General features: G+C 74.8%; 56 protein-coding genes and 1 tRNA gene (1 of these 57 cut by a window edge). 37 read left to right on the forward strand and 20 right to left on the reverse strand.

What is annotated here, in order from left to right; all coding sequences use genetic code 11:
• The 3 genes from CCE02nite_RS14950 to rsmD all read left to right on the forward strand — a co-directional run.
• Positions 1–1,481: fatty acid kinase subunit FakA-related protein (locus tag CCE02nite_RS14950; protein WP_141390408.1), on the forward strand; the 1,481-nt coding region annotated here is incomplete at its 5' end.
• Entirely contained in the window at positions 1,478–3,736 is a 2,259-nt protein-coding gene (locus CCE02nite_RS14955; protein WP_141390409.1) for an ATP-dependent DNA helicase RecG, read from the forward strand. The genes CCE02nite_RS14950 and CCE02nite_RS14955, both read left to right, overlap by 4 nt.
• A 127-nt stretch (positions 3,737–3,863) precedes the next feature.
• Entirely contained in the window at positions 3,864–4,502 is a 639-nt protein-coding gene (rsmD, locus tag CCE02nite_RS14960) for a 16S rRNA (guanine(966)-N(2))-methyltransferase RsmD (protein WP_141390410.1), read from the forward strand.
• 53 nt (positions 4,503–4,555) lie between these two features.
• On the opposite strand, the gene CCE02nite_RS14965 is transcribed toward rsmD, so the two are convergent.
• On the reverse strand, positions 4,556–5,299 hold the full coding sequence (locus tag CCE02nite_RS14965; protein ID WP_141390411.1) for a GNAT family N-acetyltransferase: 744 nt from the start codon (positions 5,297–5,299) through the stop codon (positions 4,556–4,558).
• An 87-nt stretch (positions 5,300–5,386) separates the two neighbouring features.
• On the opposite strand from CCE02nite_RS14965, the gene coaD reads away from it, so the two are divergent.
• From coaD to CCE02nite_RS15005, 8 genes are all read left to right on the forward strand, one after another.
• Positions 5,387–5,887, forward strand: a complete 501-nt coding sequence (coaD, locus tag CCE02nite_RS14970; RefSeq protein WP_141390412.1) for a pantetheine-phosphate adenylyltransferase — start codon at positions 5,387–5,389, stop codon at positions 5,885–5,887.
• Positions 5,888–5,910: 23 nt separating this feature from the next.
• On the forward strand, positions 5,911–6,483 hold the full coding sequence (locus CCE02nite_RS14975; RefSeq protein WP_255318887.1) for a hypothetical protein: 573 nt from the start codon (positions 5,911–5,913) through the stop codon (positions 6,481–6,483).
• Positions 6,484–6,751: 268 nt separating this feature from the next.
• A complete protein-coding gene (locus CCE02nite_RS14980) occupies positions 6,752–7,309 on the forward strand; it encodes a YceD family protein (protein WP_255318888.1) in 558 nt (185 codons plus the stop codon).
• Between the two features lie 2 nt (positions 7,310–7,311).
• The gene (gene rpmF / locus CCE02nite_RS14985; protein ID WP_021482203.1) at positions 7,312–7,506 is read left to right on the forward strand and encodes a 50S ribosomal protein L32; all 195 of its coding nucleotides are present in this window, start codon (positions 7,312–7,314) and stop codon (positions 7,504–7,506) included.
• Positions 7,507–7,511: 5 nt separating this feature from the next.
• Positions 7,512–8,264 carry a ribonuclease III gene (rnc, locus tag CCE02nite_RS14990; protein ID WP_255318889.1) on the forward strand — a complete coding sequence of 251 codons (753 nt, stop codon included), beginning with the start codon at positions 7,512–7,514 and terminating at the stop codon, positions 8,262–8,264.
• Positions 8,257–9,207 carry a bifunctional DNA-formamidopyrimidine glycosylase/DNA-(apurinic or apyrimidinic site) lyase gene (gene mutM / locus CCE02nite_RS14995; RefSeq protein ID WP_141390414.1) on the forward strand — a complete coding sequence of 317 codons (951 nt, stop codon included), beginning with the start codon at positions 8,257–8,259 and terminating at the stop codon, positions 9,205–9,207. Before rnc ends, mutM begins: the two co-directional genes overlap by 8 nt.
• 153 nt (positions 9,208–9,360) lie before the next feature.
• The gene (locus tag CCE02nite_RS15000) at positions 9,361–10,122 is read left to right on the forward strand and encodes an alpha/beta fold hydrolase (RefSeq protein WP_141390415.1); all 762 of its coding nucleotides are present in this window, start codon (positions 9,361–9,363) and stop codon (positions 10,120–10,122) included.
• A 3-nt stretch (positions 10,123–10,125) separates the two neighbouring features.
• Positions 10,126–10,557 (forward strand): winged helix-turn-helix transcriptional regulator, encoded by a 432-nt coding sequence (locus CCE02nite_RS15005; RefSeq protein WP_141390416.1) that lies wholly within the window; start codon positions 10,126–10,128, stop codon positions 10,555–10,557.
• A gap of 55 nt (positions 10,558–10,612) precedes the next feature.
• Here CCE02nite_RS15005 and CCE02nite_RS15010 read toward each other — a convergent pair whose 3' ends face one another.
• The 5 genes from CCE02nite_RS15010 to CCE02nite_RS15030 form a co-directional block, all read right to left on the reverse strand.
• Positions 10,613–11,554, reverse strand: a complete 942-nt coding sequence (locus CCE02nite_RS15010; RefSeq protein WP_141390417.1) for an NAD(P)-dependent oxidoreductase — start codon at positions 11,552–11,554, stop codon at positions 10,613–10,615.
• Positions 11,555–11,787: 233 nt separating this feature from the next.
• Positions 11,788–13,620 (reverse strand): thiol reductant ABC exporter subunit CydC, encoded by a 1,833-nt coding sequence (gene cydC, locus CCE02nite_RS15015; protein WP_141390418.1) that lies wholly within the window; start codon positions 13,618–13,620, stop codon positions 11,788–11,790.
• On the reverse strand, positions 13,617–15,383 hold the full coding sequence (gene cydD / locus CCE02nite_RS15020; protein WP_141390420.1) for a thiol reductant ABC exporter subunit CydD: 1,767 nt from the start codon (positions 15,381–15,383) through the stop codon (positions 13,617–13,619). Before cydD ends, cydC begins: the two co-directional genes overlap by 4 nt.
• Complete coding sequence (cydB, locus tag CCE02nite_RS15025; protein ID WP_141390422.1) at positions 15,380–16,492, reverse strand: cytochrome d ubiquinol oxidase subunit II; 1,113 nt, start codon at positions 16,490–16,492, stop codon at positions 15,380–15,382. The genes cydD and cydB overlap by 4 nt, the downstream gene beginning before the upstream one ends.
• A 39-nt stretch (positions 16,493–16,531) precedes the next feature.
• Positions 16,532–18,046: a cytochrome ubiquinol oxidase subunit I gene (locus CCE02nite_RS15030; protein ID WP_141390423.1), complete on the reverse strand. Its 1,515-nt coding sequence runs from the start codon at positions 18,044–18,046 to the stop codon at positions 16,532–16,534.
• A 531-nt stretch (positions 18,047–18,577) separates the two neighbouring features.
• Between CCE02nite_RS15030 and CCE02nite_RS15035 the strand changes: the two genes are divergently transcribed.
• From CCE02nite_RS15035 to CCE02nite_RS15045, 3 genes are all read left to right on the forward strand, one after another.
• Positions 18,578–22,093, forward strand: coding sequence for a ribonuclease E/G (locus tag CCE02nite_RS15035; protein WP_174774921.1), 3,516 nt, complete (start codon positions 18,578–18,580; stop codon positions 22,091–22,093).
• Positions 22,094–22,192: 99 nt separating this feature from the next.
• Positions 22,193–23,686, forward strand: a complete 1,494-nt coding sequence (locus tag CCE02nite_RS15040) for a 5'-nucleotidase (protein ID WP_141390424.1) — start codon at positions 22,193–22,195, stop codon at positions 23,684–23,686.
• Between the two features lie 55 nt (positions 23,687–23,741).
• Positions 23,742–24,431, forward strand: coding sequence for a thymidine kinase (locus CCE02nite_RS15045; RefSeq protein ID WP_141390426.1), 690 nt, complete (start codon positions 23,742–23,744; stop codon positions 24,429–24,431).
• Here CCE02nite_RS15045 and CCE02nite_RS15050 read toward each other — a convergent pair.
• A complete protein-coding gene (locus CCE02nite_RS15050) occupies positions 24,371–25,018 on the reverse strand; it encodes a protein-L-isoaspartate O-methyltransferase family protein (protein ID WP_141390427.1) in 648 nt (215 codons plus the stop codon). The genes CCE02nite_RS15045 and CCE02nite_RS15050 overlap by 61 nt on opposite strands.
• A 182-nt stretch (positions 25,019–25,200) precedes the next feature.
• On the opposite strand from CCE02nite_RS15050, the gene CCE02nite_RS15055 reads away from it, so the two are divergent.
• From CCE02nite_RS15055 to CCE02nite_RS15110, 13 genes are all read left to right on the forward strand, one after another.
• Complete coding sequence (locus CCE02nite_RS15055) at positions 25,201–25,407, forward strand: dodecin family protein (protein ID WP_047234741.1); 207 nt, start codon at positions 25,201–25,203, stop codon at positions 25,405–25,407.
• Positions 25,408–25,647: 240 nt separating this feature from the next.
• Complete coding sequence (gene rplU / locus CCE02nite_RS15060; protein WP_502909453.1) at positions 25,648–25,956, forward strand: 50S ribosomal protein L21; 309 nt, start codon at positions 25,648–25,650, stop codon at positions 25,954–25,956.
• An 86-nt stretch (positions 25,957–26,042) separates the two neighbouring features.
• A complete protein-coding gene (rpmA, locus tag CCE02nite_RS15065) occupies positions 26,043–26,300 on the forward strand; it encodes a 50S ribosomal protein L27 (RefSeq protein ID WP_047234735.1) in 258 nt (85 codons plus the stop codon).
• A gap of 93 nt (positions 26,301–26,393) precedes the next feature.
• Positions 26,394–27,914 (forward strand): GTPase ObgE, encoded by a 1,521-nt coding sequence (obgE, locus tag CCE02nite_RS15070; RefSeq protein ID WP_141390429.1) that lies wholly within the window; start codon positions 26,394–26,396, stop codon positions 27,912–27,914.
• A 146-nt stretch (positions 27,915–28,060) separates the two neighbouring features.
• Positions 28,061–29,188 (forward strand): glutamate 5-kinase, encoded by a 1,128-nt coding sequence (gene proB / locus CCE02nite_RS15075; RefSeq protein ID WP_141390503.1) that lies wholly within the window; start codon positions 28,061–28,063, stop codon positions 29,186–29,188.
• A gap of 53 nt (positions 29,189–29,241) precedes the next feature.
• A complete protein-coding gene (locus CCE02nite_RS15080) occupies positions 29,242–30,588 on the forward strand; it encodes a glutamate-5-semialdehyde dehydrogenase (RefSeq protein WP_141390430.1) in 1,347 nt (448 codons plus the stop codon).
• 191 nt (positions 30,589–30,779) lie between these two features.
• On the forward strand, positions 30,780–30,935 hold the full coding sequence (locus CCE02nite_RS20535; RefSeq protein WP_021483496.1) for a hypothetical protein: 156 nt from the start codon (positions 30,780–30,782) through the stop codon (positions 30,933–30,935).
• Positions 30,936–30,978: 43 nt separating this feature from the next.
• Complete coding sequence (nadD, locus tag CCE02nite_RS15085) at positions 30,979–31,584, forward strand: nicotinate-nucleotide adenylyltransferase (protein WP_141390432.1); 606 nt, start codon at positions 30,979–30,981, stop codon at positions 31,582–31,584.
• Positions 31,577–32,668 (forward strand): hypothetical protein, encoded by a 1,092-nt coding sequence (locus tag CCE02nite_RS15090; protein ID WP_141390433.1) that lies wholly within the window; start codon positions 31,577–31,579, stop codon positions 32,666–32,668. Before nadD ends, CCE02nite_RS15090 begins: the two co-directional genes overlap by 8 nt.
• A 25-nt stretch (positions 32,669–32,693) precedes the next feature.
• Complete coding sequence (gene rsfS, locus CCE02nite_RS15095; protein ID WP_141390435.1) at positions 32,694–33,140, forward strand: ribosome silencing factor; 447 nt, start codon at positions 32,694–32,696, stop codon at positions 33,138–33,140.
• Complete coding sequence (locus tag CCE02nite_RS15100) at positions 33,137–33,817, forward strand: histidine phosphatase family protein (RefSeq protein ID WP_141390436.1); 681 nt, start codon at positions 33,137–33,139, stop codon at positions 33,815–33,817. The genes rsfS and CCE02nite_RS15100 overlap by 4 nt, the downstream gene beginning before the upstream one ends.
• A 79-nt stretch (positions 33,818–33,896) precedes the next feature.
• Positions 33,897–33,969: transfer RNA gene (locus tag CCE02nite_RS15105), tRNA-Ala, on the forward strand.
• A gap of 184 nt (positions 33,970–34,153) precedes the next feature.
• Positions 34,154–35,500, forward strand: a complete 1,347-nt coding sequence (locus tag CCE02nite_RS15110) for a hypothetical protein (RefSeq protein ID WP_141390438.1) — start codon at positions 34,154–34,156, stop codon at positions 35,498–35,500.
• 15 nt (positions 35,501–35,515) lie between these two features.
• Here the strand turns inward: CCE02nite_RS15110 and CCE02nite_RS15115 are convergent, their stop codons facing one another.
• Positions 35,516–36,496, reverse strand: a complete 981-nt coding sequence (locus tag CCE02nite_RS15115; RefSeq protein ID WP_170227333.1) for a VldE C-terminal domain-containing protein — start codon at positions 36,494–36,496, stop codon at positions 35,516–35,518.
• A gap of 171 nt (positions 36,497–36,667) precedes the next feature.
• Here CCE02nite_RS15115 and CCE02nite_RS15120 point away from each other — a divergent pair, with 171 nt between their 5' ends.
• Positions 36,668–37,513 (forward strand): aldo/keto reductase, encoded by an 846-nt coding sequence (locus tag CCE02nite_RS15120; protein ID WP_141390442.1) that lies wholly within the window; start codon positions 36,668–36,670, stop codon positions 37,511–37,513.
• A gap of 94 nt (positions 37,514–37,607) precedes the next feature.
• Here the strand turns inward: CCE02nite_RS15120 and CCE02nite_RS15125 are convergent, their stop codons facing one another.
• From CCE02nite_RS15125 to CCE02nite_RS15135, 3 genes are all read right to left on the reverse strand, one after another.
• Positions 37,608–38,057, reverse strand: coding sequence for a ScoMcrA-related endonuclease (locus CCE02nite_RS15125; protein ID WP_141390443.1), 450 nt, complete (start codon positions 38,055–38,057; stop codon positions 37,608–37,610).
• 79 nt (positions 38,058–38,136) lie between these two features.
• Positions 38,137–39,069 carry an aldo/keto reductase gene (locus CCE02nite_RS15130; protein WP_141390445.1) on the reverse strand — a complete coding sequence of 311 codons (933 nt, stop codon included), beginning with the start codon at positions 39,067–39,069 and terminating at the stop codon, positions 38,137–38,139.
• A gap of 40 nt (positions 39,070–39,109) precedes the next feature.
• The gene (locus tag CCE02nite_RS15135; protein ID WP_141390446.1) at positions 39,110–39,970 is read right to left on the reverse strand and encodes an aldo/keto reductase; all 861 of its coding nucleotides are present in this window, start codon (positions 39,968–39,970) and stop codon (positions 39,110–39,112) included.
• A gap of 143 nt (positions 39,971–40,113) precedes the next feature.
• On the opposite strand from CCE02nite_RS15135, the gene CCE02nite_RS15140 reads away from it, so the two are divergent.
• The 5 genes from CCE02nite_RS15140 (at position 40,114) to CCE02nite_RS15160 (ending at position 44,229) form a co-directional block, all read left to right on the forward strand.
• Positions 40,114–41,067 (forward strand): LysR family transcriptional regulator, encoded by a 954-nt coding sequence (locus tag CCE02nite_RS15140; RefSeq protein ID WP_141390448.1) that lies wholly within the window; start codon positions 40,114–40,116, stop codon positions 41,065–41,067.
• On the forward strand, positions 41,064–42,350 hold the full coding sequence (locus tag CCE02nite_RS15145) for an MFS transporter (RefSeq protein ID WP_255318890.1): 1,287 nt from the start codon (positions 41,064–41,066) through the stop codon (positions 42,348–42,350). Before CCE02nite_RS15140 ends, CCE02nite_RS15145 begins: the two co-directional genes overlap by 4 nt.
• A gap of 9 nt (positions 42,351–42,359) precedes the next feature.
• Positions 42,360–42,611 (forward strand): hypothetical protein, encoded by a 252-nt coding sequence (locus tag CCE02nite_RS15150; protein ID WP_141390450.1) that lies wholly within the window; start codon positions 42,360–42,362, stop codon positions 42,609–42,611.
• A 107-nt stretch (positions 42,612–42,718) separates the two neighbouring features.
• On the forward strand, positions 42,719–43,312 hold the full coding sequence (locus CCE02nite_RS15155) for a carboxymuconolactone decarboxylase family protein (RefSeq protein ID WP_141390452.1): 594 nt from the start codon (positions 42,719–42,721) through the stop codon (positions 43,310–43,312).
• Entirely contained in the window at positions 43,309–44,229 is a 921-nt protein-coding gene (locus tag CCE02nite_RS15160) for an RNA polymerase sigma-70 factor (RefSeq protein ID WP_170227334.1), read from the forward strand. Before CCE02nite_RS15155 ends, CCE02nite_RS15160 begins: the two co-directional genes overlap by 4 nt.
• Here the strand turns inward: CCE02nite_RS15160 and CCE02nite_RS15165 are convergent.
• Positions 44,216–44,434 (reverse strand): SCO4848 family membrane protein, encoded by a 219-nt coding sequence (locus CCE02nite_RS15165; RefSeq protein WP_141390453.1) that lies wholly within the window; start codon positions 44,432–44,434, stop codon positions 44,216–44,218. The two genes, CCE02nite_RS15160 and CCE02nite_RS15165, sit on opposite strands and share 14 nt — an antisense overlap.
• A 170-nt stretch (positions 44,435–44,604) precedes the next feature.
• On the opposite strand from CCE02nite_RS15165, the gene CCE02nite_RS15170 reads away from it, so the two are divergent.
• Positions 44,605–45,435, forward strand: a complete 831-nt coding sequence (locus CCE02nite_RS15170) for a siderophore-interacting protein (RefSeq protein WP_141390455.1) — start codon at positions 44,605–44,607, stop codon at positions 45,433–45,435.
• Between the two features lie 69 nt (positions 45,436–45,504).
• On the opposite strand, the gene CCE02nite_RS15175 is transcribed toward CCE02nite_RS15170, so the two are convergent.
• Together CCE02nite_RS15175 and CCE02nite_RS15180 are read right to left on the reverse strand one after the other, a co-directional pair.
• Complete coding sequence (locus CCE02nite_RS15175; RefSeq protein WP_141390456.1) at positions 45,505–46,614, reverse strand: fatty acid desaturase family protein; 1,110 nt, start codon at positions 46,612–46,614, stop codon at positions 45,505–45,507.
• 153 nt (positions 46,615–46,767) lie between these two features.
• Positions 46,768–47,721: a helix-turn-helix domain-containing protein gene (locus tag CCE02nite_RS15180; RefSeq protein ID WP_141390457.1), complete on the reverse strand. Its 954-nt coding sequence runs from the start codon at positions 47,719–47,721 to the stop codon at positions 46,768–46,770.
• 90 nt (positions 47,722–47,811) lie between these two features.
• Between CCE02nite_RS15180 and CCE02nite_RS15185 the strand changes: the two genes are divergently transcribed.
• Positions 47,812–48,210 carry a hypothetical protein gene (locus CCE02nite_RS15185; protein WP_141390459.1) on the forward strand — a complete coding sequence of 133 codons (399 nt, stop codon included), beginning with the start codon at positions 47,812–47,814 and terminating at the stop codon, positions 48,208–48,210.
• Between the two features lie 78 nt (positions 48,211–48,288).
• Here the strand turns inward: CCE02nite_RS15185 and mqo are convergent, their stop codons facing one another.
• The 4 genes from mqo to CCE02nite_RS15205 form a co-directional block, all read right to left on the reverse strand.
• The gene (gene mqo / locus CCE02nite_RS15190; protein WP_141390460.1) at positions 48,289–49,809 is read right to left on the reverse strand and encodes a malate dehydrogenase (quinone); all 1,521 of its coding nucleotides are present in this window, start codon (positions 49,807–49,809) and stop codon (positions 48,289–48,291) included.
• A 599-nt stretch (positions 49,810–50,408) separates the two neighbouring features.
• Positions 50,409–51,227, reverse strand: a complete 819-nt coding sequence (locus CCE02nite_RS15195; RefSeq protein WP_170227335.1) for a maleylpyruvate isomerase family mycothiol-dependent enzyme — start codon at positions 51,225–51,227, stop codon at positions 50,409–50,411.
• Positions 51,224–51,913 (reverse strand): pyridoxine/pyridoxamine 5'-phosphate oxidase, encoded by a 690-nt coding sequence (locus CCE02nite_RS15200; protein ID WP_141390464.1) that lies wholly within the window; start codon positions 51,911–51,913, stop codon positions 51,224–51,226. The genes CCE02nite_RS15195 and CCE02nite_RS15200 overlap by 4 nt, the downstream gene beginning before the upstream one ends.
• A complete protein-coding gene (locus CCE02nite_RS15205) occupies positions 51,910–52,485 on the reverse strand; it encodes a TetR/AcrR family transcriptional regulator (protein ID WP_170227336.1) in 576 nt (191 codons plus the stop codon). The genes CCE02nite_RS15200 and CCE02nite_RS15205 overlap by 4 nt, the downstream gene beginning before the upstream one ends.
• A 94-nt stretch (positions 52,486–52,579) precedes the next feature.
• Between CCE02nite_RS15205 and CCE02nite_RS15210 the strand changes: the two genes are divergently transcribed.
• Complete coding sequence (locus CCE02nite_RS15210; protein ID WP_141390467.1) at positions 52,580–54,007, forward strand: MFS transporter; 1,428 nt, start codon at positions 52,580–52,582, stop codon at positions 54,005–54,007.
• 14 nt (positions 54,008–54,021) lie between these two features.
• Here the strand turns inward: CCE02nite_RS15210 and CCE02nite_RS15215 are convergent, their stop codons facing one another.
• Entirely contained in the window at positions 54,022–55,200 is a 1,179-nt protein-coding gene (locus CCE02nite_RS15215) for an aminopeptidase P family protein (protein ID WP_141390468.1), read from the reverse strand.
• Between the two features lie 124 nt (positions 55,201–55,324).
• On the opposite strand from CCE02nite_RS15215, the gene CCE02nite_RS15220 reads away from it, so the two are divergent.
• Positions 55,325–55,705 (forward strand): cupin domain-containing protein, encoded by a 381-nt coding sequence (locus tag CCE02nite_RS15220; RefSeq protein WP_141390469.1) that lies wholly within the window; start codon positions 55,325–55,327, stop codon positions 55,703–55,705.
• A gap of 79 nt (positions 55,706–55,784) precedes the next feature.
• Here the strand turns inward: CCE02nite_RS15220 and CCE02nite_RS15225 are convergent, their stop codons facing one another.
• A protein-coding gene (locus CCE02nite_RS15225; protein WP_141390471.1) for an NADP-dependent oxidoreductase crosses the window boundary here: on the reverse strand, positions 55,785–56,317 show its 3' portion. Its footprint extends 403 nt past the window's final position; the window shows 533 of its 936 coding nt (coding positions 404–936); its start codon lies off the right edge, out of view; its stop codon occupies positions 55,785–55,787.

Consider the following 56,317-nt stretch of genomic DNA (forward strand, 5'->3'; position numbering starts at 1 on the left):
CCCGCCCCGCACCCGGCACGATCCTCACGGCGGCCGACGCCGCGGCGCGTGCCGCGGCGACCGCGTCGGAGGGGCCCGGTGCCTCCGCGCCCGCGGTGGTCGCGGCCGCGGCCCGGGACGCGGCGCGTGCCGCGGCGCTGCGCAGCACCGGCGAGCTCGACGTGCTCGCCCGGGCACAGGTCCTGGACGCCGGAGCCCTCGGCCTCGTGCTGGTCCTCGGCGCGCTCGTCGCGGCGCTCGACGCCCGCGTGGCGGGGGACGACGACCCCTCGGCCGCCGCGCCCGCCCCGGGTCCCGCGCCCGGCGCGCACGGCGACGCCGGGCCCGCGGGAGCGGGCGTGTCGGAGGTGCTCGGCATGATGGCCGGCATGGTGCCGGTGCCGGGCTCGCCCGGGGAGGCGGGCACCGGGCCGGGGGCCGGGCACGAGGGGGGCGAGTTCGAGGTGATGTACGTGGTCGACGTCCCGGTGGGCGGTGCGGAGCACCCTGCCGGCATGGCCGTCGAGGACCCTGCCGAGCTGCTCCGCGCGGAGCTCGCGCGGATCGGCGACTCCGTCGTCGTGGTGGGCGGGCGGGGCGACGACGGCTCGGGCCTCTGGCAGGCGCACGTCCACACCGACGACCCGATGGCCGCGGTCGCCGTCGGGCGAGCCTCGCTCGCGACCCTGCGGTCCGCGCGGGACGGCCACGAGGTCGGCTCGCCGTCCTCGGCGGGGGCCGACGTCGCACTGCGCCAGGTGCGTGTCCGCCACCTCCCGGGGCCCCACGATCCGGGCCACGCCCCGGACGCCGCTGCCGACGAGGCGCACGACGCCCGGACCGGTGCGTCCGCCGTCGCCGACGCCCCCGGGACGGTCGCGGTGACCACGGCGCCCGCGCTCGTCGCGGACCTCGCCCGGGCGGGCGCCGTCGTGCTGCTGCGAGAGGCTCCCGGCCCCCTCGACCTGACCGCCCTGCACCGCGTCGCGGTCGACGCACGCGCGTCGCACGTCGCGCTCCTGCCCGGCGCGGACCTGCGGGAGGACGACGTCGAGTCCCTGCGCGCGACCCTGCGCGACGACGGGGTCGAGACGCTCGAGGTGCTGCCCGCCGGGACCGACCTGCACGTCGCGGTGGCGCTCGCCGCCGCGCAGCTCGTGGAACCCGGTGCCGCGCAGCGGCTGGAGGCGGCCCGGTCGGCGCTCGACGCGGCACGGTGGGCTCGCCTCGACACCGCGGGCGTGCCGGCCCCGGCGCTGGCGCAGCGGTTGACGGACCTGCTCGGACCGCTCCGGGATCCCCTCGGGGCGCTCGTCACGGTGCTCGCCGACGACGACGTGCCGGGCGTGGCCCTCGACGCGCTCGCGGCGCACGCGACCGGGGACGGCGCCGAGGTCGTGCTCCTGCGCTCGGGGCGCGACGGCGGCGTCGTCACGCTCGCCGTCGAGGGGCCGGACGCCGCGGCCGACGACATCGAGGTCACCGTGGGGACCGAGCGATGAGCGACCGCCTGGCCGAGCCGCTGACCCGCGCGGTCGGCACGCGCAGCGCGGGCCCGCTCGCGAAGCTGGGCCTCGAGACCGTGGGAGACCTCCTGCGGCACTACCCGCGACGCTACGGGGACCCGGGGCGCCTCACCGACCTCGGCGGCCTCGCCCTCGGCGAGCACGTGACGATCGTCGCGCAGGTCCGCAGCGCGACGGTCCGGCGCATGCGCAACCGTGCGGGCGCGATCCTCGAGGCGATCGTGACCGACGGCCCGCAGCAGCTCTCGCTCACGTTCTTCGCCAAGAGCCCCAACGTCCTGCGCTACCACGAGCAGCGGCTCGCCCCGGGGCGGCACGGGCTCTTCACGGGAGTGGTCGGGCTGTACCGCGGCACGCGCCAGCTCACGCACCCGGACTACAAGATCATCGGGGTGGACGACGACGCCGAGGACGCGGAGAGCGCCGTGCTCGAGGCGAGCCGGCCCATCCCGATCTACCCCGCGAGCGCGAGCATCCCGAGCTGGAAGATCCAGCCCGCGGTGCGCACCGTGCTCGACCCCCTGCGCGAGGAGGACGTCCCGGACCCGCTCCCGGGCGCCGTCCGCGAGCGGCACGGGCTCGGGACGCGGTTCGAGGCGCTGCGCGACGTGCACGAGCCCTACGACGAGAAGCAGTGGCGGCGCGGGCGCGACCGGCTGCGGTACGAGGAGGCGTTCGTCCTCCAGGCGGCGCTCGCCCAGCGCCGGGCCCGGGCCGCGGCCGAGCCGGCGACGGCCCGCCCTCCCCGCGGACCGGGGGAGCCGAGCGTCCTTGCCGACTTCGACGCCGCCCTCCCGTTCACGCTGACGACGGGTCAGCGTGAGGTCGGGGAGGAGATCGCGACGGACCTCGCGCTCGCGCGGCCCATGCAGCGGCTCCTGCAGGGCGAGGTGGGCTCCGGCAAGACGGTCGTCGCGCTGCGCGCCATGCTCCAGGTGATCGACGCCGGCGGGCAGGCGGCGCTCCTCGCCCCGACCGAGGTGCTCGCCGCGCAGCACGCGCGCACCCTGCGCGCGCTGCTCGGGCCGCTCGCGGAGGGCGGCTTCCTCGGCGGCGCGGAGCACGGGACGCGCGTCGCGCTCCTCACCGGGTCGCTCGGCGCCGCGGCGCGCAAGGAGGCGCTGCTCGACGCCGCGAGCGGCGCGGCGGGGATCGTCGTCGGCACGCACGCGCTGCTGTCCCAGAACGTGCAGTTCGCCGACCTCGGCCTCGTCGTCGTGGACGAGCAGCACCGGTTCGGCGTCGAGCAGCGCGACGCGCTGCGGGCCAAGGCGCGGACGGCCCCGCACCTCCTCGTCATGACCGCCACCCCGATCCCGCGCACCGTCGCGATGACGGTGTTCGGCGACCTCGAGACCTCGTCGCTCACGGAGATCCCGGCCGGGCGCGCCGGCATCACGACCCACGTCGTGCCCGCCGGCAACGAGGCGTGGATGGAGCGCACCTGGGCGCGCGTGCGCGAGGAGGTCGACGCCGGGCATCGTGCGTACGTGGTGTGCGCGCGCATCCACCCGGACGAGCCGGACGCGGACGGGCCGTCGAAGGGGACCGACGACTTCGACGAGGTGCCCGACTTCCTCCTCGACCCCGACGTCCCGGACGCGTCGGACCGCGCACCCTTGCGGGCCGTGCTCGAGGTCGCCGAGGAGCTGCGCGCGCACCCGCGCCTCGCGGGGCTCGTGGTCGGGGTGCTGCACGGACAGATGGCCCCGGCGGACAAGGACGCGGTGATGGCCGACTTCGCGTCAGGCGCCGTCCAGGTGCTCGTCTCGACGACGGTCGTCGAGGTCGGCGTCGACGTCCCCGAGGCCACGGTCATGGTGGTTCTCGACGCGGACCGGTTCGGCATCTCCCAGCTCCACCAGCTCCGCGGGCGCGTCGGGCGCGGGTCCGCGGCCGGGCTGTGCCTGCTCGTCTCGACGGCGCAGCCGGGCACACCCGCCGCGACACGCGTCGAGACGCTGGCCCGCACGACCGACGGGTTCGAGCTCGCGACCGTCGACCTCGAGCTGCGCAGCGAGGGCGACGTCCTCGGCGCCGCGCAGTCGGGGCGGGCGAGCTCGCTGCGGCTCCTGCGCGTGGTCAAGGACGCGGACGTCATCGAGACCGCGCGCAACGACGCGGCCGCCGTCGTCGCGGACGACCCCGACCTGACCGACCACCCCGCGCTCGCCGACGCGATCCGCGACCAGCTCGATCCCGAGCGCGAGGAGTTCCTCGAGCGCGCATGAGCGTGCGGCATCGTCCGCACCGGCCGCTGCGCCGGGTGTCGTGACCTCGCACCATGGCGTGGTCCGTCGCGACCCCGTACCACGGCGTCGTGCGTCGAACCCGGTGCGGCGTGTCTAGGCTGGGCGCGTGACGAGGATCGTGGCGGGAACGGTAGGGGGACGCACGCTGCAGGTCCCGCCGCGCGGGACGCGGCCGACGAGCGAGCGTGTCCGCGAGGCGATCTTCTCCCGTCTCGAGCACCTGGGCGTGGTCGACGACGCGCACGTCCTCGACCTCTACGCGGGCTCGGGCGCGCTCGGCCTGGAGGCCGCGAGCCGCGGCGCCGCCGACGTGACGCTCGTCGACTCCGCCCGGGTCGCCGCCGACGTCGCCCGTCGCAACGTCGCGGCCCTCGGCCTGTCGAACGTGCGCGTCGTCGCGCAACCCGCCGAGGCGTTCGTCGCGGGCGTGGCCGCCGCCATGGCGACGGAGCGGACGGCCGTCGGGGCGGCGTCCGGGGCAGCGACCTCCGGGCGTGCGGGACACGGCCCTTACCACCTCGTGCTCGTCGACCCGCCGTACGACGTCACCGCCGAGGCGCTGGAGCGCGTGCTGGCCCACCTCGCGGCGCCCGGCGTCCTCGACCCGGCCGCCGTCGTCGTCGTCGAGCGCTCGACGCGCACGCCCGAGCCGACCTGGCCGACGGGCTGGGAGGTCGTCGCGCGCAAGGACTACGGCGAGACGACGGTGTACTTCGTCGGCCCCGAGCTCCCCGACGAGACGTAGCCCGCCACCGGCCGGAGGGCCTCGCGCCGCCGGGGTGGAGCCGGACGCTGCCGTCAGGCCAGGGGTGCGTGCGCCTCGTCCGGGGGGAGGAGACCGACGGGGACGGTCGCGAGGGCGGCGGGATCTGCCGGGTCGACGAGCGTGACGCGGTCACCGCTCGCGGCGCCGAGCAGGCGGCGGGTCGCGGCGTCGTCGGCCAGCGTGCCCTCGCTCGCGCGGAGGTTCTCCGCGAGGAACGCGCGCAGCGGCGCGGCCGGGACGTCGTCGGCCGCGTCCGGCCCGAGGGGGAACGACACGAGCAGGAGCGCGGGCACGCGCTCGCCGCCGGGGCCGTCGCCGGGCTGGAAGTAGGGGAGCGCGAGGACGCGGGCGCCGAGGCGCCCGTAGAACCGCAGCCGCGCGACGGGGTCGCCGTGCGCCTCGCTGCCGACGTGGTGCGCGGGGTGCTCGACCTCCCCGACGACGAGGAGCGGGTCCAGGGTGCGCCAGTCGGCGAGGGCCGCGGCCAGGAGCCGCCCGCCGACCCCGCCGCCGCGCCGGCCGGGCGCGATGGCGAGGTAGAGGACGAGGAGGACGCGTGCGTCGGAGAACCACTCGCCGACGACCCCGGCGACGGCACGGCCGTCCTCCACGACCCCGAGGCAGCGCAGGCGTCCGCTCTCGTGGTGGTCGAGGAGCTCGTCGACGTCCACGAGCTCGGCGGGCGGGAACGACGGCGCGAGCACGTCGCGGTGGAGCGAGCGCACGAGCTCGGGCGTCGTGAGCGGGACGACGGCGGGTTCCTCGGGAGCGGTCACGCGGACCATCGTCGCGCGCGACGCCGATCCGCGCCCGCCCGGTCGCGCCGCCGGGGTCCGCGCGGCCGCGTGTACTACCGTGACGAGGTGACCACAGCCGTCTGTCCCGGGTCGTTCGACCCGATCACCCTGGGCCACCTCGACATCGTCCGACGTGCCCGCGCGCTCTTCGACGAGGTCGTCGTCGGCGTCGCGCGGAACGCGTCGAAGTCGGCGCTGCTGAGCGTCGACGAGCGGGTCGCGCTGGCCCGTGCGGCGGTCGCCGACGCCGGTCTCGAGGGTGTCCGCGTGGAGGTCGTGCCGGGGCTCCTGGTGGACTTCTGCCGGGAGATCGGCGCGGGCGCCGTGGTCAAGGGCCTGCGCGGTGGCGCGGACTTCGACGCAGAGCTGCCGATGGCGCTCATGAACCGGCACCTGGCCGGCGTCGAGACCGTGTTCGTCGCGGGCGACTCCGCGCTCCTGCACGTCGCGTCGTCGCTCGTGAAGGACATCGCGCGCTACGGGGGCCCGGTCGACGACCTGGTCCCCCCGGGGGTCGGGGACGCCGTCCGTGCGGCGCTGGCACGGGTGCAGGGGAGCAGCAGGTGAGCACGACGGGAAGGACAGGGTACGTGAGCGAGCAGCAGGACCGACGGGTGACGCACGACGACCGCGCGACGGAGGAGGCGCAGGTCGGGCTCAACGCGATCCTCGACGACCTCGCGCACCTCGTGGAGTCGGCGCGCGCGATGCCCATGTCCGCGTCGGTGCTGGTGCACAAGGGCGACGCGCTCGCGCTCGTGGACGAGCTGCGCGGCGCGCTGCCCGAGCAGCTCGCGCACGCCGACGAGGTGCTGGCCCAGGCGGACGCCGTGCTCGAGGACGCGCACCGCCAGGCGGAGGAGATCCTCACGACGGCGCGGGCGCGCGCGATCGAGCTCGTGCAGGCGGAGCAGGTCGTGGTCCAGGCGGAGTCGCGGGCCCGGGAGATCGTCGACGAGGCCGACGAGGCGGCGGCCGCGCTCCGGCGCGACGCCGACGACTACTGCGACCGCAGGCTCGCCGACTTCGAGGTGGATCTCGGCAAGCTGCTCGCGCAGGTCCAGGGCGGGCGCGCGAAGCTCGCGGACCGCCTCGGTGACCGGGTCGGCGAGCCGGAGGAGTCGCCGTTCCCGGCGACGATGCGCGAGCGCGCCGGGCGCTGAGGTTCGCGGGCCGCGCCCGAGCCGCGGGACGCCGTCAGCCCGACGCCGGGTCCCGGCTCGTCGGCACGGGAGGCAGGTGGCGGCCGGGCCGTCGCGTGACGTAAGATCGATGTTTGGCTCGGCGCGTCACGCGTCGGCCTGTGCCTGGCAGTCGCCGTCGAGCGGCCGTCGGCCCCCGACCATCGTTGACCATCCGTCCGCGGGCGCCCACGCCCGCGGCCTGGCGATCCTGGAGTCCGCCATCACCGCCGAGAAGACGTCGCCGCTCGTGCTCGACACGCACGAGCTCGGTCGGCGACCCGGGAGCATGCTGACGGTCCGCCGGGCCGTGCCTGCGCCGGCCGACCTCGGGACCGCCGTGATCGGCATCCCCGAGGGCAGCGAGCTCGAGCTCGACCTGCGTCTCGAGGCGGTCATGGAGGGCGTGCTCGTCTCGGGCACGGTGTCGGGCCACGCGGTCGGGGAGTGCGTGCGCTGCCTCGACACGGTCCGCGAGGACGTCACGGTCGAGCTCGGGGAGCTCTTCGCCTACCCCGAGCGCGCGAAGGCCGCCCAGGAGTCGGGCGACGACCTGGAGGACGCCGAGGACGTCTACGACCTCGACGGCGACCTCGCGGACATCGAGCCCGCGCTACGGGATTCGGTCGTCACTGCACTACCATTCAGTCCGGTGTGCCGAGCGGACTGCCCGGGGCTGTGCTCCGAGTGCGGGGCGCGTCTGGCGGACGACCCGGGGCACACGCACGAACTTGTCGACCCTCGGTGGTCGGCGCTGGAGAGCATGTTCGACACCTCGAACGTGTCCGACGAGACGAAAGAGAGCTAGCCGTGGCTGTTCCGAAGCGCAAGATGTCGCGCAGCAACACCCGTGCGCGTCGTTCGCAGTGGAAGACGACCGCCGCGAACCTCACCACCTGCCCGCAGTGCAAGGGCGACAAGCTGTCGCACGCGGCGTGCCCGACGTGCGGTACCTACAAGGGCCGCCAGTACGCCGAGGCGCTGCGCACCGAGCACGCAGGCTGAGGCGCGTGGCACCGGCTGCACCGGCATCCGGTCTTCTCGAGAAGCTCGGGGTCCATCTGGACCCCGAGCTTCTCGTGCTTGCGCTCACGCACCGGTCGTTCGCGCACGAGAACGGCGGCATCCCCACGAACGAGCGTCTCGAGTTCCTCGGTGACACGGTCCTGGGCCTCGTCGTCACGGAGACCCTCTACCGCCGCCACCCCGACCTGTCCGAGGGCGAGCTCGCCAAGATGCGGGCCGCGACCGTCTCGCAGAAGTCGCTCGCCGCGATCGCGCGCCGGCTCGGCCTGGGGCAGTACGTGCTGCTCGGCAAGGGCGAGATCCGCACGCGCGGCAACGACAAGGACTCGATCCTGTCCGACACGGTCGAGGCGATCATCGGCGCGGTCTACCTGAGCCACGGGCTCGAGCCTGCACGCGGCCTCGTGCTCCGGCTCGTCGAGCCGACGCTGTCCGCCGCCGCGGGGCTCGGCGCGGGGCTCGACTGGAAGACGTCGCTCCAGGAGGCGGCCGCAGCCTCGGGGCTGAGCGCGCCCTCCTACTCGAGCGACGCCGTCGGGCCGGACCACGCGCGCGTCTTCACCTCGTACGTCCACCTCGACGGCCGGCTCTACGGGACCGGCAGCGGGACCGCGAAGAAGTACGCCGAGCAGGAGGCCGCCGAGCGCGCCTACCGAGCCCTGGCGACCGAGCGGGCGCAGTCGCAGCCGTCCGACGAGCACGCGACGGCGAGGACGGCCGAGGACGCGGGTGCCTGAGCTGCCCGAGGTCGAGACCGTCCGCGACGGTCTCGCCCGCCACGTGCTGGGCGCCCGGGTCGTCGACGTCGAGGTGCTGCGCGACTACAGCGTGCGGCGCCACGACGGCGGCCCCGCGGACTTCCGGGACCAGCTCCTCGGCCAGCGCCTCGACGCGGCGGTGCGCCGCGGCAAGTTCCTCTGGCTCCCGCTGGTCCCGGCCGGGTCGACGCACGAACCCGACGGCGGCCCCGCGGCCGCGCTGCTCGCGCACCTCGGGATGTCGGGCCAGCTCCTCGTGCGCTCGGGGCCGGGCCTCGGCGAGCGGTCGCCCCACCTGCGCGTGCGGCTCGTGCTCGAGCCCGACGGCGCCGGCCCGGCGGGCGCGCTCGCGCTCGACTTCGTCGACCAGCGCACGTTCGGGCACCTGTCCGTCCAGGACCTCGTCCCGACGCCCGACGGTGCACCCGGCGGACTCGGCTCGGACCTCGCGGCCGTGCCCGGTCCCGTCGCGCACATCGGCCGCGACCTGCTCGACCCGGCGCTCCGGCGCGACGACGTCGTCGACGCGATCCGCCGTCGGCGGACGGGGGTCAAGCGCGCGCTGCTCGACCAGACGGTCGTGTCCGGGGTCGGCAACATCTACGCCGACGAGGCGCTGTGGCGCGCCCGCCTGCACTACGCGCGCGCCACCGACACGCTGCGGCGCCCTGAGGTGCACCGCCTGCTCGACGCGGCCACCGAGGTGATGACCGAGGCGCTCGCGCAGGGCGGCACGAGCTTCGACACCCTCTACGTCAACGTGAACGGGCGGTCCGGGTACTTCTCGCGCTCGCTCGCGGTCTACGGGCAGGAGGGCGAGCCGTGCCCGCGCTGCGGGACGCCGGTGCGCCGTGAGGAGTTCATGAACCGGTCGTCGCACTTCTGCCCGCGGTGCCAACGCGCGCCCCGGCGAGCACGCTGACCCGGGCGTGCGCGGCACGTCGTCCTCGGCGCCCCGTGCCCCGTGCCCCGTGAGCGCACGCCTCGGGCTGCACCCACCCCCACTGCTTGCGTTTCGCGATCAGTTCCGCCTACGGTGAGACTGCTCGTCAAACACGATCGGTTGGAGGGGTCCATGTCCACGTCGACAGCGAAGGCCGTCCTGGTGCCGGGAGCATGGATGGGAGGGTGGGTCTGGGAGCCGACCGCAGCGCGCCTGCGCGGCCGGGGCATCGACGCCGAGGCGATCACCCTGCGGGGCCTGCAGCCCGGCGACGCCGACACAGACATCGCCGCCGTCGGCCTCGACGACCACGTCCGTCAGATCGTCGAGCACGTCGCGGAGGCGGGCTCGCGGCCTGTCGTCCTCGTCTCGCACTCCTACTCCGGCATGGTCACCGCGTGTGCCGCCGACCGGCTCGGCGGTCAGGTGCTCGGCCTCGTCCACGTCGGCGCGTTCGTGCCGACCTCCGGGCGGTCGCTGCTCGACGACTGGGGCGACTCGGACGACGAGCGCGCGCGGGAGCGCGCCGAGATCGACGCTGCGGGCGGCCTCTGGGCCGCCCCGACCCGGGGGATGCTCGACCACGAGACCGAGCTCGCGCCGCGTGACAGAGACGTCCTCGCCGCCGCGTTCACCCCCCACCCCGGCCGGACCGTCCTCGACCCGGCGACGCTGTCGAGCCCGGTGGGCGAGCAGCCCTCGACCTACGTCGCCCTGGGCCGGACCGGCGATCCCGACGAGGCGTGGAGCGAGGCACCGTCTGCGGTGAGGTCGGCCCGCGGATGGCGGCGGAGGCATCTTCCCGGCGGCCACTGGCCGATGGTCTCCGCCCTCGACGCCACGGTCGACCTGCTCGACGAGGAGATCCGCCACTACGACCGGGAACAGGGCTGAGCCGTGGCGACGACCGGACGGTCCGGCTGCCCGATCAACCTCGCCATCGAGCTCTTCGGTGATCGGTGGACGCTGCTCATCCTGCGCGACATCGTCTTCTCCGGCCGTCGCCACTTCCGAGAGCTCCTCCGCGGGTCCGAGGAGCGGATCACGAGCAGCATCCTCGCCGACCGGCTCGACCGCCTCGTCGACGCCGGGGTCCTCACCCGCTCGGACGACCCGACGCACAAGCAGAAGGCCGTCTACAGCCTCACCGAGAGCGGCGTGGACCTCGTCCCCGTGCTGGCGACGATCGGGAACTGGGGTGCGACCCACCGTCCCGCGGACCCGGAGAGGGTCGGGGTCGCCCGCGAGCTGGCGTACGAGCTGCCCGCGACATGGTCGACGCGGATGGAGTCGCTCCGCGTGGACCATCGTCCTGCCGGCTCGTCCTGAAACGACGACGGCGTGCTGCCGCCGGCCTGCCGCTCGCGGTCGGCGGACCACGCGATCAGCGCCCGACGACGTTGCGCAGCGCGCGCCCGGCGCGGAGCGCGTCGAGGTTGGCGTTCACGAGGTCCGACGCGCGCTGGGGGCGGTTGCCCGCGACGTGCGGTGTGAGGATCAGTCGCGGGGCGCCCCACAGGGGTGACTCCGGGGGCAGCGGCTCGGTCTCGGTGACGTCCAGTGCGGCCCCGCCCAGACGGCCGTCGCGCAGCGCCGTGACGAGGGCCCCCTCGTCGACCGTGGCGCCGCGCCCGACGTTGACGAAGACCGCGTGGTCGGGGAGCTGGTCGATCCGGGCGGCGTCGAACGCGTGCCGGGTCGCGTCGAGGGCGGGGAGCAGGGAGACGAGCACGTCGGTCGTCGCGAGGACGTCCCGGAGGTCGTCGTCCCTCACGACGCGGAAGCCGTGGCGCTCGCCACGGCGGCTCGCGACGCCCGTCACCTCGGCGCCCAGGGCGGCGAGCAGCGGTGCGAGGCGCTCCGCGATCGAGCCGAACCCCCAGACCGTCACGCGTGCGCCGTCGAGCGTGTAGCGCGCGGCGGTCGCGGGGTCGGCCTGCGCCCGGTTCACGGCGGTGTCCCACCGGTGCTCGCGCTGCGCCTCCCCGAGCACGTCGAGCCGCCGCACCGCCGCGAGGACGAGCGCGAGCGCGTGCTCGGCGACCGGGCCGTCGTGCAGGGACCGGCCCGACGTGATCGTCACCTCGGGCCCGAACCCGGCGGCCAGCACCGCGTCCGGGCCCGCTGCGAGCGTCTGGACCCAGCGCAGGCGGGTGAGCCGCGCGGCGGCGTCCGCGAGGTTCGCGGGGGTGTTCGCCCACGCCACGAGGACCTCGGCGTCGGCGTCCTCGGGACGCAGCGGCGCCGCGGCGTCGTAGCCGACGACGTCGTCGCCCGGGCCGCCGCGCACGTCGAGGGCGATGGTGCTGGGCACGAGGATCTTCAACGCTGCTCCCGGGGTCGTCCGTCGCGGTCGCGGTCGCGGCCCGCCCGGCGCGGGGCGGGCCGCCTCGCGAACGTATCACCGAGCCGTGGTGCCCTCCGGGTGCCGCCTGGCCCTCCCACCTGAGCTTCTACATGATCACGTCGTCGGTCGCGAGCCTGCGCGCCGCGCCGACGATGGCGGTCTCCGTGCGCGTCACGAGCCTGCGCACGCCTCGGCGAGGGCTGACCCCGCGATCAGCGGTGGGCCGGCGCCTCCTGGTCGAGCGCCCACCGGTAGGCGGGGAGCCCGAGCAGCTCGGCGTGCGTCCCGCGCGCGACGACCCGCGCCGGAGCGTCGTCCGGCGCACCGTCGGGGACACCGAGGAGCAGCACCTCGTCGACGGCCTCGAGCGCGCTGAGCCGGTGCGTCGCGAGGACAACGCCGCGCCGGCCGTCACCGGCTGACGCGCGGGTCGTCGCGACGAGGTGCCGCACGAGCGCGTCGGCGCCGGCCGCGTCGAGGTGCTCGGCCGGCTCGTCGAGCAGCAGCAGCGGCGCCGGTGACAGCAACGCCCGCGCGACGAGCAGACGACGGCGCTCGCCCCCGGACACCGTCGTGGCGTCCGGGCCGAGCAGCGTCTCGACGCCGTCCGGCAGCGCGGCGAGCCAGGCGTCCAGGCCGACGTCGTGCAGCGTCGCCGCGGCCTCCTCGGCCGTGACGTCGCCTCGCGCGACGCGCAGGTTCTCCAGCACCGTCGTGTCGAACACGTGCGCGTCCTCGGCGACGAGCACGACGCCGCGTGCAGCGGCCTCGCGGGGGAGGGCGCTCATGTCGGTCCCGTCGAGCGTCACCCGGCCCGCGAGCGCGGGGACGAGCCCGGCGGCGGTCGCGAGCAGCGTCGTCTTGCCGACCCCGGACGGTCCGACGACCGCGATCGCGCGCCCGGGGCGCAGGTCGAGGTCCACGCCCGCCACGACGACCCGCGCCGTGCCCGGCCAGCCCGCCGCGACGTCGTCGAGCGCGAGCGACGCCTGCTCGGTGGGCGACGGCTCCGCCGGACCGGGGACGGAAGCGTCCGCGGTGCGTGCCGTCGTGGTGGCGCGCGTCGCGGAGCCGTCGAGGAGCCCGACGACGCGCGCCGCGGCCTGGCGCGAGCGGTGGAGCTGGACGGCGGCGGCGGGCAGGGCGTTCGCGGCCTCGAACACCGCGAGCGGCGTGAGCACGATGACCGACAGCTCCACGGGCGCGAGCGTCCCGGCCGTCACCGCAGGGATGCCGAGCACGAGCGACGCGAGCACCGCGAGGCCGACCGCGAGCGCGGCGATCCCCGCCGCGACCCCGGCGGGGCGGGCACCGTCGTCGGTCACGCGTGCGAGGGCGCGGTCCGTCGCGCGCAGGTCGTCGAGGCGCGAGTCGAGACGACCGGAGACGGCGAGCGGGCCGGACTGCTCGAGGATCTCGAGCGTCGTCGCGGTCATCGCCGCGCGCGTCGTCGCGCCGCGCGCCTCGACCTCGCGCGCCGACCGCGCGGAGAGCCACGGCGCGAGGACGGCCGCGAGGAGCAGGCACAGCGCGAGGGCGACGCCCGCGGCGGGCAGGAACGCCCCGACGAGCGCCACGGATCCCACGGAGATCGCCAGCGCGACGCCGGCGGGGACGAGCGCACGCACGACGACGTCGCCCACCGCGTCGACGTCCGCGCCGACCCGGGCGAGCAGGTCGCCACGTCGCAGCCCGACGAGCGCACCCGGCGACCCCTCCGCCAGCGCGGTGTAGAGGTTGGCGCGCAGGGCGGCCATGCCGCGCAGCGCGACGTCGTGCGAGGCGAGGCGTTCGAGGTAGCGGAAGACGCCGCGCGAGATGCCGAAGGCGCGGACGCCGACGACCGCGACGGAGAGCGTGAGGACGGGCGGCATCTGCGAGGCGCGCGCGATGAGCCACGCGGCGACGGCCGCGAGGCCGACGGCGCTCCCGAGCGACAGCGTGCCGAGCACGACGGCCCACACGACGCGGCGCCAGCGCACGTCGAGCAGCCCGACGGCGCGCCACAGCGGGTCGTTCGCGAGGCGGTCACGGGTGCCGGTCACGGGTGCCTCCCTTCGACGGGCGCGGCGACGGGGGCGAGCCCGACCGTGCCCTCGGGCCCGCCGTCCGCGGGGGCCGGCCGGTCGTCGAGCGTCGTCGAGCGGACGCCGACGACGTCGTCGGCGGCGCGGACGAGCGAGGCGCGGTGGGCGACGACGACGACCGTCCGGCCCTGGTCGCGGAACGTGCGCACGGCGTCGAGCACCACCTGCTCGCCGCGCGCGTCGAGGTGGGCGGTCGGCTCGTCGAGCACGACGAGCGGGACGTCGGCAGGGTCGCCGAGCAGGGCTGCGGCGAGCGCGACGCGCTGGCGCTGGCCCACGCTCAGGCCGACGCCGCCGCGCCCCACCGCGGTGTCCCACCCGCCGGGCAGCGTCGCGAGCACGGTGTCGAGGCCGGCGGTGCGCGCGGCGCGGTCGAGGTCGGCGTCGCTCACGGGCAGGCCGCCGGCGACGACGTCGCGCAGCCGGCCCGGGGCGAGCACCGGGCGCTGGGGGAGCCAGGCCACCTGGGGCCAGTACGTCGCGGGGTCGACGTCGGCGAGGTCGAGCGGCTCGGCACCCGGAACGGTCAGGGTGACCGTGCCCCGGTCGGGGCGGACGAGGCCGAGGAGGACGAGCGCCGTCGTGGTCTTGCCCGCCCCGCTGGGACCGGTGAGGGCCACGACGCGGCCCGACGTCCCGAGCCGGAGCTCGAGGTCGAGGTCGGCGGGCGCGAGCGCGTCGCGGTCGCCCGCTCGGACGCTCATGCCGTGCAGGGCCAGCGTGGTGCCGGAGAGCGCGGGCGCGGGGGTCCTCCCGGGCTCGGGAGCCTCCTCGTCGAGGACCGCGAACGCCTGCTCCGCGGCCGCGATGCCGTCGGTGGACGCGTGGAAGTGCAGCCCGACCTGGCGCAGCGGCAGGTAGACCTCGGGCGCGAGCACGAGCACCGCGAGGGCGGGCTCGAGCTCCATGCCGCCGTGCACGAGGCGCAGCCCGACGCCCACCGCGACGACCGCCACCGACAGCGTCGTGAGGAGCTCGAGGACCATGCCGGAGAGGAACGCGACGCGCAGCGTACCCATGGTCGCGCGCCGGTTCGCGTCGCCGAGCGCGCGCACGCGCTGCTCCGGGCCGCGCGCGCGGCCGAACGCGAGGAGGGTCGGCAGCCCGGCGAGCAGGTCGAGCACCTGCGCGCCGAGCCGCTGCATGACGACGAGGCGCCGCTCCGACGTCCCGGCGGTGAGCCGCCCGACCAGCACCATGAAGAGCGGCACGAGCGGGATCGTCACGGCGATGACGACGGCCGAGACCCAGTCGAGCCCGAGGACGACGGCGAGCGTCGCGGGCGTGACCGTCGCCGCCAGCAGGAGCTGGGGCAGGTACCGCACCATGTACGGCTCGAGGGCGTCGAGCCCGCGCGTCGCGAGCGTGGCGACCTCGGGGCCGCGCCCGGACGCGAGCCACCGCGGACCGAGGGCCACGGCGTGCGTGACGACCTGCTCGCGCAGCTCGGCCACGGTCCGGGTCGCGGCGCGCAGCGCGAACCGCTCCTGCGCCCAGGACGTCGCCGCCCGGGCCGCGACGACCCCGGCGAGCAGCCCGACCCGCGGCCCGAGGTCGGCCAGGTCGGCCGTCCCCTGGATCGCCGGCGCGAGGACCGACGCGAGGACGACCGCCTGGGCGACGACCAGGGCCGCCGTGGCGAACCCCAGCACCGCCGTCAGGACGACGTACCCCCGCGCGGCCCGCGCGTGGCGCAGGAGCCGCGGGTCGAGCGGCTTCACGCGTCGCCCGACCCGCCGGTCCCGAGGCTGCGTCCGGCCGAGCCGCCCGAGGACGCCCCGCCGAACGCCGCCTCGCGGACCTTCTTGAGCGAGAGCCCGGCGGGCGCGGGGATGTCCTTGGTGGAGAGGCGGCGGCGGAACACCCAGTAGGTCCACGACTGGTAGGCGATGACGAGCGGCGTGAGGATCACCGCGACCCACGTCATCACGGTCAGCGTGTAGTCGGTGGACGACGCGTTGTGGATCGTCAGCGAGTTCGCCGGGTCGACGGCGGGCATGACGTCGGGGTACATCGAGCCGAAGATGAGCACGACGGCCGCGACGATCGTCACCGCGGAGGCGGTGAACGCCCAGCCCTCGGCGCCGCGGCGGTTGGCGACGAGCGCGGCCACGAGTCCGCCGGCGGCGAGCACGACGGCTGCCCACGTCCAGGGCACGGAGTACGCGACCTGGGCCCACACGGCCCACCCGCCCGCGAGCACGAGCGCCACGACGCCGAGCACGGAGGCGTGCTGGCGCGCGCGGGCGCGGATCTCGCCGTCGGTCTTCAGGGCGACGAAGACCGAGCCGTGCAGCAGGAACAGGCTCAGCGTGACGAGGCCGCCGAGGAGCGCGAACGGCGACAGGAGCGAGAAGAACCCGCCGACGAACTGGTGGTCGGCGTCGAGCTGCACGCCCCGCGCGAGGTTCGCGAACGCGACGCCCCACAGCACGGCGGGCACCCACGACCCGACCTGGATCGCGACGTCGCAGCGGCGCGCCCAGCCCTCGTCGCGGATCTTGCCGCGGTACTCGAACGCGACACCGCGCACGATGAGTGCGACGAGGATGAGCAGGAGCGGCAGGTAGAAGCCGGAGAAGAGGGTCGCGTACCACTCGGGGAACGCGGCGAACGTCGCGCCGCCCGCGGTGAGCAGCCAGACCTCGTTCCCGTCCCAGACCGGGCCGATGGTGTTGATGAGGACGCGGCGTTCCTTCTCGCGGTGCTCCTTGTCGCCGCGGGGGAGGATCGACAGCAGCATGCCGACCCCGAAGTCGAAGCCCTCGAGCACGAGGTAGCCGGTCCACAGGACCGCGATGAGCACGAACCAGACGACGGCGAGATCCACGGTGGCGTTCTCCTGAGATTCTGGACGGGTCCGGGCGCGTCAGTACGCGAAGGACAGCGGTCGGTCTGCGGCCTCGGTGCCGTCGTCGGGCGGCTCCTGCGCCTCGGGCGACTCGTCGTGCACCACCAGCGGCACCCCCTCGATCGCGTAGCGGCGCATGAGCGTGAACCAGACGGCGGCGAGCGCGCCGTACAGGAGCGTGAAGACGATCATCGACGTCAGGACGACGCCGGGGCTCACCACGGTGGACACGCCCCGCTCGGTGAGCAGGCGGATCTGGTCGATGCCCGTGGGGTTCGGGGCGACGACCCAGGGTTGGCGGCCCATCTCGGTGAAGATCCAGCCGAACGAGTTCGCGAGGAACGGCATGGGGATGGCGATGAGGCCGACGCGCGCGAACCACACGTTGTCGGTGACGCGGCCCTTGCGGGTGAGCCACAGCGCCATCAGCGCGAGGAGCACGGAGCCGGCGGCCATGCCGATCATGAGCCGGAAGGACCAGTACGTCATCGCGAGGTTCGGCGTGTACGTGACGGGGTCGCCGGCCGCGGTGACGTCGCCGTAGCGCTCGGTCATCTGCTCCTGGACGTCCTCGACGCCCGGCAGGTAGCTCTCGGGCCCGGAGAAGTGGCCCGTGCCGAGGTACGACGCGAGGCCGGGGATCTCGATGAGGTGCGTGACGTTCTCGCACGAGTTCGACAGGTCGCCGATCGTGAGGATGGAGAACGCGGCGCCCTCCTGCCCCTGGCACAGCGCCTCGGCCGAGGACATCTTGCCGGGCTGCTGCTCGTACATGATCTTGCCCTGGATGTCGCCGGAGACGGCGACGCCGATCCCGCCGACGAGCATGGCGATGACGCCGAGCGTGACGGCCGGGCGGTAGACGTCGCGCGCGAGCTCGACGTTCTCCGCCTTGCGGGTGCGCACGAGGCGGACCATCCACCACGCGGCGACGCCCGTGACGAACGTGCCCGCGGTGAGGAAGGTCGCCGTGATCTGGTGCGGGAACGCGGCCCAGAGGGTGTTGTTCGTGAGGACGGCGCCGATGTCGTTCATCTCGGCGCGGCCGGTCTCGGGGTTGAAGATCGCGCCGACGGGGTGCTGCATCCACGAGTTCGCGGCGAGGATGAAGAACGCGGACAGGTTCGTCGCGATCGCCACGGCCCAGATGCACGCGAGGTGCACCTTCTTGTTGAGACGGTCCCAGCCGAAGATCCACAGCCCGAGGAACGTCGACTCGATGAAGAACGCGGCGAGCGCCTCCATGGCGAGCGGGGCGCCGAACACGTCGCCGACGAAGCGCGAGTACTCGCTCCAGTTCATGCCGAACTGGAACTCCTGCACGATGCCCGTCACGACGCCGAGGGCGAAGTTGATGAGCAGGAGCTTGCCGAAGAACTTGGTCAGGCGCAGCCACCGTTCGTTGCCGGTGCGCACCCAGGCCGTCTGCATGATCGCGACGAGGGGCGCCAGGCCGATCGTCAGCGGGACGAAGATGAAGTGGTAGACGGTCGTGATGGCGAACTGCCACCGGGCGAGATCCAGGGCTTCCACGTGCGCTCCTCGGGGGGCCGACGGGTCGGCGGGCTTCAGGGGGAGGTGCTGAGCTACGACGCCGGTCAGGACGGCCCGGGGGAGGGCCACCCTTCTCTGACGCTAGGCCCAATCTGCCCCATCGGCAGGGCGGGAGATGACGCGAAGTGCTGAAAACACGCCGCTTGTGACTATGTTCACAAGCGCTCGGGACCTTGGTCCCGAGCGGACGGGACCGCCGCCCCGGCGGCCGGTGCGTGTCGCCCGAGTTCGTACGCGCCCCTGTGCGATACTGGGCGGAGCCGGGTGGGCTCCGCATCGCCCTCCCGACGAGCACGAGATCGCGGCACCAGCGGACCGCGGCAGTCGGAGCGCCGACCGGGGCGAAGGGCCCGGTGGCAGGCGCCCGCGCCGCGCACGCGGACCGCGGCCGTGGCCGACGACTTCCGTCGCCGGACGACGCGCTCCGGTGCGCTCGTCCTGAGCGACGACCGACCGCCCCGAGGGGCCGCACGGTGCGGGGCGGTCCCTGTGGCAGCAGGAGCACGACGCGTGACGCTCGACAGCACCTCCGACAGCACCCCCTCTGAGTCGACGGCGGACGCCGCCGCGACCCACGACCGGGCCGAGGGCCCGACCACAGGGCGCAAGCCCGCCCGCCGCCGCGCCACCCGCAGCGCGGCGCCGCCCCAGGCGCCGGCCGCACCGGCAGACGGCGCGCCCGTCCCCGCCGACGCGCCCACGGCACCCGCCGACCCGGCGCCGGTCGCCGAGACGACGACTGCCGACACGGCCGAGAAGAAGCCTGCGCGCCGATCGCGCCGCGCGACCCGTGCGACGTCCGCGTCCGTCGAGCCTGCCGCCGACGCCCTCGCGACGCCCGCCGCCGGTTCCACCGCGGCCCCCGCCGCCGACGCGGCGTCCTCCGCGACCCCGGTGTCCTCCGACGTCCCGACGTCCGCCGAGGCCGAGCGTGCGCCGGAGACCACCGCTCCGAAGGGCCGTGGCCGCACCACGCGCCGCACCCAGGGTGGCGCGAAGAAGCCCGAGACCGCCGCGACCGACGCCCCGCTCGACGTGCTCTCGGAGTTCGGGCTGAGCGCGGCCCCCGCCGTGGAGCAGGCGGCGCCCGCGGCCACCGGCCCGGACGCCGACGCACTGCTCGGCGCGTCCGACGCGCCGCGCAAGGCCAAGCGCACCCGGACGTCGCGCAAGGCGGCCCCGGTCGAGGACGTCGCCGCGCCTGCGGCGCCCGAGGTGGAGTCAGCCGGGCCGACCGAGCCTGCGCAGGCCGTGACCGAGGCTCCCGCGGAGAAGAAGCCCGCGCGCCGCTCGCGCCGCGCGACCTCCGCAGCCGGCGCCCCGACCACGAAGGCCCCGACCGCGAAGGTCGCTGACGCGCAGGCTCCGGTCACGACGGCCGACGACGCCGTGCCCGCCGTGGCCGAGGCCACCGCGCCGCTCGTCGAGCCGGACGCGCCGGCCTCCGAGGAGACGCCGAAGAAGCCCGCGCGCCGCTCGCGCCGCGCCACCTCGAAGACCGTCTCCGCCGAGGAGCCGGCCGAGCCGCAGCAGGCGGCCGAGGCGACGTCGGGCGACGCTCCTGCGCCCGCGGCCGCACCGGAGGCGCCCGTGTCGCCCGCAGCCACCGGCGCGGGCACGAGCACGCCGCGGCTCGCGACGACCGCCCTGCTCTTCCAGGCGCCCGACCCCGCGGCCGCGCCGCGTCGTCCCCGCCGGGCCCAGAGCCCGGCCGGTCCGCCGCGCCACGTCGAGCCGGCCCCCGTGGCCCAGGCGACCCCTGTCGCCGAGCAGCGCGAGCGGGCTCCGAAGGAGTCCGCGGCTGTCCCGGTGGCGTCCGAGCGCACCCAGGACGTGACGGTCGAGGTCGCCCTCACGGGCGAGGACGCCGCCGCGGTCGAGGAGATCGAGGCCATCGAGTCGGAGCTCGTCGCCGAGGGGATCGAGCTCCCCGACGACGCGTTCGGGCCGGAGGACTTCGCCGAGCTGGAGGAGGCCGAGCCCGACGCCACCGAGGACCAGGCCGCGTCCGACGACGCGGAGTCCGGTCCCCGCCGCCGCCGTCGCCGTGGTGGCCGTGGTCGCCGTGGTCGCCCGGACACGGGTCGTGAGCAGGACGAGAACGACGAGACCCCCGCCGAGGGTGACGAGCCGGCCGACGCCGGCGCGACCGCCGAGGCCGACGAGCCCGAGCACGAGGCTGCCGACGCCGAGCCCGGCGAGGACGAGGCGGGCAGCCGCCGTCGGCGTCGCCGCCGCCGCGGTGGGCGGGGTGAGAGCGGCGACAGCTCCTCGACCCGTTCGCGGCCGCGCGAGCGCAGCCTGGCCGACGAGGTCACGGCGCTCAAGGGCTCGACGCGTCTCGAGGCGAAGCGCCAGCGTCGCCGCGAAGGGCGGGACGCCGGTCGTCGCCGCCAGATCATCACCGAGGCGGAGTTCCTCGCGCGCCGTGAGGCGGTCGAGCGGTCGATGGTCGTGCGCGAGCGCGCGGGCCGCACGCAGATCGCCGTGCTCGAGGACGGCGTGCTCGTCGAGCACTACGTCTCCCAGCAGTCGCAGGCGTCCATGGCGGGCAACGTCTACCTGGGCCGGGTCCAGAACGTGCTGCCGAGCATGGAGGCCGCGTTCATCGACGTCGGCAAGGGCCGCAACGCCGTGCTGTACGCGGGCGAGGTGAACTGGGACGCGGCGGGGCTCGAGGGCCAGCCGCGCCGGATCGAGCAGGCGCTCAAGTCGGGCGACTCCGTGCTCGTGCAGGTGACCAAGGACCCGATCGGGCACAAGGGCGCGCGCCTCACGTCGCAGATCACGCTCGCGGGCCGCTACCTCGTGTTCGTGCCCGGCGGGGGCATGACGGGCATCAGCCGCAAGCTCCCCGACACCGAGCGCAACCGCCTCAAGAAGATCCTCAAGGAGGTCGTGCCCGACGGCGCGGGCGTCATCGTGCGCACCGCCGCCGAGGGCGCGAGCGAGGAGGAGCTGCGCGCGGACGTCGAGCGGCTGCGCGGGCAGTGGGAGGCCATCGAGAAGAAGTCGAAGAGCGCCTCGGCGCCGGCGCTGCTCCAGGGTGAGCCCGACCTCGCGATCCGCGTGGTCCGCGACATCTTCAACGACGACTTCAGCTCGCTCGTCGTCGAGGGCGACGGGGCGTGGAGCGAGATCTCCTCGTACGTCGAGGAGCTCGCCCCGGACCTGCGCGAGCGCGTCTCCAAGTGGACGGGCACGCAGGACGTCTTCACCGTGCACCGCGTCGACGAGCAGCTCGCCAAGGGCATGGACCGCAAGGTCTGGCTGCCCTCGGGCGGCTCGCTCGTCATCGACCGCACCGAGGCGATGACCGTCGTCGACGTCAACACGGGCAAGTTCACCGGCTCGGGCGGCACGCTCGAGGAGACGGTGACGCGCAACAACCTGGAGGCGGCCGAGGAGATCGTCCGCCAGCTCAGGCTGCGCGACATCGGCGGCATCATCGTCATCGACTTCATCGACATGGTGCTCGAGTCCAACCGCGACCTCGTGCTGCGTCGCCTCGTCGAGTGCCTGGGGCGTGACCGGACCAAGCACCAGGTCGCCGAGGTCACGTCGCTCGGGCTCGTGCAGATGACGCGCAAGCGCGTCGGTCAGGGCCTGGTCGAGGCGTTCAGCGAGACGTGCGAGCACTGCCACGGGCGCGGCTTCATCGTGCACACCGACCCGATCGAGAAGTCGGGCGGCAACGGTCGCGGGGGCCACGACCACGGCGGCAACGGCGGGAGCGGCGCCCCGGCGGCCGCGGAGGAGCCGGCCGAGGCCGGGCGCTCGCGGTCGCGCCGCAAGCGCGGCACCGCCACTGCCGGCGCCGGCAAGGACACGGCGATCACGCTCCCGCAGGCGGCCGTCCCGGTCCTGCCGGAGGTCTCGTCCGAGGCGCGCGAGGCCGTGAAGGCCACGCTCGCGACGATCGCCGCGGCCGCGGCGCACGCCCACGAGCACGAGCACGAGCACGACGGTGCGGATCCCGCGCCGGTCGTCGGCGACGACGCCCACGCGGAGCCCGGCGAGGAGTGACGGTCACCGCGCCCGGTGGCGTGCCTGTGCACGCCGCCGGGCCCTGACCGGTGCGCGACCGTCTTCGTCCTCGTCGCCTCCACCTGGCATCATGCGCCCATGGGTTACGACCTCTCGGGCCGCCTCGTCATCGGCGTCGCCTCGTCCGCACTGTTCGACCTCACCGAGTCCGACCGCGTGTTCCGCACGCAGGGGGAGGCGGCGTACCGCGACTTCCAGGAGCGTCACCGCGACGACGCGCTGGCCCCGGGCGTCGCCTTCGGGTTCGTGCGCCGTCTGCTCGCGCTGAACGACCTGGCGCCGTCGGCCGACGACCCGCTCGTCGAGGTCATCGTCATGTCGCGCAACTCGCCCGAGACGGGCCTGAGGGTCATGCGCTCGATCCGCCACCACGAGCTCGACATCACGCGCGCCGTCTTCCGCCAGGGCCGCAGCCCGCACGAGTTCATCCGCCCGCTGCACGTGGACCTGTTCCTGTCCGCCGACGAGCGCTCCGTGCGCGACGCGGTCGACCTCGGCCTGCCCGCCGGGTACGTGCTCGACCCGACGTTCGCGGACGAGGCCGGCGACGAGCTGCGCATCGCGTTCGACTTCGACGGCGTGCTCGCGGACGACTCGTCCGAGCGCCGCTTCCAGGACGGCGGCCTCGTCTCGTTCCGCGAGCACGAGGCGCTCAACGCCGACGTGCCGCTCGGGCGCGGCCCGCTGCGCGAGCTGCTCGTCGGCATCCACCGGGTGCAGGTCGTCGAGCGCGAGCGGAACGCGTCCGACCCGTCGTACCGGCCGCGCGTGCACGTCTCGCTCGTCACGGCGCGCTCGGCCCCCGCGCACGAGCGCGCGGTCGCGACGCTGTCGTCGTGGGGTGTCACCGTCGACGACGCGTTCTTCCTCGGCGGGGTGGACAAGGACGGCGTCCTCGAGGTGCTGCGCCCGCACATCTTCTTCGACGACCAGCGCGCCGTCGTGGAGGCGACCCGCCGGGTCGCCCCATCGGTCCACGTGCCCTACGGCGAGCTCAACCGCGGCGTCCTGCCCGCGGACCCGGCGCTCGACACCCGGCGCCCGCGTCCGGCCGACGCCGCGCCTCCCGCGCCCACGCGGCGCGAGGCGGCCACGCCGCCGGCACCGGCCGCGCCGACGGGCGAGCGAGACGCCGAAGAGGACCCGGCGCCCACGCGCGGCGACGAGGTCCGCGTCCGGGGGACCGGCACGCGCGAGCTCCCGCTCGTGCGCTCCGTGCCGGGCATCGGCGGTGCGGGTCTCGCCGGTCTCGCCGGGGCGTCGACGGTCGTGCCGGCCGCGGAGCCGGCGCGCGAGGCCGAGCGTCCCGAGCCGGACCCCGGCTCCGCGACTCCCGCTGCTCCCGCGCCTGCTGCTCCGCGGGACGGCGAGGCCGGGACGGCAACGAGCTCGGAGCCCGCGGCGCGTCCGTCCGACGCGGAGGGCTCGGCGCCCACCGGGACCACGCTCCTCAGCCGTCGGGACGTCGCGCGCCCGGGCGCGCCCGACCGCGTGTCGGTGCTCGGCCCGGCGGGGGAGCCCAAGCCGCTCCCCGTCCGCCCGTCGTCGAACGGCCCGGCCCGGCACCACTGACCGGCGCACCGGCCCCGCGTCGCGCGCCGCCGGGGTCCGGTGGTTCACTGCTCGCATGAGCGGCGCCGCGCGTCTCGCGGACCCTTCGCCCCGCGCGGGCGGCCGGGTCGAGGTGGTGTGCGGCCCGATGTTCGCGGGCAAGACCGAGGAGCTGCTGCGGCGGGTCCGACGCGCCGAGGTCGCGGGGCGCCGTGTCGAGGTGGTCGGGCACGTCCTCGACACGCGGCGCGGCACGGGCACGGTGAGCTCGCACTCGGGTCTCGCGATCCCGTCGCGGACCGCGCGCGACGCGGCCGACCTCGCGCGGCTGGTGCACGACGGCGGCCCGCTCGACCTCGTCGCGGTCGACGAGGCCCACTTCTTCGGTCCCGACCTCGTCGACGTCGTGCAGCGCCTCGCGGACGACGGGCTCGTGGTGGTCGTCGCGGGCCTCGACGTGACGTTCGACGCGCGGCCGTTCGAGCCCCTGCCGACGCTCGCGGCGCTTGCCGAGCGGGTCGACAAGCTCACCGCCGTGTGCGCGGTGTGCGGGGAGGACGCGGCGTTCCACGTGCGCGTGGCTCCGGAGGTGACGGCCGACTTCGCGCTGCGTGACCCGCTGGTCCCCGCCGCCGCGCACGTCGGCGGCGCCGAGAGCTACGAGGCGCGGTGCCGGGCGCACCTGCCCGTGGCGCCGTGGCGGGCTCAGCCGGCCGCCGGACCCGAGGGGCCCGGCGGGTCCTCGACGAGGGGGACGAACGAGTAGGACCCGTGCTCGCTCACCCGGGTGCCGTCGGGTGCGTCCGGGTCGGCCTCGACGAGCAGCATCGTGTGCCGGACCGGGACCACCATCCGGCCGTCCGGCGCGAGCTGGTCCACGAGGGCCCGGGGGAGCGCGTCGGCCGCCGCGGAGACGAGGACCCGGTCGTAGCGCTCGCCCGGTGTGCCCAGGACGCCGCGCCGCGCGGGCTCCAGCCGCGCCCAGGAGGCGTGCGCCGTCGCGAGGTTCGCGGCGCCCCACGCGGCGAGGTCGGGGTCGCGCTCGAGCCCGAGCACGCCGCCCGACGGCCCGACGAGCACGGCGAGGAGCGCCGTCGTCCACCCGGAGCCGGCGCCGACGTCGAGGACCCGGTGGCCGGGGGCGACGTCGAGCAGCCGCAGCATCGCGGCGACGGTCGACGGCTGCGAGTTCGTCTGGCCGTGCCCGATCGCGAGCGGGCGGTCCTGACCGGCCCAGCGGCGTTGCGCCCGGGGGAGGAACGCGCGGCGGTCGACCGCGCGCATCGCGGCGGCGACGGCGTCGTCGTCGTGCCCGTGACGGCTGCTGCCGTCGGGCGGGCCTGCCGGGCGCATGCGACCACCTCCACCGCCAGCGTAGGCACGGTCGCGCGCCACGCGCCCGCCGTCGTGGCGGTGGTGCCGGAGGACGACGGACGCGACCGGACCCCTCCCGGTGGCGAAGGCGCACGGGCGGCGGGATGCTCGACGGGTGCGCGGGCGCGTCGGTGCGCCCGCCCCGGACGGGGGAGCCCGGCATGAGCGGCACGGTGGCACGGATCACGCACATCAGCGCGCGGTCGGACACGAGCTTCGAGGACGCCGTCAAGATCGGCGTCGAGCGCGCGGCGAGCACGCTGCGCAACGTCTCGGGCGCGTGGGTCAAGGAGCAGAAGGTCGACATCGTCGACGGTCGCATCACGACCTGGCAGGTCGTCCTCGAGATCACGTTCGTGCTCGAGTAGGACCGCGGTCCGCGGACCGCGGGACGAGGCCGTCGCGCGCGAGCGGTCGTGCGCGCGGTCACGGCCCGCGCCATTTGACCTGCCCCGCCGATCTCCGTACTCTTGAATGTCGGCGCGCCCAGGCGCGCCGGTCCCGTGTGCCCACGGACGACTCGCACTCGCACGCCGCGGCGTGGTCGGAGTCTCCAAGACGAACTCGCCGTGACGAGCACGCCAAGACTAGGAGAGATGAGCAGCAACGTGGTGTACGCGATCGTCAAGGCCGGTGGCCGTCAGGAGAAGGTTTCTGTCGGCGACATCGTCGTGGTGGACCGGGTGTCCGCCAAGGTCGGTGAGTCCCTCGAGCTGCCCGCTCTCCTGCTGGTGGACGGGGAGAAGGTGACCACCGACGCGGCGAAGCTCGCCAAGGTCAAGGTCACCGCCGAGGTCGTGCGGGACGAGAAGGGTCCGAAGATCACGATCCTGCGGTACAAGAACAAGACCGGTTACCGCCGTCGTCAGGGTCACCGCCAGCAGCTGACCCGCCTCAAGGTCACCGGCATCAAGTGACCTCGCCCGGCGTGAGGTAGCGGCCCCGGGCCGCGCCGCGCCGATCGGCACCCTCCCTCAGCAACCAGCACGAAAGCAGGTTCGTCATGGCACACAAGAAGGGCGCGAGCTCCTCGCGCAACGGTCGCGACTCCAACGCCCAGCGCCTCGGCGTCAAGCGCTTCGGCGGTCAGGTCGTCAAGTCGGGCGAGATCATCGTCCGCCAGCGCGGCACGCACTTCCACCCCGGTGAGAACGTCGGCCGCGGCAAGGACGACACGCTGTTCGCCCTGGCCGCCGGTGCGGTCCAGTTCGGCACGCGTCGTGGCCGCAAGGTCATCGACATCGTCGCCGTCGAGGGCTGAGCGACAGCCACAGGCTTCGAGCAGGAGGGGCGCACCGACGCGGTGCGCCCCTCCTGCTGTTTCTCGCACACCCACCTCTGAGAGGATCGTTCCATGGCCAGCTTCGTCGACCGTGTCGTCCTGCACGTCTCCGGCGGCAACGGCGGGAACGGGTGCGCCTCGGTCCGTCGCGAGAAGTTCAAGCCGCTCGCCGGCCCCGACGGCGGCAACGGCGGTGACGGCGGCACCGTGCGCCTCGTGGTCGACGCGCAGACCACGACGCTGCTCGAGTACCACCACTCGCCGCACCGGCACGCGACGTCCGGCACCCAGGGCATGGGCGACGACCGCGACGGCGCGAACGGCGACGACCTGGTCCTGCGCGTGCCGGACGGCACCGTCGTCAAGGCGACGGACGGGACCGTCCTCGCCGACCTCGTGGGCGACGGCGCGGAGTACGTCATCGCCGAGGGCGGCCGCGGCGGGCTCGGCAACGCCGCGCTCTCGTCGCCCCGCCGCAAGGCGCCGGGCTTCGCCCTGCTGGGCGAGCCGGGCGAGGAGCGGGACGTCGTCCTCGAGCTGAAGACGATCGCCGACGTCGCTCTCGTCGGGTACCCGAGCGCGGGCAAGTCGTCGCTCGTCGCCGCGATCTCGGCCGCTCGGCCCAAGATCGCCGACTACCCGTTCACGACGCTCGTGCCGAACCTCGGCGTCGTGCAGGCGGGCTCGGCGCGGTTCACCGTCGCGGACGTCCCGGGCCTCATCCCGGGCGCGAGCGAGGGCAAGGGGCTCGGGCTCGAGTTCCTCCGCCACATCGAACGCACCGCCGTGATCGTGCACGTCCTCGACTGCGCGACTCTCGAGCCGGGTCGCGACCCGATCAGCGACCTCGACGTCATCGAGGCGGAGCTCGCCGCCTACGCCCAGGACCTCGACATCGAGGGCGGCCGCGTGCCGCTCACCGAGCGGCCGCGGCTCGTCGTCCTCAACAAGATCGACGTGCCCGAGGCGCGCGAGCTCGCCGACCTCGTCAAGCCCGACCTCGAGGCGCGCGGCCTGCGCGTGTTCGAGATCTCCACGGCCAGCCACGAGGGCCTGCGCCCGCTGACCTACGCGCTCGCCGAGCTCGTCGAGAAGGCCCGTGCCGAGGCGCCCGCGCCCGAGCCGACGCGCGTCGTGCTGCGGCCGCGCGCCGTCGACGAGGCCGGGTTCACCGTCACGCGCAAGGGCGGGGCCACGGACTACTGGTTCGAGGTGCGCGGCGCCAAGCCCGAGCGCTGGGTGCGCCAGACGGACTTCAGCAACGACGAGGCCGTCGGCTACCTCGCCGACCGCCTCGCCCGCCTGGGCGTGGAGGAGAAGCTGTTCGCCGCCGGAGCCGTCGGTGGCGACGAGGTGCGCATCGGCACCGACGCCAACGCGGTCGTCTTCGACTGGGAGCCGACGCTCATGACCGGCTCCGAGCTGCTCGGCGGCCCGCGCGGCTCCGACAACCGCCTCGACGAGCGCCTGCGCCCCACGCGCACGGAGAAGCGCCGCGAGCACCACGAGCGCATGGACGCCAAGGCGGAGGCGCGTCGCGAGCTGTGGACCGAGCGCCAGGCCGGCACGTGGACGGACCCCGACGCGGACTGACGCGGGTCCGCCGTGGGCACGGATCGGGCCCGGCCTCCTCGGGGGACCGGGCCCTGTCCATGCCCACGACCGGTGCGGTGCGTCCTGGTCCGTGAAATCCTGCGCGCCCGGGAGCGGCGGGCGGCGATGATGGACGCGTGAACGCGCTGTCCTCCCGCTCCGAGATCGCCTCCGCCCACCGCGTGGTGGTGAAGATCGGCTCGTCCTCGCTCACGGGCGCGGACGGGCACCTCGACCTCACCGCCCTGCGTGCGCTCGTCGACGTCCTCGCGGCGCGACGCGCGGCGGGCGGGCAGGTCGTGCTCGTCACGTCCGGCGCGATCGCCGCCGGGATCGGGCCACTGGGGCTCGCGAGCCGGCCTCGCGACCTGGCGACGGCGCAGGCGACCGCCTCGGTCGGGCAGGGCATGCTCGTCGCCCGCTACACGGAGGCGTTCGCGGGGCACGGGCTGCGCGTCGGGCAGGTGCTGCTCACCGCGGAGGACACCGTGCGCCGCGGGCACTACCGCAACGCCCAGCGCTCGCTCGAGCGGCTGCTCGACCTCGGCGTCGTGCCGATCGTCAACGAGAACGACGCCGTCGCGACCGACGAGATCCGGTTCGGCGACAACGACCGCCTCGCCGCGCTCGTCTCCCACCTGGTGCGCGCGGACGCGATGGTGCTGCTCACCGACGTCGACGGCCTCTACGACGGCCCGCCCTCACGCCCGGGCACGCGCCGGATCGCGGAGGTGCGCTCGGCGGCCGACATCGAGGGCGTCGAGGTCACGGGCCGGGGGAGCGCGGTCGGGACGGGCGGCATGCTCACCAAGCTGGAGTCCGTCTCCATCGCGACCGGCACGGGCATCCCCGTGGTGCTGACCCAGGCGCAGAACGCCGCGGCCGCGCTCGCGGGCGACGCCGTCGGGACGTGGTTCGCCGCGACCGGCAAGCGGACGACGCGCCGCCGGCTCTGGCTCGCGCACGCCGCGCGCACGCGCGGCCGGCTCGTTCTCGACGACGGCGCGGTGAAGGCCGTGCAGGGAGGGCGCGCGTCGCTCCTGCCCGCGGGGGTCACGGCCGTCGAGGGAGAGTTCGACGCCGGGGACCCGGTCGAGCTCGTGACGTCGGACGGCCGCGTGGTGGCCCGCGGGCTCGTCGCGTTCGAGTCCCGCGACATCCCCGACCTCCTCGGCCGGTCCACCACCGAGCTGCGCGCCGAGCTGGGCGAGGGCTACGACCGCGAGGTCGTGCATCGCGACGACCTGGTCCTGGTGCGCAAGCGCCACCGCTGACCGGACGTCGGACGGCGCGCCCGGCGCGGCGTCGGCCGACGTAGGCTCGGACCATGACCACCACCGAGGACGCGCCCGTCGTCGCGGGCGCCGCAGAGCCCCAGACCGCCGGTCCCGCCGCAGCGGGTGCCGCGAGGGACGTCGCGACCGCCGTCGAGGACGTCGCGCGCCGTGCCAAGGTCGCCTCGCGCACGCTGGCGACGGCCACGCGCGCGACCAAGGACGCCGCCCTCCTCGCGCTCGCCGACGCGCTCGTCGCGGCGACGGAGGAGATCGTGGCCGCCAACGCCGTCGACCTCGAGCGCGAGCGTGCCGACGGGATGAGCGAGGGCCTGCTCGACCGCCTCGCGCTCGACGGCCCGCGCATCGCCGCGATCGCCGACGCGTTGCGCGCGCTCGCGGGCCTGCCGGACCCGGTGGGGGAGGTCGTGCGCGGGTCGACGCTGCCGAACGGCCTGCGCCTGCGCCAGCTGCGCGTGCCCATGGGCGTCGTCGGCATGATCTACGAGGCGCGCCCCAACGTGACGGTCGACGCCGCGGGGCTCGCGCTCAAGAGCGGCAACGCCGTGATCCTGCGCGGCGGGTCCGCGGCCGCCAGCTCCAACGAGGTGATCGTGGGCGTGCTCGCCCGCGCGCTCGAGGCGCAGGGCCTGCCTGGCGACCTCGTGCAGTCGATCGACCGCCACGGGCGGCCGGGCGCCGTCGCGCTCATGCACGCGCGCGGGCTCGTCGACGTGCTCGTGCCGCGCGGCGGGGCCGACCTCATCCGCACGGTGGTCCGCGAGTCGACCGTCCCCGTCATCGAGACCGGCGTCGGCAACGTCCACGTGTACGTCGACGCGAGCGCGGACCGGGCCATGGCGCTCGAGATCCTGCTGAACGCCAAGACGCAGCGCGTGGGCGTGTGCAACGCCGCGGAGACGCTCCTGGTCCACGCGGACGCCGCACCGGACTTCCTGCCCGCCGCCCTCGCCGCACTCACCGCGGCGGGTGTCGTGGTGCACGGCGACGACCGCACGGCCGGTCTCGCGCCCGAGGGTACCGAGGTGCTCGCGGCCACCGACGAGGACTGGGCGACCGAGTACCTCGCGCCCGAGATCGCGGTGCGCGTCGTCGACGACCTCGACGCCGCGATCGAGCACGTACGGACCTGGACGTCCGGGCACACCGAGGCGATCGTCACGCGCGACCTCGCGTCCTCGGAGCGGTTCGTCGCCGAGCTCGACTCGGCCGCGATCATGGTCAACGCCTCGACGCGGTTCACCGACGGCGGCCAGTTCGGCCTCGGCGCGGAGATCGGCATCTCGACGCAGAAGCTCCACGCGCGCGGTCCCATGGGCCTGGCCGAGCTCACGACGACGAAATGGGTCGTGCACGGCGACGGTCACGTTCGTCCGTGACGAGCGGTTCGTCGGCAAGTACCTGATACCTGCCGGACCATGCCGCCGGGCGGTCGTGAGAGACTGGTCGGCGACCGGAGCCCGTCCGGTCCGCCGTCGGGCCGGTCCTGGCAGGCGTACCGTTCCACCGCACCACCCCGGACCGCGGCACGACATCGTCCGCCCCGGGGACGACCTTCGAGGAGGACGTCGTGATCTCTGCCGTCGTGCTGGCCGCCGAGGAAGGCGCCGAGGCCGCGTCGCACCTGCCCATCCCGCCGCTCGCCTACGGGCTGCTCGGGTTCGGCGGGCTCGTGGCCCTGCTGCTCGTGACCTACGCGTTCCGCAGCGTCGGCACGCGGCACTGACCGGTAGCGAACGACGGAAGCGCCCGCGACCGATGACGTCCCGATGAGCCCGCGCCGTCCCCGCCTGGGGGTGATGGGTGGCACGTTCGACCCCATCCACCACGGCCACCTCGTCGCGGCGAGCGAGGCCGCGGCGCGGTTCGACCTCGACGAGGTCGTGTTCGTCCCCACGGGCAAGCCGTCGTTCAAGCAGCACCAGAGCGTCAGCCCGGCCGAGCACCGGTACCTCATGACGGTCATCGCGACCGCCTCGAACCCGCGGTTCACGGTGAGCCGGGTCGACATCGACCGGCCGGGACTGACCTTCACGGTCGACACGCTGCGCGACCTGCGGGCCGCGCGTCCGGACGCGGAGCTGTTCTTCATCACGGGCGCGGACGCGATCGAGCAGATCCTCACCTGGAAGGATGCCGACGAGCTGTGGAAGATGGCACACTTCGTGGCTGTCTCCCGCCCGGGCCACAGCCTGAGCGTCGAGGGTCTGCCGCCGGGCGTGGTCACCATGCTCGAGGTCCCGGCCCTCGCCATCTCGTCGACGGACTGCCGTCGGCGTGCGGAGGCGGGCCAGCCGGTGTGGTACCTGGTTCCGGACGGCGTGGTCCAGTACATCGCCAAGCACGGTTTGTATCGAGGTCAGCACCATGAGTGACAACGGCAACATGCAGCCCGTCCGCCCCCTCACGCGGCGCGAGATCCGCGAGCGCGAGCAGGCGGCCGCAGCCGAACGGTCCGCGCAGGCCGGCACGCCTCCGCCCGCCCCGGCGCCCGGCGCCGCCGGGTGGCAGCAGCCCACCCCGGCGCGCCCGGCCGCCCCGCCGACCCCGCCGCCGTCGCGCCGCACCCTGCGCGAGACGACCGGTCCGACGGACTACCCGTCGCAGCCGTCCGTCGTCCGCCCCCCGGCCGCCTCGGGCGGCATGCGCGGTCTCGACGAGACGGGTCGCCTCACCCCGGTGCAGGAGACCGCGGAGCGCGTCGCGATCCGCCCGCCGGCCCCGACCCCCGTCGTGCCGACGCGCACGAGCTCTCGCCCCCCTGCGGGCACCCCGCGGCCCGCCGCGCCGGGCGCCACCGGCCCGGTCCGACCCCCGACGCCGTCCGCTCCCGTCGGCGGGTTCGGTTCCGCGCCGGTGGGCCGGGTCGGAGCGCCCGAGGCACCGCCCGCCCAGCCGCAGCGGCTGTCGGCCTTCTCGGCTCCCGCGGCGGCACCGGCCGCGCCCCCCGCCACGCCTGCTCCGGCACCCGCCCCGTCACCGTGGGGTGCGTCCGGGCGCACGCCGGCTGCCGCGCTGCCCGCGGCTCCGCCCGCTGCGGCCGCGCCCGCCGAGGCTGCGGGAGCCGCGCTCCCGTGGTCGGCGATCACGTCCGGGTCGGCACCCGAGCCTGCGGGCGCCGGCCGCGAACCCGCCTCACCCTTCGGCGGCGTGCGCGAGGCGTCGCCCGCGGCGCCCGCCGCCGCGAGCGGCCCGTCCGACGACCTCTTCCCACGTGTGCGCGCCCGCGCCGACGAGCTCGACGACGAGGCGGACGACGACCTGGACGACGAGCCGCGTGGCCCCTCGTACACGTGGCTGCACTACCTCATCCTCGTCGCCGTGGCGTTCGTCCTCGGCCTGCTCGTGTGGACGCTCGTCTCGCGCGACGACCCGGGTCTCGCCACCGAGGACACGAGCGACTCGGCGTCCGCCGTGTCGACGTGGGACGACCCCGGCACCCTCGACACCGGCCGCTGAGCGGCCGCACCACGAACGGAGACACGTGACTGCCACCGAACGAGCCGTAGAGCTCGCCGTCATCGCGGCGCGGGCGGCGTCCGACCGCAAGGCCGAGGAGATCATCGCGCTCGACGTGAGCGAGCAGCTCGTCCTCACGGACGTGTTCCTCATCGCGTCCGGGTCGAACGAGCGCCAGGTCTCGGCGATCGTCGACGCGGTCGAGGAGGCGATGTACAAGGCGGGTTCCAAGCCGATCCGTCGTGAGGGCAAGCAGGAGGCGCGCTGGGTCCTCATCGACTTCGGCGACGTCGTCGTGCACGTGCAGCACGCCGAGGACCGCGTCTACTACGCGCTCGAGCGCCTGTGGAAGGACTGCCCCGTCGTCGAGCTGCCGGAGGACGCGCGCGGCGGCGACGGCACGGCCGACGACGCCGACGACACGACCCGCGGCGACGGCGCCATCCGCCTCTCGGGGGAGCCCCTGGCGTGACCGCCGGCACGCTCGTCCTCCTGCGCCACGGCCGGACGTCGTACAACGCCGCGATGCGCCTGCAGGGCCAGGTCGACATCCCGCTCGACGGTGTCGGGCAGTGGCAGGCCGAGCACGGCGCGAAGGCGCTCGCGAGCGCGCACCGCGCGACGCGCGTCGTCGCGTCCGACCTCGTGCGGGCCGCCGACACCGCGCGCGCGTACGCCGGTGCGATCGGCGCCGAGGTCCAGCTCGACCCTCGGCTGCGCGAGCGCGGCTTCGGAGAGTGGGAGGGCCTCACGGGCCCGGAGATCGCCGAGCGGTGGCCCGAGGAGTATGCGGCGTGGCGCCGGGGCGAGGAGCCCACGCGCGCGGGCGCCGAGACCAAGGTCGCTGTCGCGGCGCGCCTCGTCGAGGCCGTCACCGAGCACGTCGAGTCCCTCGAGAAGGACGACACGCTCGTCGTCGTGTCCCACGGCGCCGCGATCACGCTCGCCGTCACCGCGCTGCTCGGGCTGGACCCCGAGCACTGGCGCGGGATCTCCGGGCTGCACAACGTCCACTGGTCCCACCTGCACCGCTCCGCGCCCGCCGCGACGCCCGCGTGGCGTCTCGTGGCGCACAACGTCGGTGCCGGGTTCCCGCTCGACGAGTGGAACGCGGGACCGGATTGGAATCTGGAGCCGGTTTCTGCGTAGACTAGCGACGCTCCGCAGGACGGGAAACCGGCCGGGGGAGTGTTCATCCAGTGTTTGACCAGGATCTTCGCAGATCCACGGGGCTGTGGCGCAGCTGGTAGCGCACCTGCATGGCATGCAGGGGGTCAGGGGTTCGAGTCCCCTCAGCTCCACCGGATCGAAGCGGGGCGTCGTTCATCGACGCCCCGCTTTCGTCGTTTCTGCGTTGCGTCGGGTCGTGGCTCTCGCTCTCCTGCTCGGCGCGCCTCGGCGGCCGGGAGGCCTGGCCGGTAGGGTCGGCACCGCTTGTGCTGCCGTCCGGCGGCCGGGTGGTCCCGACGGGAAGCGGAGGCTCGCGTGCCGGGTTCGACAGGCGTCCTCGCCGTGCTGGCGGACGCGATCGGCGCAGCGCGCGTCGAGCAGGTGCTGGCCCGGCTCGACCGGTACTCGAACCAGCCGAACGCGGTCAAGGGCGCCTCGCGCCTCCCGAGCGACCCCGCGCTGGAACGGGCGGCGCTGCGCGTGTTCGACGACCCGGGTCTCGGGGCGGTCGCCGGTCTCGACGCCTCGAACCTCACGGGAGCCCTCGACGCACGGACGCTCTGGGCGCTCCTCGCTCTCGCGGCCCGGGCCGACGTGACCGTCCTCGACCGGCTCCCGGCCGACACGGCGGAGCGGGGCGCTCCGAAGGTCGCGACGATCCGCCGGGCGGCCGCCAAGCACGCGGCAGCGCTGGGGTCCGCGCCGGCTGCTCCCGCGTCAGCAGAGGCTCCTGGCTCGCCGCCTGCACCTGCAGGGAACGACGTCCCGCCGCTCCCCGAGAAGCTGGCTCAGGTGGCGTCGTGGCTCGCGGCGCACCCCGGCGCGGACCCCCGGTGGTTCGCGGCACGCCCGGGGCAGCGGGCGGCCGAGCGGCGGGTGGCCCTCCGGGCGCTGGGGAGCATCGGCACCCCGGCGGCGCTCGACGTGCTCGCCGGGTACGCGCGCGACGGCTACCCCGACGTCGAGCTCGCGGAGCTGCACCGGGCGTGGGGAAGGTTCGACCGGCGGGAGTTCGCCGCGACGATGTTCCGCCCGGGGGGCACCATGCTCCAGCTCGGCGTGTGCTCGACCCTCGAGTGCGTCGGCGCGGTGCAGGGGCTCACGGGCCTCGGGACGGTCCTCACCGGGCCCGCCGACCTCGCGCCCCTGGCGGAGTGCACCGACCTCCGGCGGCTGCACGTGAACGTCGCCGGCGGAGGGCTCACGGGAGTCGAGGCGCTGTCACAGCTGCCCGCGCTCACCGAGCTGCACCTGGTCGGCACGACCCGGGGCGCCGACCTCACCGCGCTGCGGGAAACCGCCGTCGAGCGGCTGTCGTTGAGCCTCGACGGCGCCGACGGCGCGTTCCTCACCCACCTGCCGCACCTGAGGTCGCTCAAGCTCTCGGGCGGGTCGGGTCCTGAGGACGCCGCGTACGACGTCGAGGACGGCCGTGCTCCGCTGCCCGCGCACCCCGGGCTCGTCGACGTCGTGCTGCGGCTGGTCTCCGACGGCGTCCAGGTGGTCGTGCTCCGCCACGAACGCTCCTGGGTGTCGCGGCTGACGGCCGCGGTCCCGTCCGACGTCTTCGTCGTCGAGCGCAGCGGCTACGTGGGACTGACCAGGGACGGGTCGGACGTGGAGGGTCTCGGCAGGAGGCTGTTCTCGAACGTCGTGCCGTGACGGGCGGCCGGGGGCCTACGACGTGCTGACGTGCACGTGGTCGAAGTGGTTGGCGGTCGCACCGCCGCGGTCCTCCATGCCGGACCAGGCGCTCGCGGGGTCTCCGGCCATCCAGATCTGCTGCTGGTAGATGAGGTACGTGATCCCCAGGGCCCCGGCGTTGGCCTGGAGGTAGCGGGCGATCTCCCAGCCCGTCTCGCCCGTGATCATGATGTCCAGGGCGCGGCCGGTGCCGTGGTCGCCGCTGTCGCCCGGGCGGATCCCGCCGTAGGAGGTCACCTGGGGGAAGATCGCGCACACGGCCCGGTACACCGCACGGGCGTTGGACTGGAGCGACGACTCGATCCCGGAGCTCACCGCGCACGCGGCGTCGGAGATGCCGCTCGCGCTGGACCCGCCGCCGGTCGCGGCGGTCGCCGCAGTCGCTTCGGGCTGGGAGTCCGCGAGGAAGCTCGACTTGATCCAGGCCGCCGCGCCGTCCCAGACGACCTGGCTCCACTCGCCCTCGGTCGCTCCGGTGACGTCGACGGCGGTGGCGAACGCGGCGGTCGCGACGCGCCCGGCGTCGGCCGACGGCCCGGTGCGGACGTTGACGGCGTCGGTGGTCCAGAGCTGACCGGTGGCGACGGGGACGACCGGGGCCGGCGGGGCGACCTCGGCGGCAGGGACCACGGTGATCTTCGCCGCGGTCTCGACGACCGGGGACTCCTGGGTCGCCGCCGGGGGAGCGACGCGCTCGGCGGAGCGGCTGGCGGCACCCGTGCCGCGCTCCACGGTCGACCCGGAGGCGGGCTCGACGCTCAGCGGTGCGAGGTCGGGGTTCCCCTCGGCGGGCTGGGGCCCCGCGCCGACGACGCCTGCGCCGAGCAGCCCGACGAGCGCGAGCGCCGGCAGCTTGAGTGCGCGCGCCGGGAGCGCGGGGAACGACGGCAGGGCAGGGAGCCGGAGGGAGCGCGCGGGCGCTGCGGGTGCGGCGCTGTGGCGGCCTCGGGACATGGTGCGCTCCGGTTCGTTCGTGGTCAGGACCGGGCCCATGTAACCAAACCGTGATCTACAAAGTCCAGCCCGGATCTCGCGCAGCAGGTCAGAGACTCATGAGCGCGAGCGCTGAGTCGCACGACCGGCAGTCGTTGGACGCCTGGACGGCCGGTTCCTAGGCTGGAGGGCATGACCGTTCCCTCAGTCCCCACCGTGACGCTCAACTCCGGTCACACCATCCCGCAGCTCGGCTTCGGCGTCTTCCTCGTCCCACCGGACGAGGCGGAGAAGGCCGTGAGCGAGGCCCTCGAGGTCGGCTACCGCCACATCGACACGGCCGCGATCTACCGCAACGAGGAGGGCGTCGGCGCCGCGATCGCCACGAGCGGCGTCCCGCGTGACGAGCTCTTCGTCACGACCAAGCTCTGGAACGACCGTCAGTCCGGAGAGCAGCCGCACGACGCGATCCGCGAGAGCCTCGACAAGCTCGGCCTCGAGTTCGTCGACCTCTACCTCACGCACTGGCCGGCGCCCGCCCAGGACCAGTACACGAACGCGTGGGCCAAGCTCGTCGAGATCCGCGACGCCGGCCTGGCGCGCTCGATCGGCGTCTCCAACCACCTGCCCGAGCACCTCGACCGGATCGTCGCGGACACGGGCGTGGTCCCCGCTGTCGACCAGATCGAGCTGCACCCGGCCTACCAGCAGCGCGACGTGCTCGCGTGGGCCGACGCGAACGGCATGAAGATCGAGGCATGGGGGCCGCTCGGCCAGGGCAAGTACCCGCTGTTCGAGCGGCAGGCCGTCGTCGACGCCGCGGCCGCGCACGGTGTGACCCCGGCCCAGGCGGTCCTGCGCTGGCACCTGCAGCGCGGCTTCATCGTCTTCCCCAAGTCGTCGCGCAAGGAGCGGATGGCGGAGAACTTCGACCTCTTCGGGTTCGAGCTCACGGCCGACGAGGTCGCGGCGATCGACGCCCTCGACACCGGTGACGGCTCGGGCCGCGTGAGCGCGCACCCGTCCGAGGTCAACTGACCGGTCGCCCGCGGCCCCACGGGCACCTCGCGGCACGACGAGGGGCGCCGTCCGTACGGACGGCGCCCCTCGTCGTGCGTGGGGGGAGACCCGGTCAGCCGCAGTCGTCGCAGATGCCCGTCGCGGGCAGCACCGTGAAGCACGTGGGGCACACGGCCGGCGGCTTCTCGGGCTCGGACGCACGCGGCGTCGACGTGCGCCGCGGGGTACGGGGTGCGGTCGCGGCCTTCGCCGCGGTCCGACGTGCGGGCGCCGGCGCCACGGGCGCGGCGCCCGGCACGTCGAAGCCGCGCTTGCGCAGCAGGTCCGCGACGGTCACGGGGCTGTTGCGGAACTCCTCGGCCGTCGCGACGCGGCCGGTCGCGTACCGGTGCGCGACGCCGAGGATCGCCTGGGCGTCGTACGCGCGGTCCTCGTGGAGAAGAGGGGTGCCGGGGGCCGCGGTGAACCCGTAGACCCCGAGGAACGCGTCCCGGCCCCGGTCGTCCCAGTCCGCGATCGCCTGGAGGATGTGCTGCCGGGTCACTGCCGAGAAGGTCGCCACGGCACGAGCCTAGACCGCCGTGCAGGGCGTCCCGGACGGCCCGTGCGTGACCTTCGGCACGGGCCGCCCGGCGCAGCCGTCAGGGGACGGTGTAGCCCGCGGCACGGAACAGCTCGTACCACTCCGCGCGCGTGAGCGGCACGTCCGATCCGAGGGCCGCGCCCGCGACGCGCTCCGGGTTCGTGGTGCCGAGCACGACCTGCATCCGTGCCGGGTGCCGCGTGATCCAGGCGGTGGCGATCGCGATGGGCGGGACGCCGTAGCGGTCGGCGAGACGGTCGATCACGGCGTTGAGCTCGGGGTACATCTCCGACCCCAGGAAGACGCCGGTGAAGAACCCCGCCTGGAACGGCGACCACGCCTGGACCGTGATGTCGTGCAGGCGGCAGTAGTCGAGCGTCCCGTTGTCGCGGGCGACGGACTGGTCGAGGTTCTGCATGTTCGCCGCGACGCCGTGCGCGACGATCGGCGCGTGCGTGATCGAGAGCTGGAGCTGGTTCGCGACGATCGGCTGGTCGACGTACCGGCGCAGGAGCTCGATCTGGCCCGGCGTGTGGTTGGACACCCCGAACGCGCGCACCTTGCCCGCCGCGTGCAGGTCGGAGAACGCGCGTGCGACCTCCTCCGGCTCGACGAGGGCGTCGGGGCGGTGCAGCAGGAGGATGTCGAGGTAGTCCGTTCGCAGCGCGTCGAGCGAGCCCTCGACGGACGCGACGAGGTGCTCGTAGGAGAAGTCGAAGTACGGGCCCTCGCGCACGATGCCGGCCTTGGACTGGATGACCCACTCACCGCGCTCGGCGGGGGAGAGGTCGAGGGCCTCGGCGAACCGGCGCTCGCAGCCGTGGAGGTCGGCGCCGTAGACGTCGGCGTGGTCGAGGAACGTGATCCCCGCGTCGCGCGCGGTGCGCACGAGCGTGCGGACCTCGTCGTCGGTCTTCTCCTGGATGCGCATGAGGCCGAGCACGACGTTCGGGACGACGAGGTCGGTGCCGGGGAGGGTGAAGGTCTTCACCGGTGGAGCTCCTTCGTGGGGTGGGTCGTCGGCGAGGGCGTCACGCGGCGGACAGCCGCGCGACCTCCTCCGCGGTCAGGGTGAGGTCGGCCGCGCCGGCCGAGTCGAGGATCGAGGTGGGTCGCGACGCTCCGGGGATGGGGACGACGACGGGCGCGAGCGCGAGCTCCCAGGCGAGCGTCACCTGGTAGACGCTCACGTCGTGGGCGGTCGCGACGTCCTGGAAGACGGCGTGCCGCGCCCCGAGCTCGGCGGCGCCCGCGATGCCGCCCAGCGGGCTCCACGGCAGGAACGCGATCCCGAGGGCCGCGCAGTGCTCGAGCTCGCCCTGGCTCGAGCGGAACCGCGGCGAGAACTGGTTCTGCACCGACGCGAGCCGGCCGCCGAGGATCTCGTGCGCGAGGTCGATCTGCGCGACGTCGGCGTTGGAGATGCCGGCCTGCTGGATCACGCCCTCGTCGAGCAGCTCGACGAGCGCGCCGATCGAGTCGGCGTAGGGGACCGCGGGGTCGGGGCGGTGGAACTGGTAGAGGCCGATCGCGTCGACACCGAGCCGGAGCGCCGACTCCTTCGCGGCCTGCTTGAGGTACGTGGGGTCACCGTTCTGCGTCCACGTGCCGTCGCCGGGGCGCAGGTGACCGCCCTTCGTGGCGACGAGGACGGCGCTCGTGTCTCCGCCGTACGAGCGCAGCGCGCGGGCGATCAGCTCCTCGTTGTGGCCGACCTCGTGCGCGTGCAGGTGGTAGGCGTCGGCCGTGTCGATCAGGGTGACGCCCGCGTCGAGCGCGGCGTGGATCGTCGCGACGGACCGGGCCTCGTCCGGGCGGCCCTCGATCGACATCGGCATGCCGCCGAGGCCGATCGCGGAGACCGTCCGGGTTCCGAGCGTGCGCTGCTGCATGGTGCTCCCTCACGGGTCGGGGAATGGCGGGGGTGTCGCCGGGGGCTCGCGGGCGGGGCCGGTCCGGACGTGTCGAGCGTAGGAAGCGATAACCTAGAAGTCCAACGACTAGCGGTTGTCATTTATAGAAGATTGAGTGATTAATGGATCTGCGTCAGATGGAGTACCTCGTCGCGCTCGCCGACGAGCGGCAGTTCACGCGCGCCGCGCAGCTCGTCGGCGTCTCGCAGTCGGGGCTCTCCGCCGCGGTACGGAGCCTGGAGGAGGAGCTCGGCGCGAGCCTGTTCACGCGCACGACCCGCCGTGTCGAGCCCACCGAGGCCGGCCTGGCGCTGCTGCCGCACGCACGGTCCATGCTCGCCCAGGCCGCGGCCGGTCGCGACGCGGTCGTCCGGGCGACGCGCGCCCTGTCCGGCTCGCTGCGCGTCGGCTCGGAGCAGTGCCTCGGGGTCCTCGACGTCACGGCGCTGCTCGAGCGCTTCCATCGCCGCTACCCGCAGGTCGAGATCCAGTTCGCGCAGGCCGGCTCCCACGACCTCCTCGCGCGCGTGCGCGAGGGCGACCTCGACGTCGCGTTCGTCGCCACCACCGAGCACCTGGGGTCGTTGTCGCAGACCGTGCTGGGCAGCGAGCCGCTCGTGCTCGTGTGCGCGCCGGAGCACCCGCTCGCCACGCGCGGTCGCGTCGACTGGTCCGACCTCTCGGGCCAGGAGTTCGTCGACTTCGACCCGTCGTGGGGCGCGCGTCCCGTCAACGACGCCACGTGCGCCGCGCACGGCGTGCACCGCCGCGTGCGGTGCTCGGTCAACGACGTGCACACGCTGCTCGAGCTCGTCGACCGGGGTCTCGGGATCGCGCTCGTCCCGCGCCACGTCGCGGCGAAGCCCCAGGCGGCGCGCCTCGTCACGCTCGCGCTGCCCGAGGGCGGCGCGCCGAGCTGGGTCGTCTCCGTCGTGACCGGACGGTGGGACAGCGGGGCCTCGGCGGCGCCCCAGCTCCTCGAGCTCCTCGCCGACGCGCCCGCGTGCCGGGGCGTCGAGGTCGCGCGACCCGACGGCGAGCGGCCGGGCGTCGAGGTCGTGGCGGAGGTGCGGTGACCGCCCCCGCGGGCACCGACGCGCCGCTCTTCCCGCTCCGCAGCGTCGTCCTCGGCGCGTTCGTCCCGACGCTCGTCCTCGAGATCGGCATCGGCGCGATGCTGCCCGTCGTCGCGGTCACCGCGACCGGGCGCGGGGCGAGCCTCACGGTCGCGGGCCTCGTCGCCGCGCTCGTCCCGATCGGCAAGATCCTGTTCGACCTCCCGGCCGGGGCGCTCGCGCAGCGGGTCGGTGACCGGGCGGCCATGCTGCTCGCGGGCGGTGTCGCCGTCGGCGCGTTCGCGACGATCGCGCTCAGCCCGAACCTCGGGGGACTGGCGGCGGGCGTCCTCGCCCTGGGGGCGTCGACCGCCATCTTCAACCTCGCCCGCCAGGCCTACCTCACGGAGATCACGCCGCCCCTGCGGCGGGCGCGCGTCCTGTCCACGCTCGCCGGAGTGCACCGCATCGGGCTGTTCCTCGGCCCGTTCGCGGGGGCCGCCGTCATCGCGGCGACGGACGTGCGCGGCGCCTACTGGCTCGGCGCCGTGGCCGCGCTGGCCGCGGTGGCGGTGCTCGCCGTCGTGCGCCCGGAGCCGACGGCGCAGGGCGAGCCGGGCCGCGGGCGGACGCGCGCTCTCGGACCCGCGGCGGGACCGCGGGTGACCATCGCCGGCGTGGCACGCGAGCACCGGCGCCTCTTCGCGACGCTCGGCGTCGCGATCCTCCTCGTGAGCGCCGTACGCGGGGCGCGCCAGACCGTCATCCCGCTCTGGGGCGAGCACCTCGGGCTGGACGCGGAGGTGACGTCGCTGGTCTTCGGCGTCTCCGGCGCGCTCGACATGCTGCTGTTCTACCCGGCGGGCAAGGGCATGGACCGGTTCGGGCGCCTGTGGGTCGCGGTGCCGTCGATGCTCACCATGGCCGCCGGGCTCTCGCTCCTGCCGTTCGCCCACACGGTGGGTGCGGTGACCGTCGTCGCGGCGCTGCTCGGGGTCGGCAACGGGATGGGGTCGGGCATCGTCATGACGCTGGGGGCCGACGTCGCACCCGCAGCGGTGCGCCCGACCTTCCTCAGCGTGTGGCGGCTCTTCCAGGACACGGGCGACGCGCTCGGGCCCCTCGTGCTGTCGACCGGAGCCGCGCTGGGGTCGCTCGCGGCGGGGGTCTGGGCGACGTCGGTGCTCGGCGCGGCGTCCGCGGCGGCCCTCGCGCGCTGGGTGCCCCGCTACTCGCCGCTCGCGAACCTCGTGCGACCGCGAGCGGGGCAAAAGGTCGTGCGGGTCCCGTCCGACGCGCCCTAGCGTGGCGGGATGGCGAGCGACCGTACCCTTCCCGACCCGTTCCCCGACCCGTTCGACCATCAGGTGACCCAGGACGGTCGCGTCCGGGTCGCGCGCGGCGGGCGCGTCGTCGTCACCGTCGCGGGGACCGCGGCCGACCGGCTCGTCACGGCCCTGGAGCGGGCCGAGGCGCGCGACGACGAGGGCGAGGTCCAGCTCCTGCTCGCCCGGGCGACGGGGAACTACCGGCGCGGCAACGAGAAGCGCGCCCACCGACCGTGACGCAGGTCACGCGCGGACATGTCACGCGCGGCCCGCGGCGGGCGTCTGGATGGTCGACCCCGCGCTGGACCGGCGCGCACCGCGCCGGCTGACGGAAGGACACCCTCGTGGCCCGCATCTCGCTCGACCCGCCCCGGACCCTGCTCAACCGCACGCTCGCCACGCTCTCGCGACGCCGGTACGGCGCCGTGCTCGAGCCGCTCGCCGCCGTCGGGCACCACCCGCGCGTCGCGACGACGTACTGCCTCCTCGAGGCGGGCGTCGCACGCTGGCGGACCCTCGACCCGACGCTCTCGGCGCTCGCGGTCATGGCGGCCGCGGTGCGGATCGGCTGCTCGTGGTGCGTCGACTTCGGCTACTGGGAGTCGGAGCACGGCGATGTCGACCCCCGCAAGCTCCACGACGTGCCCGCGTGGCGCGAGAGCGACGCGTACACCGCCGTGGAGCGGCGGGTGCTGGAGTACGCCGAGGCGGCGACCGCGACCCCGCCGACGGTGTCGGACGAGCTCGCGGCCGCGCTGGTCGACGACCTGGGCGAGCCCGCGTTCGTCGAGCTCACGGCGCTGGTCGCGCTGGAGAACCTGCGCAGCCGGATCAACGCCGCCCTCGGCCTGTCGAGCCAGGGCTTCAGCGACCGGTGCGAGGTCCCGCTCGCCGGCGGGCTGCGCGCGGCGGGCGCGGCCGGCAGGCTGGCGAGGTGAGCGAGAGCGCCGGGCACCGACCGTCCGACGACGCGGTGGATCCTCGCGGTCTCGGCCGGGCCCTCGAGCCGTTCACGACGCACCGTCGCCTGCTCTTCACGGTCGCGTACGAGATGACGGGCTCCGCCGCGGACGCCGAGGACGTGGTCCAGGAGGCGTGGTTGCGCTGGTCGTCGGCGGACCGGTCCGGTGTCCTGGACCCGCGCGCGTACCTCGTGCGCGTCACGACGCGCCTCGCGCTCGACCGGTTGCGCGTGCTGCGGAGGCGCCGCGAGACGTACGTGGGGTCATGGCTGCCCGACCCGCTCCTCACGACGCCGGACGCCGCGCTGCAGGTCGAGCGCGCGGAGGACGTGTCGATGGCGCTGCTCGTCGTGCTGGAGACGCTGAGCCCGCTCGAGCGCGCCGTGTTCGTGCTGCGCGAGGTGTTCGACGTCCCCTACGACGAGATCGCCGACGGCCTCGACCGCTCGCCCGAGGCCGTGCGCCAGACCGCGCACCGCGCGCGCGAGCACGTGCGCGCGCGGCGCCCGCGGTTCAGCCAGCCCGACGACGCGCAGCGCGCTGCCGTCGAGCGCTTCATGGCCGCGTGCGCGACGGGTGACACGACCGCGCTCGTCGAGATCCTCGCGCCGGACGTCGTCGTGGTGAGCGACGGCGGTGGCAAGGCGCGCGCGGCCCTGCGGCCCGTGACGGGAGCGGACAAGGTGGCGCGGATGCTCGTGGGTCTCTCGGCGAAGCCCGAGACGACGGCGATGGCCTTCGAGCCCGCACTCGTGAACGGCGCGCTGGGCGGCGTGTGGACCGTCGACGGGGAGCCCGCCATGGCCGCGACCGTCGAGTACGACGGCGAGCGCGTCGTGCGCGTCCTGCTCTTCCGGAACCCCGAGCGGCTGGCCGGGCTCAGACGAGCGTGAGGACGCCGAGCGCCCCGACCGCCAGCGCCAGCACGAGCGAGACCGCGATGAGCACGACGTGCACCGTGAGGAAGCGCGTCGCGCGTCCGGCGGCGTCACGCGAGCGCGGGTCCTTGGCGATGCGCTGGAGGAACCGCGGCCAGATGATCAGGTTCCACGCGGCGGTGACGAGCAGGACGACGGACCAGACGACGGGGAGCTCCACGCCCCGAGCATGACACCGGTCCGCGGTGTCCCGGGACGGAGGCGGGCGCACCGCGTGTGGGATCGACCACATCGACGCCGGCAGCAAGGTGAGGCTAGCCTTGCCTCGGTTCCGCGCTCGCGGGGCCGTCGTCCGCCCGGCACGCCGGGCCGCACTCCGAGGAGCCACCGGTGGCCACCTTCAAGACGGTCAAGCCCGCCGACGCCCACGTCGTCACGCTGAGCGTCGTCGGGAGCAAGCGGGTGAGCCCTCACGTCGTGCGGGTCACGCTCGGTGGGGACGACATGGAGCTCTTCACGCCGATGGGCTTCGACCAGTGGTTCCGGCTCTTCCTGGCCCGGGACGACCAGGACTCCCTGCGCCTGCCGACGCGCACGTCGGGCATGTGGTACGTCCAGTACCTCGCGACGCCCAAGGCGCGTCGGCCCTGGGTCCGCAACTACACGGTGCGCGCGGCACGGCCCGACCTGCGCGAGATCGACGTCGACTTCGTGGTGCACGGCGACGCCGGCCCCGCGTCGTCGTTCGCGCTGTCCGCGCAGCCGGGGGACCGCGTCGGCCTGCTCGACCAGGGGGTCGGCTACAACCCGCGCGTCCCGCACGACTGGACGCTCGTCGTCACCGACGAGACCGGGCTGCCTGCCGTCGCGGGCATCTGCGAGTCGCTGCCCGACGACGCGCGCGGCCTCGCGATCGTCGAGATCCCCGAGGCGGCGGACGCGCAGGACTTCCGCGTGCCGGCGGGTGTCGAGCTCCGCTGGGTCGTGCGCGAGGGTGCGGCGCCCGCGGGCACCGACGCCCACGAGCTCCTGCCCGGGGCACTGGCGCTCGAGGCCGTGCGGTCGGCCGACCTGTCGTCCGGGCCCGTCTACGCGTACGCGGTGGGGGAGTCGGCGCTCGCGACGGGCGTGCGCCGCCACCTCGTCAACGACCGCGGCGTGCCGAAGGCCAACATCGACTTCGTCGGATACTGGCGGCACGGGCACGCCGCGTCGTCCTGACCGTGCCTGCCGCGCGTCGTCGGGCGGGGCCGGGGCCGGAGGGGTGGCCGGGCGAGCGAGCGTCCGCGCTCAGACCCCGCGGAGCTGCTTGAACATCGGGCAGTCGAACGGGTCGCGCGCGGAGAGCCCGACCCGGTTGAGGTACCGCACGACGATGCCGTAGGACTGCACGAGGCTCGTCTCCGTGTACGGCAGGCCGAGGTTCGCGCAGTGCTCGCGCACGATCTCGCGCGCCCGCGCGAGGTGGGGTCGCGGCATGCTCGGGAAGAGGTGGTGCTCGATCTGGAAGTTGAGCCCGCCCATGAGGATGTTCATCCACCAGCCACCGCGGATGTTGCGCGACGTGAGGACCTGCTTCGAGAGGAAGTCGATCTTCGTGTTCTCGGGGATGATCGCCATGCCCTTGTGGTTCGGCGCGAACGACGCGCCCATGTAGACGCCGAACACGGCGAGCTGCACGCCGAGGAAGGCGAACGCCATGCCGAGCGGCAGGAACCAGAAGATCGCGCCCACGTAGAGCGACAGGCGCAGCGTGAGGATCACGAGCTCGACGACCCGGGCCCGGAGGTTGCCGCGCGTCCGGCCGCCCGCGAGGAGCGAGCGGTACGCCTGGACGTGCAGGTTGAGGCCCTCGAGCGTGAGCAGCGGGAAGAACAGCCAGCCCTGGTAGCGGTTGATCACGGCCCGGAAGCCCTTCGCGGCGGCGGCGTCGTCGTCGAGGAAGACGACGACGTCCGGGGCGATGTCCGGGTCCTTGCCGCGCTGGTTGGGGTTCGCGTGGTGGCGTGTGTGCTTGTTCATCCACCACGAGTGGCTGATCCCCACGACGCCGTTCGCGAGGATGCGACCCAGACGGTCGTTCGCCGGGCCGGACGCGAAGACCTGGCGGTGCGACGCCTCGTGCGCGACGAACGCGAACTGCGTGAAGATCAGGCCGAGCGCCCCGGCGATCAGGAGCTGGAACCACGAGTCGCCGAGGAGGACGAACCCGGCGACGGCGCCGCCGAGCGCGAGCGTCAGCACGGCGAGCGTCCACAGGTAGTAGCCGTGCGTGCGGTGAAGCAGTCCGGCGTCGCGCACGGTGCGCGACAGCGCGCTGTACGTGCTGGTCACGGCGCCCGGCTCGTCGGTGCGGGGGCGGGTGGCCCGGAAGCCCGGGCGCACTGCGGCAGAGGTCATGTGTCCTCGCAGGGGTGTCGGTGTCGACTTCCCAGCCGCGGAGGTGAGCGGGTGCTCGTGGTGCAGATGCCCTCACCCTACGGGACCGTAGGTTGCATGCGCGAGGGGGGCGGGTGAAGGAGTCGCGAAGGAGCGCCTCCCGCGCCGTCGAGGTCAGGCGGCGAAGCGGAAGGTCTGGCGGTACTCCGTCGGCGTGATGCCGACGGCGCGCCGGAAGTGGTGGCGCAGGAGCGCCGCCGACCCGAACCCGCAGCGCCGCGCGACCTCCTCGAGGTCCAGCGTCGACTCCTCGAGCAGGGACTGCGCATGCCCCACGCGCTGCGACGTGAGCCACGCGAGCGGCGTCGTCCCGGTCTGGGCGACGAACGAGCGTGCGAACGTGCGCTCCGACGTGTGAGCACGGCGTGCCAGGTCCCGCACCGTGAGCGGCTCGTCGAGGTGCTCGGTCATCCACTCCAGCAGCTCGGCGAACGAGTCCTCCTCGCACTCCGGCACCGGGCGCTCGATGAACTGCCGCTGCCCGCCCTCGCGCTGGGGCGGCACGACCATGCGCCGCGCGATCGTGTTCGCGACCTTCGCCCCGAGCTCGCGCCGCACGAGGTGCAGGCACGCGTCGATCCCCGCGGCGGTCCCGGCGCTCGTGACGAGGTTGCCGTCGTCGACGAACAGCACGTCCGGGTCGATGTCCAGGCTGGGGTACTGGCGGCGCAGCTCGTCGGCGTGCATCCAGTGGGTCGTGACGCGCCGCCCCTCGATCACGCCGGCCGCGGCGAGGAGGAAGACCCCCGAGCACACGCTCAGCAGCAGCGCGCCGCGCTCGGACGCGCGCCGCACCGCGTCCAGCACCTCGGGCGGGTAGTGCGAGCCCATGCGGATCGCGGGGACGACGAGGAGGTCGACGTCGTCCGTCGCGTCGAGCCCGTGGTCCGGGACGACCTGCGCCCCGACCGACGTGCGCACGGGACGCCCGGCGACCGGCCCGCACACGCGGAAGTCGAACGACGGGACGCCGTCCTCGCTGCGGTCGAGGCCGAACACCTCGCACACGACGCCGAACTCGAACGGGGCCAGGCCGTCGCACACGACGGCCGCGACGGAGCGCACCATGCACGGCACGCTACGCCCGTGGCGGGATCTTGTCGAGAGGTGTCGGTCCTGCCACTCGTCGGCGGAGCTCCCCGGCGGAAGGGTGGGGGCATGGACATCTTCTGGGGTGTGATGGTTCTTCTCCTCGTCGTCGGCCCGACCGTCGCGGCGCTCGTGGTGCGGCGTGAGGACCCGGCGCGGCCGTGGTTCCCCGCGGGGTCCGACGGCGCGTGGCCGGGCGGTGGCGCCTGGGGCGACCGGACGGTCCACGGCGAGCGCTGGGACCGCGACGCGCAGCGTCTCGACGCCGACCTGCGGGCGGCGGCCTCGCGCCCGGACGTGCAGGGCGGGCCCGTGGACCCGCACGAGGTCGCCGCCGAGATGGTGCTGCGGCGCGTCGTCCCGAACCCTGCGGTGCGGGACGGTGTTCGCGGGCTCCCGCCGGCTCCCGCGACGCACGCCGAGCCGGCGCCGTCGCGGGCGGGGCGGCGCGTGCGGCTCCCACGCTGACCGGCTCGCGCAGAGTCGGACGACGGCCCGGACCTCGTGGAGGTCCGGGCCGTCGCGGGGGAGGGCGTCAGATCGTGCTCAGGCGCGCGAGCCGACCGCGTCGACGTCCGCGCCACCCGTGAGCTGGTCGAGGCCCTCGAGCTCCTCGGCCTCCCACGGCGCCTGGCCGAGGCTCGGGATCATCGTCGCGAGCTCGGGGCGCCACTTGGTGAAGCGGGCGGGGAAGCAGCGCTCGAGCAGGTCGATCATCGCGGGGACCGCGGTCGACGCGCCCGGGGAGGCGCCGAGCAGGCCCGCGATGGAGCCGTCGCCCGCGGCGATGACCTCGGTGCCGAACTCGAGGACGCCCTTGCCGTCCTCGTCCTTCTTGATCACCTGGACGCGCTGGCCCGCGGTGATGGTCTCCCAGTCCTTGGGGTGCGCCGCCGGCATGAAGCCCTGGAGCGCCGTGAACTTGGTCTCCGGGCTCGCGAGGAGCTGGCCCACCAGGTACTGGGTGAGGTCGAGGTTCTTCAGGCCCGCGCCCACCATCGAGCCGAGGTTGTGCAGGCGCAGCGACGTGAACAGCCCGAGGTACTTGCCCTTCTTGAGGTACTTGGGGCTGAACCCGGCGTACGGGCCGAACATCAGGTAGGTCTTGCCCTCGACGACGCGCGTGTCCAGGTGCGGGACGGACATGGGCGGGGAGCCGACGTCGGCCTTGCCGTACACCTTGGCCTGGTGCTGCGCGACGAGCTCGGGGCTGTCGGTGCGCAGGAACTCGCCGCTGATCGGGAAGCCGCCGTAACCCTTGGCCTCGGGGATGCCCGCGGCCTGGAGCAGCGGCAGCGCGCCGCCGCCCGCGCCGACGAACACGAACCGGGCCTCGACGGTCGAGCGGCGCTTCGGGGCGTTCCACGAGCGGTCCTTGACCGTCAGGCGCCAGCGGCCGTCCTTCGTCTTCTTGAGGTTCTTCACCTCGTGCTCGAGGAAGAGCTGCGTGCCCTGCGCGACGAGGTAGTCGACGAGCTGCTGCGTGAGGGCGCCGAAGTCGACGTCCGTGCCGCTCGTCGCGCGCGTCGCCGCGACCGGCTCGTCGCCGTCGCGCTCCGCGACGAGGAGCGGCGCCCACTCGGCGATCACGGCGGGGTCGTCGCTGAACTCGAGCTCGCTGAACAGCGGGTGCCGGCGTAGCGTCTCGAACCGGCGGCGCAGGTAGTCGACGTTCTCCGCGCCGCGGACGAACGTCATGTGCGGCGTGCGGGAGATGAAGCTCGCGGGCTGCGGGAGGGCGCCCGTCGTCAGCAGGTGGTGCCAGAACTCGCGCGAGACCTCGAACTGCTCGTTGATCTTCACCGCCTTGGTGATGTCGATCGAGCCGTCGGGCTTCTCCGGCGTGTAGTTCAGCTCGCACAGGGCGGCATGACCCGTCCCGGCGTTGTTCCACGGGTTCGACGACTCCTGCGCCACGGCGTCCAGACGCTCGTAGATGCGCACGGTCCAGGAGGGTTCCAGGACCTTGAGGAGAGCTCCCAGCGTGGCACTCATGATGCCACCGCCGATGAGGGCTACGTCGATCTGGTCTGCGCTGCTTGCGGGGTTGCTCGCTCGACTCGACACGCTCCGATTCTACGCTTGTGAAAGAGTGCACTAACTGTGCGGTGCGTCACGGGCGTGCGTCACACTTTCCCGGGACGAACGTCCTGAGCGGCACAGGCGGACGACTCACCCCTCGCGCGGGCCCCTTCTCGCCGAGGGAGAACCCTGGTCCCCAAGGTAGAGCCCTGGCTGGCCGAGGTAGAGCCCTGGTCACGCGAGGTAGAGCCGTGGTTGCGCGAGGTAGAGCCGTGGTTGCGCGAGGTAGAGCCGTGGTTCTTGTGCTCGACGGCGTGTGGTCGCCCTGGGTGGTCGGGGTGGGTGGTGGTGCCGCGTCTACCATCCGCCGCTCGTTCCTCGCGGCTCCCGCCAGGCCCGCCACGACGCGGCACCACCACCCACCCCGCCCGGCGTCGTCCCACCCTGGTCTGCGCTCGCCCGGGGGCACCGCCCGCGGTGTCGGTTCGCCCGCCTCGTCGCCGCCCGTTGCCTGTGGGTTGCCGCTGGGTCGCGCGGTGGGCCTGAGAACCGCCACCGTTCCCCCTCGGCGGACAGGGGCTCTCTCTCGCGTGAAACAGGGCTCCACATCGGCGCACCGAGCCCTCTCTCGCGCGACCAGGGTTCTAGCTCGGCGGGGAGTAGGGCGAGGGCCAGGGGCCGACCTGGGGGAGGGGCGTGGGTTCGCCGGCGCGGAAGGCGTCGGGCTCCCTGTTGGGGGTGCGGCCTGCCAGCCAGGCGGCGACGTCGGTCAGCCGACCTCGGACGACGACACCGGCTCGCGCGTCGAACCCGGGGTCGCTCCCCACGGCGGACTTCTCGTGGGGAGAGTCCCCGGGTTCGGCAGCGAGGCGAAGGCCGTCCGGGCCGACCCTGAGCCGGGTGGGCTCGGCGGGGAGCTCGACCACGACGTCGTCCGTGAGCCGGACCCCGAGGAAGTCGAGGAGGTGGAGTCCGAGCGTGCGCGGCCAGGTGTCGAGGCCGAGACCGGCGTCGAGGTCGACGGCGTGGATGCGGACCTCGCGCCACCACGCGACGAGCGCGTCCACGACGGTTCCGTCGCGGTAGGTGACGCGGGCGCTCCAGCCCGGCGACCCGGCGGCGGGCCAGGCGGCGTCGAGACGCTCGGCGAGCGACTCGAGCGCGGTCACGTGGTCCGTGACCGACCGTCTCGCGCCCGCCTGGATGCCGGCCTCGCGGCCGGCCGCTCCGCCGTCGTAGACCTCGACGAGCTCGCCGTGCGCGGCGAGCTCCGCCTGGCGCGCCATCGCCTCGCCGATCGCCGTGACGTGCGCGAGCACGTGGCTGCGCGACCAGCCGGGCAGCGCGGACGGGCCCGCGAGGCCGGCGTCGTCGAGGTCACGTGTCGCGACGGTGACGGCGTCGAGCGCCGCGCGCGCGTCGCGACGCACCTCCTCGACGTCCGGCGCGGTGGGGTCGGTCACGGCCACAGGAGCTCCTTCGTCCAGGGGAGAGGGGTCGCGGCGCCCGCGTCGGGCGCCGCGGTGTAGCGCAGACGCACCTGGCCGTCCGGCGAGGAGGCCCAGAACTCGACGCTCGTGGGCTCGAGCGCGTACGCGGTCCAGGTGTCGAGGACGACGTCGGGCTCAGCACGGACCCGTGCGAGCGCGGCGTCCCACGCGGTCCGGTAGGCGTCCCGTGAAGCGAGCGGGGCGCTCTGCGACCCGGCGAGCGCGGTGGCGCGGGAGAAGTCGGAGCGGGCGAGGAAGTCGGCGGCGGACGCCTCGGGACCGAGCGGGACGACCGGCCCGCGCACCCGGACCTGGCGACCGTGCTCGCGCCAGAGGAACGTCAGGGCGGCGTTCGGGTTCTGCGCGAGAGCCGCGCCCTTGGGCGAGTCGGCGCGCGTGGCGAAGACCCAGCCGTCGCCGTCGACGTCCTTGAGGATCAGCGTCCGCGCGTCGACCCGACCGGACGCGTCGGCGGTCGAGAGGGTCGCGGCGTGCGGCGCGGGCAGGCCCGCGTCGATCGCCTCTCCGAGCCAGCGGACGAACAGCACGCTCGGCTCGTCGGGTGCCGCGCCGACGTCGAGGCCGGGTAGGTCGGTGCCGAGCACCGGCAGCGCGCGCAGCCGCTCGCGCAGGGACGGGCGGTCGGGGGTGTCGGTCATGCGTCCTCCAGCGTGCCGGCGGGTCGGGGGTCGAGGAGTGCGACGAACCCCCGCGCGGCGGCGTTCATCGCGTCCGCGTCGTCGAGGGCGCGCGCGAGGACGTACCCGCCCTGCACGATCGCGACGGCGGCGAGCGCACGGTCGCGGGCCGCGCCGTCGGCCATCCCGTCCTCGACGAGGACAGCGGTGGCCAGGTCGACGAGGCCGCGGAAGTAGGCGCGGACCTCCATGGCGAGAGCGGCGTCGTCCATGACGGCCTGGTCGCTCACGAGGCGACCCACCTTGCACCCGGCGAGCGCGGGGCGTGGCCGCTCGAGGTAGCGGACGAGGCGCTCGACGGCGGACCCGCCGGCGTCGAGGTCGCGGTGCGCGGCCTCGAGGCCCGCGGTCGTCGTGGCGTGCACCGCGGCCGCGGCGAGGTCGTGCTTGGTGGGGAAGTGGTGGTAGAGGCTGCCCTGGCCGACGCCGCTCGTGGCGAGGACCTGGCGCGGGCTCGTCGCGCCGACGCCCTGGGCCCAGAACAGGTCCTGCGCGGCCGCGACGAGCCGCTCTCGGGCGTCGGTCGAGGTCATGCAGCCACCGTACCTACCTCTAGGTATGGTGTCGAGCCGTCGTGCTGCGGGCCACCCTGCGTCACACCTCGCCGTGCCGCTCGGTCGGGACGGCATGAGAGTCGAGTCGTACGGTGGGTCGGTGACGGTGCAGCAGCGTGTGCTGGTGGTCGCGGTCCTCGCGTCGTTCGTGTCGTTCCTGGACGGCTCGGTGGTCAACGTCGCGCTGCCCGCGATCTCCGCAGAGCTGACGACCGGGCCGGTCACCGGCCTGGCGCTGCAGCAGTGGGTCGTCGACGCCTACATGATCACGCTCGGCGCGCTCATCCTCCTGGCGGGCTCGCTGTCCGACGTCCACGGCCGGCGCCGCATCATGGCGATCGGCCTCGTCGGCTTCGCGGTGACGTCGGTCGCGTGCGCGCTCGCACCCGACGGGCTGTTCCTCGTCGTCGCGCGCGGGCTCCAGGGCGTCGCGGGCGCGCTGCTCGTGCCGAGCTCGCTCGCCATGATCATCTCGACGTTCGACGGCGAACGGCAGTCCCGCGCGATCGGCTCCTGGACCGCGTGGACCAGCACCGCGTCGCTCGTCGGGCCGCTGCTCGGCGGCATCCTCATCGACACGATCTCGTGGCGCTGGGTGTTCTGGATCAACGTGCTTCCCGTCGCGGTGACGCTGTGGCTGCTGCGCGGGGTGCCCCGGTCCGCCGCGGAGGAGCCGGGGGCCGGGACGACCCGCCGCATCGACGTCGCCGGGGCGACGCTCGCGGCGGTCGGGCTCGCGGGCACCGTGTTCGCGCTCATCGAGCAGGGCCGGTTCGGCTGGGCGAGTCCCGTCGTGTGGGGGCCGTGCGTCGTCGGCGTCGCGTGCCTCGTCGTGTTCGTGTGGTGGGAGCGGCGCGCACCCGACCCCATGCTCCCGCCGCGGCTCTTCCGGGTGCGCAACTTCGCGTGGGGCAACCTCGCGACCGCCGCCATCTACGGCGCGCTCTACTTCGGCGGGTTCGTCGTGACGCTGTTCCTCCAGCAGGTCGGCGGGTACAGCGCGACCGCCGCCGGGCTCGCGCAGCTCCCCGTGACGCTCGTGCTCCTCGCGCTGTCCACGCGGTTCGGGGCGCTCGCCGGCCGCTACGGCCCGCGCCTGTTCATGACGCTCGGGCCGATCGTCGGAGGCGCGGGCTACCTGCTCCTGCTCACGACGACGGACGACGCCGTGTACGTCACCCAGGTCCTGCCGGGCCTCGTGCTCTTCGGCCTCGGCCTGGCGATGACCGTCGCCCCGCTCACGTCCGCGATCCTCGGCTCGATCCCCGCGTCGGACGCCGGCATCGGCTCGGCGGTGAACAACGCCGTGTCCCGTGTCGCGGGCCTGGTCGTCATCGCGTTCGCCGGCGTCATCGTCGGTGGCGTGCTCGACCTCGACGGCTTCCACCGCTCGCTCGTGGTCACCGCCGCGCTGCTCGTCCTGGGCGGCGTGCTGAGCTGGGTCGGCATCCGCAACGAGAAGGTGCGCGCGACCGCGGACGCCGTCTCCGACGACCGCTGAACGACCCGCGCCGCCTACCGCACCGTCTGGAGGTCGTGCGTCGAGGTGTTGAGGCGGCGCGCGCCGTCGGGCGCGTCGGGCGGGAACGCGACGACGATGTCCTCGATCCGCACGCCGAACCGTCCGGGCAGGTAGATGCCCGGCTCGACGGAGAAGCACATACCGGGCTCGATCGGGCGGTCCTCGCCCTCCACCATGTACGGCGGCTCGTGGGTCGTGGTGCCGATGCCGTGCCCGGTGCGGTGCACGAAGTACTCGCCGTAGCCCGCGTCGGTGATGACCGCGCGTGCGGCGCGGTCGACGTCCTGGCACGTCGCGCCCGGGCGCACGGCATCGACCCCGGCCTGCTGGGCGCGCCGCACGACGTCGTAGACCTCGCGCTGCTGGGCCGCCAGCGCGCCGTCGGTGCCGCCCTCGACGAGCACCGTGCGCGTCGTGTCCGACCCGTAGCCGTCGCGCAGCCCGCCGAAGTCGAGCACTACCAGGTCGCCCGGTTCGATGACGCGGTCGCCCGCGTCGTGGTGCGGGTCGGCGCCGTTCGGCCCCGCGCACACGAGCGTGAAGTCGACCTGCTCGTGCCCGTGCTCGCGCAGGAACCGGTCGAGGTCGGCGGCGACGTCCCGCTCCCGCCGGCCCGCGAACGCGACCTCGCGGACCTGGACGAAGGCCGCGTCGGCGGCGGCGCCCGCCGCGGCGAGGCGCTCGACTTCCTGCGCGTCCTTGACGGCGCGCAGCGTCGGCACGGCGTCGGTGAACGCGGCGAACCGCGCGTCCGGGAGCGCGCGCTGCAGCCCGAGCACGTGCAGCGCCCATGTCGAGTCCGAGACGGCGTACGTGCCCGCCCGGTCGAGCAGGCGTGCCGCGGCGTCGTGCTCGTCGTCGCCGTCGCGCCAGGTCACGACGTCGAGCCCGTCCGCGCCCGGTGCGGAGACCAGGTCGCCGCGCTCGAGCAGCGGTACGACGACGGACGCGCCGCCCCCTGCGTCCGGCCCGCCCGCGGGGATCGCGAGCAGCGTGAGGCGCTCGGTGTCCGGCGGCGCGTAGCCGGTGAAGTAGGCGAGATCGGGCCCGGGTGAGACGAGCAGCCCTGCCAGGCCGGCCGCGCGGGCGTGCGCGGCGCCGCGCTCACGGCGGGCGGCGTAGACCTCGGGGCCGAACGCGGCCCCCGGGCGTGCGGCGTCGGTGCTGCTCATGGTGACAGCGTGGCACCGCTCACCCGCGGGATCGACCCGAACGGCCCGACGTCGACCCGCTGAAGGTCGATCTCGGACCTGCGGGTCGACCTCGCGCCGCGCAGGGGAGTGGCAGGGTGGGCACATGACCGACGTGCACAACCTCTTCGCCGCCCTCGACGCGTTCGACGGGCACTGGCAGCCCCACCGGGTGGCGACCCTCAACGACGAGGACCTCAAGGTCGTCAAGGTGCTCGGCGAGTTCGTCTGGCACACCCACCCCGAGACCGACGAGCTGTTCCTCGTGCTCGCGGGCGAGCTGACGATCGACGTGCGCGAGGACGGCGTCGAGCGGGCGGTCGTGCTGGGTCCGCACGACCTGTTCGTCGTGCCGCGCGGCGTCGAGCACCGACCGCGGGCCGTCGTCGAGACCTCCGCGGTGCTCGTCGAGCGCCGGGGGACGGTGAACACGGGGGACGCAGGCGGCGACCTCACGTCGCCGTTGCGCGAGCTGCCGGGCGCCTGACGACGACGAGACCGACGCGAGCGTCCGAGACCGACCCTCGGTGGGTCGATCTGGGCACGCTCGGGTCGGTCTGGCGGGGTCAGACCCGGACGACGATCTTGCCGCGCACGTGGCCCGACTGGCTCGCGCGGTGCGCGTCGGCGGCGTCGGCGAGGTCGAACACCTCCGCGACCTCGGGACGGAGAAGGCCCTCGTCGCCGAGGCGCGCGAGCTCCGCGAGGTCCGCCGCGTCGGGGCGCACCCACACGTAGTGCCCGCCGAGCTCGTCGCGCGCGCGGGCGTCCGTGATCGAGGCGACCGTGCCGCCGTCGCGCAGCACCTGGGGCGCCGAGTCGATCGCGTCGCCGCCCACGTAGTCGAGGACGACGTCGACGCCCTCCGGCGCGAGCGCCCGGACCCGGTCCGCGAGCCCGTCGCCGTAGGTCACCGGCTCGGCGCCGAGCGAGCGCAGGAAGTCGTGGTTGCGCTCCGACGCCGTGCCGATCACGCGCGCGCCGAGCGCCCGCGCGACCTGGACGGCGAACGACCCGACGCCGCCGGCCGCGGCGTGCACGAGCACCGTCTGCCCCTCGGTGACCCCCGTGCGCCGGATCGTCTGGTACGCCGTGAGGC

Origin of the sequence: Cellulosimicrobium cellulans, assembly GCF_006539945.1 — a bacterium.
GTDB lineage: Bacteria > Actinomycetota > Actinomycetes > Actinomycetales > Cellulomonadaceae > Cellulosimicrobium > Cellulosimicrobium cellulans.

Bases quoted from the DNA above. Each gene is read 5' to 3' on its own strand.
- CCE02nite_RS14955 (WP_141390409.1), top strand. From the start codon at position 1,478: ATGAGCGACCGCCTGGCCGAGCCGCTGACCCGCGCGGTCGGCACGCGC.
- CCE02nite_RS15000 (WP_141390415.1), top strand. From the start codon at position 9,361: ATGTCCACGTCGACAGCGAAGGCCGTCCTGGTGCCGGGAGCATGGATG.
- CCE02nite_RS15040 (WP_141390424.1), top strand. From the start codon at position 22,193: ATGGGTTACGACCTCTCGGGCCGCCTCGTCATCGGCGTCGCCTCGTCC.
- CCE02nite_RS15045 (WP_141390426.1), top strand. From the start codon at position 23,742: ATGAGCGGCGCCGCGCGTCTCGCGGACCCTTCGCCCCGCGCGGGCGGC.
- CCE02nite_RS15050 (WP_141390427.1), bottom strand. From the start codon at position 25,018: ATGCGCCCGGCAGGCCCGCCCGACGGCAGCAGCCGTCACGGGCACGAC.
- CCE02nite_RS15055 (WP_047234741.1), top strand. From the start codon at position 25,201: ATGAGCGGCACGGTGGCACGGATCACGCACATCAGCGCGCGGTCGGAC.
- rpmA (WP_047234735.1), top strand. From the start codon at position 26,043: ATGGCACACAAGAAGGGCGCGAGCTCCTCGCGCAACGGTCGCGACTCC.
- obgE (WP_141390429.1), top strand. From the start codon at position 26,394: ATGGCCAGCTTCGTCGACCGTGTCGTCCTGCACGTCTCCGGCGGCAAC.
- CCE02nite_RS15080 (WP_141390430.1), top strand. From the start codon at position 29,242: ATGACCACCACCGAGGACGCGCCCGTCGTCGCGGGCGCCGCAGAGCCC.
- nadD (WP_141390432.1), top strand. From the start codon at position 30,979: ATGAGCCCGCGCCGTCCCCGCCTGGGGGTGATGGGTGGCACGTTCGAC.
- CCE02nite_RS15090 (WP_141390433.1), top strand. From the start codon at position 31,577: ATGAGTGACAACGGCAACATGCAGCCCGTCCGCCCCCTCACGCGGCGC.
- CCE02nite_RS15115 (WP_170227333.1), bottom strand. From the start codon at position 36,496: ATGTCCCGAGGCCGCCACAGCGCCGCACCCGCAGCGCCCGCGCGCTCC.
- CCE02nite_RS15120 (WP_141390442.1), top strand. From the start codon at position 36,668: ATGACCGTTCCCTCAGTCCCCACCGTGACGCTCAACTCCGGTCACACC.
- CCE02nite_RS15135 (WP_141390446.1), bottom strand. From the start codon at position 39,970: ATGCAGCAGCGCACGCTCGGAACCCGGACGGTCTCCGCGATCGGCCTC.
- CCE02nite_RS15140 (WP_141390448.1), top strand. From the start codon at position 40,114: ATGGATCTGCGTCAGATGGAGTACCTCGTCGCGCTCGCCGACGAGCGG.
- CCE02nite_RS15150 (WP_141390450.1), top strand. From the start codon at position 42,360: ATGGCGAGCGACCGTACCCTTCCCGACCCGTTCCCCGACCCGTTCGAC.
- CCE02nite_RS15175 (WP_141390456.1), bottom strand. From the start codon at position 46,614: ATGACCTCTGCCGCAGTGCGCCCGGGCTTCCGGGCCACCCGCCCCCGC.
- CCE02nite_RS15180 (WP_141390457.1), bottom strand. From the start codon at position 47,721: ATGGTGCGCTCCGTCGCGGCCGTCGTGTGCGACGGCCTGGCCCCGTTC.
- CCE02nite_RS15185 (WP_141390459.1), top strand. From the start codon at position 47,812: ATGGACATCTTCTGGGGTGTGATGGTTCTTCTCCTCGTCGTCGGCCCG.
- CCE02nite_RS15200 (WP_141390464.1), bottom strand. From the start codon at position 51,913: ATGACCGACACCCCCGACCGCCCGTCCCTGCGCGAGCGGCTGCGCGCG.
- CCE02nite_RS15205 (WP_170227336.1), bottom strand. From the start codon at position 52,485: ATGACCTCGACCGACGCCCGAGAGCGGCTCGTCGCGGCCGCGCAGGAC.
- CCE02nite_RS15210 (WP_141390467.1), top strand. From the start codon at position 52,580: ATGAGAGTCGAGTCGTACGGTGGGTCGGTGACGGTGCAGCAGCGTGTG.
- CCE02nite_RS15215 (WP_141390468.1), bottom strand. From the start codon at position 55,200: ATGAGCAGCACCGACGCCGCACGCCCGGGGGCCGCGTTCGGCCCCGAG.
- CCE02nite_RS15220 (WP_141390469.1), top strand. From the start codon at position 55,325: ATGACCGACGTGCACAACCTCTTCGCCGCCCTCGACGCGTTCGACGGG.